The sequence below is a fragment of the Streptomyces sp. AA4 genome (genome assembly GCF_000158875.1).
Lineage (GTDB): Bacteria > Actinomycetota > Actinomycetes > Mycobacteriales > Pseudonocardiaceae > Amycolatopsis.
This window is the reverse complement of the sequence record NZ_GG657746.1, coordinates 5,324,186-5,381,856: the sequence shown is the minus strand read 5'-3', so window position 1 is coordinate 5,381,856 and position 57,671 is coordinate 5,324,186. Positions and strand designations below refer to the sequence as shown.

Below are 57,671 nucleotides of genomic sequence, written 5' to 3'. Positions count from 1 at the left end.
GCAGGCGGCGAAGTTCTACGCCTCGGCCGAGATCATCGAACTGCACCACAACCGCAAGGCCGACGCCCCGTCCGGCACCGCCGCGCACACTGCGCGGATGATCGCCGCCGCCCGGGCCGAGGCCGGGGTCACGCCCGGTCCGGACGCCACGACGTCCGAAATGGACGGTGCCCGCGGCGCCTCCGTCGAGGACGTCCACGTGCATTCGGTGCGGCTGCCGGGTCTGGTGGCGCACGAGGAAATCCTGTTCGGCGGCGAGGGCGAAACGCTGACCATCCGGCACGATTCGCTGGACCGGACGTCGTTCATGCCGGGCGTGCTGCTCGGCGTGCGCTCGGTGGTGTCGCGTCCCGGCCTGACGGTCGGCCTGGAGAACGTGCTCGACCTGTGAAAGCCCGCAATTTCGCGCTGCTGATGACGGCGGCGCTCGTGGTGTACCTGGTCCTGCTGGCGGACCGGGCCGTGGCGCTGCTCGGCACCGGGACGCCGGCCGGGATCGCGCTGGGCATCGGCGTGTTCCTGCTGCCGCTGCTGGGCGTGTGGATCGTCGTGGTGACCTGGCGGTCCGGCATGCAGATCCAGCGGCTGTCGCGGCAGCTGGACGCCGAGGGCGGCCTGCCGGACGTGTCGGACCTGCCGCGCCGCCCGTCCGGCCGCGTGGACCGCGACGCCGCGGACGCGTGGTTCGACCGACGGCGCGCGGAAGTCGAAGCCAGCCAAGAGGATTGGCGGGCTTGGTACCGGCTGGCGTACGCGTACGACATCGCGGGGGACCGGCGCCGGGCGCGGGCGACGATGCGCAAGGCGATCGAATTGGAAGCCGCGGAACGCAAGTAGCTCGGCGCCGTGCTCGACGGACCGGGATGCGCGGCAATGGGGGGATCGAACCGTCGCGCGGCGGCGGTGAGGATGTCGACGCGCCTATGCCGAGTGACGTATCCGGAAGTCCGCGGCGATGAGTCCGGTCTGCGGGAGCGGGCGGGCGAGGTTGATGCGCCCTTGCGGGTGGCGGGCGGTGAACCAAGCCTTGTGTCCGTGGGGATCGCGCCCGATCGAGGCGCGCCTCCCTACTGCAGCCAGCCCGCGAACAGCGCGGGCGAAGCGGCCAGCAGGCTGAACCGCACCCATCGCCCCGCGAGCCCCGCCGCGAGGAACGTCGACAGCCGCATCCGGACCATCCCGGCGAGGACGCTCGTCGCCATGAACGGGGGCAGTCCGACGAGCGAGCTGATCCCGTAGGTGCCGGTCATCCAGTGCGGATGGCGCTGGCAGCGTTCGCGCAGGGCCTCGATTTTGCCCCGGATCGCCTTGGCGCGCAGCTGCCAGCGGACCCGCCGCGGCGTCAGCGGGCGTTCGCGGTGCAGCCGGTCGTGCAGGAACTTCGGGAGCCGGATCGAACCGCGCGCGGCCAGGTAGTACAGCAGTTTCCCGGCGATCTGCCCGACCGCGACCGCGCCGCCCAGCCACAGCCAGTGCACGTTGTGCTGGCTCGCGCAGAGGCCGATGACGAAAAGCTCGGCGTTGACGAGCGGCACGATGGCCGAGCCGAAGGCGACGCCGAGGGTCAGGAGCACCCATCCCATCGCGTCACCCCCGTTCGTGTCCCTGCTCACCCCAAGCTAGCAGCTGTCACGAAAAGATCACGGGGGCTAACCCCACTCTTTCCCCGGGAGCCAACCCCAGAAGATCACCTGGCCGACCCGTCTCGGACACCTTCCGCTGCCAGGATCGGGCAGGTGGCTGAGGTGCCGATCGCCGACCGTTTCGCCGGGCTGTGCGCCGCCGTCGTGCGCGTCCTGCCGTTCGGGCTGTCCCGGATCGTCGCGCCGAGTTTCCTCGGTTTCGCGGTGATCAACGGGTTCACCTTCGGCGTCGACCTCTTGCTGCTGACCCTGTTCCACGGCGGGCTGAAGTGGCCGGTGTGGCTGTCGATCAGCGTTGCGTACGTGGTCGCGTTCGGGTTGAGCTTCGTGCTGAACCGCGCGCTCAACTTCCGCTCGCACGCGCCGGTGGGCCGCCAGGCCGTGCTGTACGCGGTGGCGATCGCGGTGAACTACGTGGCGTTCCTGCTCGGGCTGGGCGCCGGATTGGCCGCGCTGGGCGTCGAGTACCACGTGTCGCGGCTGATCGCCGGGGCGTGCGAGGGCGTGTTCATGTACTCGGTGATGCGCTGGGTGGTCTTCGCGAAGCGCGAAGAGCCGGTCAGTGCTTGATTTCTACTGCGTGAGTTCTAGTTCGAGCGTGCCGGTGAGCCGGACTTCGCGCAGCGTGCCGCGGCCGGTGTCGAGGGTGCGGACGGTGCCGTCGGGGGACCAGCCGGCGCGGCGGTAGAAGCCGAGCGTCGCGTGGTCGGACTGGGCGACCCAGGTGATGCCGCGGCTCAGCCCTTGCTCGCGCAGGTCCGCGGCGGCCGTCGCGAGCAGCCGCCCGGCGTGCCCGCGGCGCCCCCAGCGCGGTTCGACCACCAGCGACGCGATCAGCCCGGGAGCGTCCTCGGGCGCGGATCCGTCGGCCGCGGCGGCTTCGTCCTCTGGCGCCGGACCGGCGACGCAGTAGCCGACCGTGAAGGAGCCCTCGGTGGCCAGGTAGACGCGGGAACCGGGGTACTCGATCGTCTCCGCCCAGGTGCCCTCGAGGTCGGCCTGGTCGAGTTCGTCGATGGCTTCGTCGCCCAGGAGGCCGGCGTACGCGGCCCGCCAGGTCAGCCGCTGGATGCGGGCGATCTCCGCGGCGTCGGACGGGTTCGCGGGACGGACTTCGGCGGCACTCACGCGGGCAATGTACCGAAACTGTCGGGGGTGGCTGGCACCATGGCGGGATCATGCAGACGATCAGCCTTTCCGCCGCCCGCCGCACCGCTCTGGCCGCGCAGGGGTTCGCCGACCCCCGGCCCGCCACGGACCCGACCCGCCGGCACCTCGCCAAGGTGCTGTCCCGGGTCCAGTTGCTGCAGCTGGATTCGGTCAACGTCGCCGTGCGCGCGCACTACATGCCGCTGTTCTCGCGTCTGGGCGCGTACGACCCGGCGCTCGTCGACGACGCGGCGTGGAGCCACCGCGCGCGGCGGCCGCGGCTGCTGGTCGAGTCGTGGGCGCACGAGGCGAGCCTGCTGCCGATCGAAGACTGGCCACTGCTGCGCTCCGGGGCCAAACGGGACGGCTGGTGGCGGAACTACACCCGGGTGGTCGACACGATGCCGGGCTTGCTCGACGACGTGCTGGCGGTCGTGAAGGAACACGGCCCGATCGGAGCCGGGGCGATCGAGAAGGAATTGGAGACCGAGGGGGTCCGCCGCGGGCCGGGTGCGTGGTGGGAACGCTCGGTGGTGAAGAAGGCGTGCGAGTACCTGTTCGGCGTCGGCCAGCTGAGCACCGGCACGCGGCGTTCGTTCGAGCGGCTGTACGACCTGACCGAGCGGGTCGTGCCGCCGGAGATCTTGTCCCGCAAGGTTTCCGCGGAGGAAGGCGCCCGCGGCCTGATCGAACGCTCGGCGCGCGCGCTGGGCGTGGCAACGGAAACCGATCTGCGCGACTACTACCGCCTGGGCCCGGACGTCTCCCGGCAAGCTGTTCGCGAACTGGTCGAGGAAGGAGTCCTGGAGCCGGTCCAGGTGGACGATTGGCGAGCGGTCGCGTACCGGCACGCCGGGGCCCGCACGCCGCGGGCGGTGTCCGGAAGGGCTTTGCTGTGCCCGTTCGACCCGCTGATCTGGGAACGCGCGCGGACGGAACGGCTCTTCGGATTCCGGTACCGCATCGAGATTTACATCCCGGAAGCCAAGCGGGTGCACGGGTATTACGTGTTCCCGTTCCTGCTCGACGGAGCCCTGTCGGCGAGGGTGGACCTGAAATCCGACCGGGCGGCCGGGGTGCTGCGGGTGCAAGGCGCGTTCGCCGAGCCGGGAGCCGACCAGGCACGGGTCGCGGCGGAGCTGGCCGGGGAACTGCGGACGATGGCGGAATGGCAGGGGTTGGACGGCGTCGCGGTGGGGGAGCGGGGTGATCTCGCCCGGGCATTGCGACGCGCGGTGAAGTGAGCCACGGGGTTGGCGGCTCGGCCGGGGTCTTGTGAGTGCCGATGCCGGGCAGAACTGACCCGCATGTTGTTACCTGCCTGCTCCCCCGGGAAATCGAGCGCCTTGGCGGTGCTCCTCAACCGCCTCGACGCCCGGACCGCGACGACTCGGCTGGCCCTCTGGCTATTCCGGCCTCGGCCGTTCAGCACACCTTTTCCCGTTGTGAGAGTTCCCATTCCGCTAGTCGCTCTCCGATGGCCAGGCACGTCGAAGGCCGCCTCGCGCGGGTGTCCGGTGCGCGGTGCCGGGTCGAGATCGGCGGGGGCGCTGTGTCCCTTTACAGTGGGGTTTCAGCGTGACCGATCTGGCCAGGTGGGGGATGCCGCGTAACCGACGCCCGCAGGACCGGGAAGAGAAGCGCGGCGAGATCGTCGCCGCGGCCACGCGGTTGTTCGTGGAAGAAGGCTACGAACCCACGACGGTGACGCGGATCGGGCGTGCGGCGGGGGTCACCTCCAACACCGTCTACTGGTACTTCAAAGACAAGGACGAGGTACTGGTCGCTGTGCTGGACGCGCTGTTCGCGCAGTTCCTGGCCGGCGTGGCGGAACGCTCGGCCGAACCGCCGGTCGAGCAGTTGCTGTGGGCAGTGAGCGAGTTGCGGCGGGTCGATCGGCTGATCACGACGGTGCACGCCAGGGTCGCGGCCTCGGAGTCGCTGCGGGCATGGCACGACGGCTTCCACGCGCAGGTGGAGGCGATCCTGCGGTGGCATCTGGCCGCGTTGGGCGTGCCGGAGGCCGAGCAGGACGCGATGACCCGGATCGGGGTGTTCGTGGTCGAAGGGATGCTGACGCACGCGGGCGACGCAGCGGGAGATCGCGCCGTCGTCGAGACTTTGGTGCGCAGTGCCCGCGGTATCGCCGCCGTGCCGAGTCCCCCCGATCCCCGGTGACGCGGCGGGTCGGCTACCGGCCCGCCGCGGCCGTGAACCGCGCGGCGAGGAACTGGATCTGGTCTGCGACGGCACGTTCGAACAGGTCGCCGACGTAGATGTCGAAGTGGTCGCCGTCGTAGTGGTTGACCTGGACGTGGTCCTGTCCGGCCGCAAGGCGGGTGGTGGTGCGCGCCGGAGCGGCGCGGTCGTCGTCGCACACGCACAACAGGGTCGCCGCGGCGATCTTGCGCAGGTCCTTGCCCGGCCGGTACAGCGGCAACCGCAACGCGAGCCGGGCCGCGATCGCGTTGGCGCTGTCGCCGTGACCGTCCGGGCCCGTCAGGACGCCCCAGATCGTGTCGCGGCCGACCGCGGTGTCGCCGGGGCGGAACGGCTGCCCGTTCGTCTCGACGGTCGGCGACAGCCCGTTGCGCACGGCTGGGATCCGGGCAAGGACCTCGGCGGTGCGGGGCGAGAGCCGAGACCCCGCCGGGATCAGCCTGGACGCCGCGGCTATCGCCGTCGGCGACACCAGGAAGGCCGGCATCCACCACACCCCGACCACCGGAGCCAGCACCGGCTTCGCCCCGAACACCGACCCGACGACATCGAGCACAGCGGCGATGACGAGCCCGGGCATGCTCAACGGGCTGGAGCGGAACCGGGAGACCAACGACGCCGGGCCGTCGGTGAACGGACACTGGGCCACCACCGCTGCGACGTCCTTGTCCTCGCCGGCGATCCGCAGCACGTGCCCGCCGCCGAACGAGGTCCCCCACACCGCGATCCGGTCCGGGTCGACCTCGGGCAGGGAGCGGCCGTAGGCCAGTGCCGCCCGCCAGTCGTCGAGCTGGTCGCCGATGTCGAGCAACTGCCGAGGAGATCCCTCGCTGGCCCCCAGGAACCGGTAGTCGAAGACCAGCACCATCCACCCCTGCGCGGCGAACCGCTCCGCGAACGCGTCCAGCCGCCACTCCCGCACCGCGCCCAACCCGTGCGCCATGACCACCAACGGCCGAGGCCCGCCTTCCGCCGCCGGTGTGTACAGCCACGCCGCGCACCGCACGCCGCCGGACTCGAACCCCACGTCCTGCCGTGCCGACGCAGTGCGGCTGTCCTTCTCCGCCGAAGTTTCCATCGCCCGCCTTTTCCGTTCACGTGCCGCTCTTGACTTGCAATCAAGAGCTGGCCGAAGCGAAGGCTAGGGTTTTCTTGATCGGAAGTCAAGAAACGAGGTTTGGTGCTGCGTCACCGTTGCTGAGCGGTGCCGCGGCGGGTCGCCCTTTCGATGCCCGGTGGCAGGGCTCTTTCCCGGCAGGATTGGCCAGACGACGGTGGTGAGGTGTTGCCTGCTCGGTGCCCGCGTCAGGGAATGGGTCGGCGGAGGAACTCCCGGCCTGCTCGGTCAGGTGCCGTCCGGTCGTGGTAGTCCGAGAGGAGTTCTCTGCTGCGGAGGCTGCGGTCTTGGAGCGCGCGGAAGTCCTTGTGGTGGTTGAGGTGCGGGGCGGGGAGGTCTCGTGGTGACCGTGGCATCGCGACTTGCCTTGGCGCACAAGGACTTCCCGAGTCACGCGCCCTGAACCCGTGGGGTAATCCTTAGTTCGACCGTCCACCAACGGAAAACATTGGCGCGCCGGAAAAGCTCGCACAGCACGAAGCGGCGGGCCCCCCGGATCCTCCGGTGCGGCCCGCCGCCTCCCCCTTGCATCCGTCTGCTCGGCGCACCCGCGTCGTGGAATAACGGGTGCGCCGCCGGAGCAGACGGGATGTTTCCGGTGTCAGCCCGCCGCGCGGGTGACCACCGCGTTGCCGGTTCCGGTGCGGGCGCGGACTTTCAGCGCGACCGCGCCCTCCGGCGGCGTTTCCGAGACGTCCAGTTCGCTCGACACCCGTCCGGCCGCCGACGCCAGTTCCACTTCCGCCCGCACGCCGCTCCGGATGCCGACTCGCACCTCGCCCGAGCCGGTGATCAGTTCGAGCGAGCCGGAGGCCGCGTCGGCCACGGACAGGTCGCCGCTTCCGGTGCGGGCCATCACGTCGCCCTCGACCGCGCCCAGCCAGACGTTTCCGGTTCCGGTGCCGAGCGTCGCCGGGCCGGAGATCGACGCAGCCTCGACCGAACCGCTTCCGCTGCGCAGCTGCAGTCCGGCCAGGGTCGGGCCGAGTTTCACGGCTCCGGTGCCGGTCCGGATGGTGGCCGCGCCGTCCGCGCGTTCCAGCGACACCTCGCCGGACCCGGTGAGGATGTCCGCGCGGCCCGCGGCACCGGTCACCGTGACGTCCGCCGAACCCGCGCGCACCTCAAGGTGCGACCCGGCCGGGGCGCGGACCGTCACCGCCACCGGAACGTTCCGCAGCTGCCACGCCTTAGCCGCCCGTACGACGACCCGGTTGCCGGTCTTCTCGATCCGCGCCTGCCGCACCGCGTCCGCGACCGAGAACTCCGGCAGACCGCCGAACTGGTCCCCGAACTTCTCGCCGACCCACGACAGCAGGCTGCTGACCCCGTTCACCCACGACGGCTGCTCGCCCGCGTCGTGCCGCAACCGCACGGCCACCCCGGGCTCCGGCCCGAGCACGACCTCGACCCGCCCGATCGTGACGCCCAGATCCAGCTCGACGGGACCGTCCGCCTCGAAGTCCTGCAGCCGTACGTAAGGACCCGGCTCTCCGGAATCGGATCCCGCGGCGCCGGTTTCTGCCGACGCCTCGGTCGTTGAACTGTCCGAAGTGGACTCGGTACCCGTCGGCCCGCCCGCGCTCGACGCGGATTCGGCGTCGGAGGCAGTCGATGCCTTCGAAACGCCCTCGTCGTTCGGCGCGGCATCCGCGGCAGCGCTGGACCCGGCCGCCGCGTCCGCCCCGCCCGTCTTCCCGAAGCCAGGTTCCCCAACCCGGTCCTCGGCGTTCTTCCCCTGGTCTTCCCGGTTCTCGCCCATGGTCCTGCCCCCTTCTAGCCTTCGACCCAGCCGTGCAGCTTGGTCTCCGTGCGGCCCCCGCCGCTGCCGCTGTCCTGCCAGCGCTGGTGCCGTTGCTGGTGCTGCTGCGCCTGGCCGAGCGCCCCCTGCACGGCCTGCGCCACGAACGTGTTCAGCGAAACCCCCTGCGCGGCCGCCGCCTGTTCGGCCTGGCCCTTGATCTGCTCGACCAGCCGCAGGGTGATCCGCGAGATGTCGCCGCCGTCGATCGGGGGCGCGGGCGGCGGGGGAGGCGCGGAAGAGGAACGGTCCTCGCCGCCGGTCACGACCACGCGGACGTCCCGGCCGTCGAGCCGCACGTCCACGACCTGGCCCGGCAGTGCGGCGGTCACCTCGGCGGCCAGGTCGGCCAGCGCGTTCATCAGCGTCAGCCGCACCGCCGGTTCGAGAGCAGACGACAGCAGTGCGGCCGCCCGCCGGGTCTGCTCGTCCCCGGCGGAGGCCGTGTTCGCGAGGTCCTCGCGAAGGGTCGCGATATACGGCGTCAAGTCCATGACACCACTATGGCGTCACGAATGACGTCACGTCAAGGCGCGATGATGTCACCCGTGCCGCCGGGTTAGGCTGGCGGAGCCGACATGAGGGGAGCGAGACCGGTGCCGCCCAAGGTGCAGCTGATCGCGAAAACCGAGTTCTTCCCGCCCGAGGACGTGCCGTGGTCCACCGACGCGGACGGAGGCGAGGCGCTCGCCGAGTTCGCCGGGCGGGCCTGCTACCAGTCCTGGGAGAAGCCGAACCCCGCGACCGCGACCAACGCCGGGTACCTCGAGCACGTCATCGACGTCGGCCACCTGGCCGTGCTCGAACACGGGTCGGTCACCTTCTACTTCACCGGGATCTCCCGTTCGCTCACCCACGAGCTGATCCGGCACCGGCATTTCTCCTACTCCCAGCTCTCGCGGCGCTACGTCCCCGAGGCCGACGCGGAGTTCGTCGAGCCGGACGTCATCGCCGAAGACCCGGTGCTGCACGAGAAATTCGTCAAGGCCACGCAGGCCAGCGCGGCCGCCTACGACGAGCTGCTCGCCGGGCTGGAGGAGAAGTTCGCGGACGCGCCCAGCGCCACCCTGCGCCGCAAGCAAGCGCGCCAGGCGGCCCGCGCCGTGTTGCCGAACGCGACCGAAACCCGCATCGTCGTCACCGGCAACTACCGCGCCTGGCGGCATTTCATCGCGATGCGCGCCACCGAACACGCGGACGTCGAGATCCGTTCGCTCGCCATCGAATGCCTGCGGCAGCTGCACAAAGCGGCGGCCAACGTCTTCGCCGACTTCACGATTTCGACCCTGCCCGACGGCACCGAGATCGCCTCGAGCCCGAAAGTGCTGGAAGGCTGACTGCGCACTGATGAAACACCTGACGATCGACCTCCGCCCCGGCCCCTACTCGGTCGTGCGGCTGCCCGCCGACGCCGCCGTGCCCGCCGAACTGCTGGAACCCGGCGAGCCCGCGCTCGTGTCGGTCACCCGCACGCCCGACGAGCTGTCGGTGATCTGCCCGACCGGCCGCGAACCCGAGGGCGGCGCCGTCGAGGACGGCTGGCGGCTGTTCACCGTGCGCGGGCCGCTGGAATTCACCCTCACCGGCATCATTTCCGCGCTCGCGTCGGAGCTGGCGGCGGCGGGCGTCGCGCTGTTCTCGCTGTCCACCTTCGACACCGACCACATCCTGGTGCGCTCCGACGACCTCGACCGCGGGGTGGCGGCGTTCCGCGAAGCGGGCCACGAAGTGCTCCTGCCTGCCTGACCAAAGTCCGTGAAGGACTCCTTGAGGGAATCTGATTCCCTCAAGGAGTCCTTCACGGACCGTCGGCAGCGTGGCGCAGCCCACCCTTGCCCGGCAAAGTTCGGCCTGCCTAAACTTTGAGTTGGGGTAACCGATAACGGAGAGTGGGCACACATGGCGGTGGCGGAAGCGGCACGTCCGCGCGGCGTGGCCCGGCTGCGGGCGGGCTGGGCGCTGCTCGGGCCCGCGTTCGTCGCCGCGATCGCGTACGTCGACCCGGGCAACGTCGCGGCGAACGTCAGCGCGGGCGCGCGCTACGGCTACCTGCTGGTCTGGGTCATTGTCGTGGCGAACCTGATGGCCGTGCTGGTGCAGTACCTGTCGGCGAAACTCGGTCTCGTCACCGGCCAGTCGCTGCCCGAGGCGCTGCGCGACCGGCTCTCCACGGCAGGAAGGCTCGGCTACTGGGCGCAGGCCGAGATCGTCGCGGTCGCCACTGACCTCGCCGAGGTCGTCGGCGGCGCGATCGCGCTCAACCTCCTTTTCGGACTCCCGCTGGTCGCGGGCGGGCTCGTCACCGGGTTCGTTTCGCTGGTGCTGCTCGCGGTGCAGGACCGCGGCGGGCAGCGGCCGTTCGAACGCGTCGTGACCGGGCTGCTGGTGGTGATCGCGGTCGGGTTCCTGGCGAGCCTGTTCGTCGAATCGCCGTCGGCCGCCGGGATCGCGAACGGCCTGATCCCGCGCTTCAGCGGCGGCGACAGCGTGCTGATCGCGGCCGCGATGCTCGGCGCGACAGTGATGCCGCACGCGGTGTACCTCCACTCCGGACTGGTCCGCGACCGGCACGGCAAACCGGAACCCGAGCGCCGCCGGCGCCTGCTGCGAGCGACCCGGTACGACGTCGGGTTCGCGATGCTGCTCGCCGGCGCGGTGAACCTCGGCATGCTGCTCGTCGCCGCGACGAATCTTCAAGGCCAGCAAGGCGTCGACACCATCGAAGGCGCGCACAGCGCGGTCGCCGCCGCGCTCGGGCCGGGCGTCGCGCTGCTGTTCGCCATCGGGCTGCTCGCGTCCGGGCTCGCGTCGACGTCGGTGGGCGCGTATGCGGGCGCGATGATCATGCAAGGCTTGCTGCGCAAGAGGATTCCGATCGTGGTGCGCCGGCTCGTCACGCTCGCGCCGGCGATCGTCGTGCTGGCGCTGGGCGCCGATCCGAGCGCGGCGCTGGTGGTTTCGCAGGTGGTGCTGTCGTTCGGCATCCCGTTCGCGCTCGTGCCGCTGATCCGCCTCACCTCCGACCGCGGGCTCATGGGCGCGGACGTCAACCGCCGGGCCACCACGGTGTTCGCGGTCGTCGTTGCCGCGGTGGTCATCCTGCTCAACGTCGTGCTGATCGTGCTCACCTTCACCGGCTGACGCGGTCCAAACAGGACGCTCAACGGGACGGAACCGGCGGGGCCGCCGGACGGTCCGACTAGCATCTGCGCGAAGCCGACCGAGGAGCCCGACCCCGTGACCGACGAACAGACCCGCCCGCACGACGCGAACCGCGCCGCCCCCGCCGGCCGCGTGGTGGCCGGCCGCTACCTGCTGCTCGGCGAACTGGGCCGCGGCGGCATGGGCGTCGTGTGGCGCGCGCAGGACCAGGTGATCGGGCGGCAGGTCGCGATCAAGGAGCTGCGGCTGTCCACCGAAAACACAGCTGAGGGCGCCGCGGTGTTCTCCGAGCGGATCCTGCGCGAGGTCCGCGCGGGCGGGCGGCTCAACGACCCGGCCGTGGTGACGGTGTACGACGTGGTCACCGACCAGGGCACCACCTGGATCGTGATGGAACTGGTCGAGGCGCCCACGCTCGCCGACCTCGTCCGCGCGCACGGCCCGATGCCCGAGCAGCAGGCCGCGATGATCGGGGAGCGGGTGCTGTCGGCGCTGCAGGCCGCGCACGCCGCCGGGATCGTGCACCGCGACGTCAAACCGGCCAACATCATGGTCGCGCCGGACGGCCGGGTGAAGCTCACCGACTTCGGCATCGCGCACGCCATCGACGACCCGCGGCTCACCACGAGCGGGATGATCGTCGGCTCGCCCGCGTTCATGGCCCCGGAGCGGGTCGAGGGCCGCGAGGCGATGCCGGAATCGGACCTGTGGTCGCTCGGCGCGACGCTGTACTTCGCGGTCGAGGGCATCGTCGCGTTCGAACGGCCCACCACGGCCGCCACGCTGCACGCGATCATGACCGAGGTGCCGTACCTGACCCGCGTGCAGGGCCCGCTCGGCGCGGTCATCCTCGGCCTGCTGGTGGCGAGCCCGGAAGCCCGGCTGACCGCGGCGCAGGCGCGGGCGCAGCTCGCCAACGCCACCGGCCCGACGCCACGTCCGGCCGCCGCGGCGATGCCGCGGCAGGAGACCCGCGTGGGCGGCCAGCCGACCCGGACGGCCGCGAAACCGGAACGCAAGAGCCGCCGCGGCCTGTGGGCGGCCGCGGTCGCGGTGCTGGTGATCGCCGCCCTGGCCGGCGGGTTCTTCCTCGGCAAGCCGGTGTGGTCGCCGAAGAAGGACGAGCAGCAGGCCGACACCGTCACCTACGGTCCGGACGGCTACCTCAAAGCCAAGTTCACCTCCTACGACGTCTGCTACAACGCGATCGTCCAGCCGGGCGTCGTGATCAGCTCGGACAACAACGTCGACTGCAAGAAGAACCACACGCTCGAGGTCTACGACACGGCCGACCCGCTGCCGCTGGAGAACTGGAGCAACGACGACGCGGTCGTCGCCCCGTATCCCGGCCTGGAGGACGTCAGCCGGGCGGCCGAGGCGCGCTGCGCGGCGTCGTTCCACTCTGCGGTGGTGCCGCAGCAGCAGCGCGCGGGGCTGTCGTACCGGGCGATCGTGCCGACCCAGCAGGCCTGGCAGGTGCAGCCGGACAGCGACAGCAGCAGCGGCCCGAACCGCAAGGTCTACTGCGTCCTTTCGCGCGCCAGCAACGACCAGATCCCGGCGCAGATCACCGCCAAGGTCAAGTAGCCGCGCGAGAAGTTCCTCCGCGACGCCCGCGGCGGCGGAAATTCTCCGAAGTTGCCGGTGGCACACCAGGTCGGGGCCGGGTTCGGCGGCCTGACGAGGTACCGTCGTGGCCATGTCCACCTCACCTGCCGCCGCGCCCGGACGTCCGTTCGGCCGCGTGCTCACCGCGATGGCGACCCCCTTCGACCGGGCCGGGGCGCTGGACGTGAAGCGGGCCCAGGAGCTGGCCGAGTACCTCGTGGACCTCGGCAACGACGGCCTCGTCGTCAACGGCACCACCGGCGAGAGCCCGACCACCACCGACGAGGAGAAGGCCGCGCTGGTCCGCGCCGTCGTCGAGGCGGTCGGCGACCGCGCGACCGTCGTCGCGGGGGCGGGCACCAACAACACCGCGCACAGCATCGAGCAGGCGCACGCCGCCGCCGAAGCGGGCGCGCACGGCCTGCTCGTCGTCACGCCCTACTACTCGCGGCCGAGCCAGGCCGGGCTGTACGCGCACTTCACGACGGTCGCGGACGCGACCGAGCTGCCGGTCATGCTCTACGACATCCCGCCGCGCTCGATCGTGCCCATCGAGGTCGACACGCTGCAGCGGCTGGCCGAGCACCCGCGGATCCTCGCGGTGAAGGACGCCAAGGGCGACCTGATCGCCGGGTCCGAGGTCATCGCGAACACCCACCTCGCCTACTACTCCGGCGACGACGGCCTGAACCTGCCGTGGCTGTCGGTCGGCGCGGTCGGCGTGGTCAGCGTGATCGGGCACGTCGTGGCGGGCCGGATCCGCGCGATGATCGAGGCCTACGAGGCGGGCGACACGTCCACCGCGCGCACGAACCACCGCGGCATGCTGCCGGTGCTGCGCGCGATGTCGCGCGTCGGCGGCGTCGCGTTCAGCAAGGCCTCGCTGCGGCTGCGCGGGTTCGACATCGGCGACCCGCGGCTGCCGATCGTGGCCCCGTTCGACGACCAGCTGGAGCAGATCGCGGCCGATCTCGCCCAGGGCGGCGTGCCGCTGGAGGACAGCGCGGCCTCGGACTGGCATGGTGCACGGGTGGCACAAGCAGATTCGCAGGCGGCCTACACCGCCCCCACCTCGCACACCAGCGTTGGGACAATGCCCCGGTGACCTCACTTCCCGCCGGACCAGGCCCGACGCACCTCCCGCCCGCCCTTCCCGAGGGAGCCCTGCGCGTCGTCGCGCTCGGCGGCATCGGCGAGGTCGGGCGCAACATGACCGTCTTCGAATACGACGGCAGGCTCCTGATCGTCGACTGCGGCGTCCTCTTCCCCGAGGACGACCAGCCCGGCGTCGACCTGATCCTGCCGGACTTCCGCGCGATCGAGGACCGGCTCGACGACATCGACGGCCTCGTGCTCACCCACGGGCACGAGGACCACATCGGCGCCGTCCCGTTCCTGCTCCGGCTGCGCCCGGACGTCCCGATCTACGGTTCGCGGTTCACCAACGCGCTGCTCGCGGCCAAGGCCAAGGAGCACCGCCAGCGGCCGAAGCTGATCGAGGTGCGCGAGGGGGAGAAGCGCAAGGTCGGCGCGTTCGACCTCGAGTTCTTCGCCGTCAACCACTCGATCCCGGACGCGCTCGCGGTCGCCATCCGCACGCCGGCCGGCGTCGTGCTGCACACCGGCGACATCAAGCTCGACCAGCTGCCGCTCGACGGGCGGCTCACCGACCTCGCGGGCTTCTCGCGCCTGGGCGACGAGGGCGTGGACCTGTTCTGCGTGGACTCGACCAACGCCGAGGTGCCCGGGTTCGTCATGCCCGAGCGCGACATCGGCCCGGTGCTCGACGACGTCATCCGGCGCGTGGACCAGCGCGTGATCGTGGCGTGCTTCGCCAGCCACGTGCACCGCGTGCAGCAGGTGCTGGACGCCGCCGTGCGGCACGGCCGCCGCGTGGCGTTCGTGGGCCGGTCGATGGTCCGGAACATGGGCATCGCGGCCGAACTGGGCCTGCTGAACGTGCCGGAAGGCCTGCTCGTGGACCTGGACCAGGCGAGCAACCTGCCGGAGAGCAAGGTGCTGTTCGTGTCGACCGGTTCGCAGGGCGAGCCGCTGTCCGCGCTGTCGCGGATGGCGCGCGGCGAGCACCGGCAGATCTCGATCCGCGCGGGCGACACCGTCGTGCTGGCCAGCTCGATGATCCCGGGCAACGAGACCGCGGTGTTCGGCGTCGTGAACGGGCTGACCCGGCTCGGCGCGAACGTCGTGCACCAGGGCAACGCGAAGGTGCACGTGTCCGGCCACGCGTCCGCGGGCGAGCTGCTGTACCTGTACAACGCGGTCCGGCCGAGCAACGTGATGCCGGTGCACGGCGAGTGGAAGCACTTGCGCGCCAACGGGGAGCTCGCGATCCGCACCGGCGTCGCGCCGGACAACGTGGTGATCGCCGAGGACGGCGTGGTCGTGGACCTGGTCGACGGCAAGGCCTCGCGCACCGGCCGCGTCGAGGTCGGGCACGTGTACGTGGACGGGCTGTCCGTCGGCGACGTCGGCGAGTCGACCCTGTCCGACCGGCTCGTGCTCGGCGAGGGCGGCTTCATCGCGATCACCGTGGCGGTCGATTCGAACACCGGCCGCGCGGTGAGCAGCCCGACGATCTCCGGCCGCGGGTTCTCCGACGACCCGAAGGCCCTCGACGCCGTCGTGCCGCTCGTGGAAATGGAGCTGGCGCGGACGGAAGCCGAGGGCATCACCGACACCCACCGCATCGCGCAGGCGGTGCGCCGGGTCGTCGGCCGGTGGGTCGCCGACACCTACCGCAGGCGGCCGATGATCGTGCCGACGGTCATCCCGGTCTGATCCGGCGCTGATTCGGCTCTGCTTCAGCGGCGCGCGCCCGCCAGCAGCAACGCGACCATCACGATCGCTGCCTGGCGGGCGAGCGCGTTGCGCGCTCTGCGCTGTTCGGCCCGGCTCGGTCGGTTGTTCATGCGATCCCCCAGGTGTTCTCGTGCGGTCCCGTCCAGTGTGGCGTTTTCGCGGATAGGACACATCCCGCTCTCGGTTGGTTCCCGGTTCCGCCCGGAGAGGGAGTCAGGCGACCTCGGCGGTCTGTCGTTGGACCAGGTAAGCGCCGCCGAGCAGCAGGGCGGCGCCGACGGCTTGCGGCCAGGCGAGCGCCTCGCCGAGCAGCGCCCAGGCGAACGCCGCCGCCGTGACGGGTTCGAGCAGTCCCACGACGCTCGCCACCGAGGCGGGCAGGTGGCGCAGCGCAGAGATCCCCGCGACGTAAGGGATCGCCGTCGACAGCACCACGAGACCGAGCAGCAGCAGCCACAGCGGCGGGGTCCACGGTCCGAAAGGAACGGTCTGGCCAGCCATCCCCAGCGGAAGCGTCCACGGCGGCGCGGTGACGCTCACGAGCACCCCGCCGATCACCATGCCCCAGGTGACCAGCCCGAGCGGTTCGCGATCGGCGACCGCGCGTTCGCCGAGCAGGAAGTACCCGGCCGAACAGAGCGCCGCGCCGATCCCGGCCAGCAGCCCGGCCGCGTCGAGCCGCAGCCCCTGCCAGACCTGCGCGACCAGCGCGAGCCCGATCAGCGCGACCGCCATCCCGAACCACAGCATGCGCGGCAGCCGCTTCTTCCGCACCACGCGCACCCACAACGCGATCAGCACCGGCGACAGGAACTCCAGCAGGATCGCGATGCCGACCGGGATCCGTTCCGCGGCAATGAAATACAGCAGCTGCGTCCCGGCCACGCCGAGCGCGCCGTACGCGAGCAGCATCGGCCATTCCCCGCGCCGGACGCGCAGCGTGCGCGGCGCGAAGAGCGCGGTGCCGACCAGCAGCAGCACTCCCGCGATCCCGATCCGCAGCACCGCCACCTGTTCCGGCGTCATCCCCGCGCCCATGACCGGTTTCGCGAGCGTGCCGGACGTGCTGAAGAAGACGGCGGCGAGCAGGACGAGCGAGAGGCCGCGGCCCCGGCGGATCACCCGGGGTGGTTCCAGGACAGGGAGTTCGGTGGTCACGCGCGCGACACTACGGAGCGGGACGACCGAACGAAACTGAGTTATTCCCCGGTTTTGCCAATCCGACCAAAAGCAGGCCGACCCCGACCGCGGCACGTAACCGTTGCTACGAAAGCCATTCGGCCGTGGCTGTGGTCGGATTAGTAATGATCGGCACAGTCAGGCCCGTCGCGACGTGCGTCGTGATCGTTGCCAGCCGGCGTCCCTGAATCCGCAGCGCCTGCAGCGCCGTGCCGTCCGGCGCCGCGGACTTCCGCGAGACGAACGAGCCGCCGTACGGGTTGCCGGACTCCAGCAGGTGCGGATCCGCGTAGCCGAGGGGGAGGACGATCGCGCCCCAGTGGTAGAAGATGTTGTTGATGGCCAGCACGGTTGCTTCGAGGCCGCCGTGCGCGGTGGACGCCGACGTGAACGACGTCGCCACCTTGTCGGCCAGTTTCCCTTGCGCCCACAGGCCGCCCGTGGTGTCCACAAAGGACTTGAGCTGCGCGGCGGGGCCGCCGAACCGGGTGGGGCTGCCGAACGCGAGCCCGTCCGCCCACTCGAGATCGGCCAGCGCGGCCAGTTCGTGGTGCGGCCCGGAATCGACCCAGGCCTGCCACCGCCGATTGCTCGCGATCGCCTCCGGCGGCGCGGTCTCGGCCACGGTGCGGACGCGGACCTCCGCGCCGGCTTCGCCCGCCCCCTCGGCGAGCGCGCCGGCGAGGGCGGCGGTGTTGCCGGTGGCGCTGTAGTAGACGACCAGAATGCGGGTGCTCACACCACGCGACCCTAGCCGGGCTCAGCGAGGTGTCCCACGATCCGGACTCAGCGCTGCGGCTTCCAGGGACTGACGGTGTCGGTCGGCCGGGTCGGGTCGTAGAAGCGCGGACGGATGGGTTCGTGGCGGCGCAACGGAATCAGGCCGTCGGTGATGGCCTGCATGATCTTGGCGTGCGCGCGGACGCCCGCGCCCGGCCGCTCGGGCTCGACGTCGGACAGGTCCACCGGAGTCCCGAAATGCACCTTGAACCGCGGCCGCCGCAACGGGGCGCTCAACCCGGATTTGGCCAACGGCAGCAGATCCGCGGGCCCGTTCACGGTCTCCGTGCCCCAGTAGACCGCCTCGTGCGCGCCCCACTGGCTGATCGGGATCACCGGCACGCCCGCCGCGAGCGCGAGCCGGGCCGCTCCCGTCTTGCCGCGCTCCGGCCACAATCCCGGGTCGTGGCTGATCCGCCCCTCCGGATACACGACGATCGGCTCGCGCGTGGTCCGCAACGCCTCCGCGGCTTCGGCGAACTGCCCGATCGCGGTCGCCGCCTTGGCCCGGTCCACGCGCAGATGCCCGCTGACCTTGAGCGCCGGGCCGATCACCGGAGCGTCGAGAATCCCGCCGGCGAGCATGAACCGGGGATTGATGCCGATCCGCTTGCACGCCGCCATGAGCACGAAGGCGTCGAACACGCCGATGTGGTTGGCCGCCATGAGCAACGGCTTGCCCCGAAGCTCCCGCGGCACCGACCCGGTGACCGTGAGCCGCCCGACGAGATTCACCAGCCCTCGGTCGAGGTTGAGCATCGTCCGCCAGATCGCGGGGGCACGGCGCGGAACCTCGTCCTGTTGGAGCGCGAACATGAGCAGAGCATTTCACGATCGAGACCACCTGGGACAACGCGGTTCGGGCGGGACGGGGCCGATCGTGGGGCCCGGACCGGTTGTCGCTGGTCAGGAAGCCTCAGCCGGTCGCGACTCGGTCGAATCCGTGTACCCCGCCTCCAACCACCGAGTACACCCAGACACCGTGGCCCCGCCCTCCTCGACGTCCCGGGTCTCCAGCAACATCCCGGTCCGCGAATCGAACACCAGCAACCGCCTCCGCAGCCACGCGGCATCCGGGACACTCACCACAACCCCCGGCAAATCCGCGTCCTCCACAACCAACCCAGGATGCTCCGCCAGCCACCGCAACAACAACCGCTGCAAGTCAGGCGGCACCACCTGCGTCAGCCAAACAGAGCTGAAAGCCTTGCCCGCCCGAGAAGGACTGACCCGCCGACGCAGCGCAGCAGTCGCCGACGCCAGATCGGACGCGTCCACGAAGTCGCCCAGCAATCCGCCCGGCGGGAAGTAGCCGCTCGGCCGCACCACCGCCTCGCCTTGGGTCACCAGCAGGCGACCCGACCCGTCGGCGGCGATCCAGTCCTCGCGGGCGAAAAACCGGGTGCTCGCCGACAGGACCCGCCCGTCGGTGGTCCGGGCGGTGTGCCTGGCCCACCCGGAAGTGCGCAGGTAGCGGTACCGCCCGGTACCCCGAGGCGGCGCGGCGAAAGCGGTCCGTTCGGCGAGCGCGCGCACGATCTCGGCAGGGCTCGGCATGAAAAGGCCTTCCGAAAGGGGTCAGCACCGATGCTTCCACAAGATCCACTGTGATCTGGGGAGATTGTTTCGGCTGCGCTGCGAGTGGCACATGTGACTATCGGTCCCCGCCCGTTACCGTGGAGGCATGGCTGGGTCGGCGACGAGAAAGCGGAGCACGGCGGGTAGCGGCGGGAAGGCACCGGCGCGTAGTTCGCGTACCCCGGCGAGGGGGGCGTCGAGCAGGTCGAAAGGCGGCTCGACCAGGGGGCGGAGCAGCTCCCGGCCCCGGAGCACCCCGGCTCGGCGTCCGGCAAGCCGCAAGAGTTCCGGGGCGTTCGGACGCGGCGTGCGCAGCACCTGGAACCTCGTCGCCAAGGGCGTCGGCTCGCTGGCCCGGACCGTCGGGCGCACGCGGGAACTCGAGGCCGAACACCGGCGCGACGGGCTCGCTCTCGGGCTGATCGCGCTGGCCATCGTCGCCGCGGTCGGCGTCTGGTGGCGGGCCGCCGGGCCGATCGGCGCGGGGGTCGAGATCGCGACGCGGACGGTGCTCGGCGCGGGAGCGGTGACGCTGCCGCTGGTGCTGCTCGTGGTCGCGGTCGCGCTGATGCGGTCCGAACCTCAGCCGGAGACCCGGCCGCGGATGGTGATCGGCACGCTGCTGGTCGTGCTGTCCGTGCTCGGGATGCTGCACATCTTCACCGCGCTCCCGGACACCAACGACGGCCGGATGTACGCCGGCGGCATCCTCGGCGCGTTCTCCGGCGGGCTGCTGACCAAGGGCGTCACCACGTGGGTCGCGGTGCCGCTGCTGATCCTCGCGCTGCTGTTCGGCGTGCTCGTGTTCACCGGCACGCCGGTGCGCGACATCCCGCACCGCCTGCGCACCTGGGGCCTCGACGAGCACGAGCTGGCCGAATACGAGGCCGGCCAGCACGGCGAGGAGCCCGAACCGGAGCCCGAGGCCGACCCGAAGTCCGTCCGGCTGCGGAAGCCGTCGCGCCGCCGCCAGGCCAGCGCCGACAAGGACGGCGAGCAGCTCGACCTCGACGCCGCGCTCGCCGAACCGGCCACGCCGATCCGGCCGCCGAAGCCGGTCGCGCCGCCCGCCGAGGTGCCGGAGAAGAAGCCGAAGAAGGCGCCGGAACCCGCGCTGTCGGTCACCCGCACCGTCGAGGGCGACTACGCGCTCCCGCCGCCGGACCTGCTGAAGCTCGGCGACGCGCCGAAGTCCCGCAGCAAGGCCAACGACCAGATGATCGAGGCGATCACCGGCGTCCTCGACCAGTTCAACGTCGACGCGCAGGTCACCGGCTTCACCCGCGGCCCGACGGTCACCCGGTACGAGGTCGAGCTCGGCCCGGGCGTGAAGGTCGAGAAGATCACCGCGCTGACCAAGAACATCGCCTACGCGGTGGCCACCGACAACGTCCGCCTGCTCGCGCCGATCCCGGGCAAGTCCGCGGTCGGCATCGAGGTGCCGAACTCCGACCGCGAGATGGTGCGCCTCGGCGACGTGCTGCGCGCGCCGTCCACGGTCAAGGACAACCACCCGATGCTGATCGGGCTCGGCAAGGACATCGAGGGCGAGTTCGTCACCGCGAACCTGACGAAGATGCCGCACTTGCTGGTGGCCGGTTCCACCGGTTCCGGCAAGTCGAGCTTCGTGAACTCGATGCTGGTGTCGCTGCTGGCCCGTTCGACGCCCGCCGAATGCCGGATGATCCTGATCGACCCGAAGATGGTCGAGCTGACGCCGTACGAGGGCATCCCGCACCTGATCACGCCCATCATCACGCAGCCGAAGAAGGCCGCCGCCGCGCTGGCCTGGCTCGTGGAGGAGATGGAGCAGCGCTACCAGGACATGCAGGCCAACCGGGTCCGGCACATCGACGACTTCAACGCCAAGGTCCGCTCCGGCGACATCACCGCGCCGCCGGGCAGCGAACGCGAGTACCAGCCGTACCCGTACATCATGGCGATCGTCGACGAGCTGGCCGACCTGATGATGACCGCCCCGCGCGACGTCGAGGACGCGATCGTCCGGATCACCCAGAAGGCCCGCGCCGCGGGCATCCACCTGGTGCTGGCCACCCAGCGGCCCTCGGTCGACGTCGTCACCGGCCTGATCAAGACGAACGTGCCGTCGCGGCTCGCGTTCGCCACGTCGTCGCTCACCGACTCGCGGGTCATCCTCGACCAGCCGGGCGCGGAGAAGCTGATCGGCATGGGCGACGCGCTCTACCTGCCGATGGGCGCCGGGAAACCGGTCCGCATCCAGGGCGCGTTCGTCGGCGACGAGGAGATCGCCGCGGTCGTCAACTTCGCCAAGGAACAGGCGCAGCCGGACTACAACGAGGGCGTCACCAGCGCGAAGGCGGGCGAGAAGAAGGAGATCGACCCGGACATCGGCGACGACCTCGACGTCCTGCTGCAGGCCGCCGAGCTGATCGTCACGTCGCAGTTCGGCTCCACCTCGATGCTGCAGCGCAAGCTCCGCGTCGGCTTCGCCAAGGCCGGACGGCTGATGGACCTGCTGGAAAGCCGCGGCGTGGTCGGCCCGTCGGAGGGCTCGAAGGCCCGCGACGTGCTGATCAAGCCGGAGGAGCTGGAGTCGGTGCTGTTCATGATCCGCGGCGGCTCCGACGCGGGCGGCGCGCCCGCCGGCGGCGAGGACGAGGACTTCTGAGCCGCGCGTGCAACCCGGCGGCGCGTCCGGCCCGTCCAGTGCGCATGGACCTCAAAAAGCTCGCACTGGGTATCGGGACGGCCGCCGCGCTGGCCGGGTGCGCGGGCGGCCCGGCCGCCGTGGCGCAGACACCGTCGCGTCCGCCGGCCGCCGAACCGGGCGGCAACGTCGCGCTCACGCCCGGCCAGGAGGTGCAGGTCGCGGGCCGGGACCTGACCGTGCGCTACCGCCAGCTGGTCTCGGATTCGCGCTGCCGTCCGGGCCGGCAGTGTTTCGTGGCGGGGGAGGCGGTCGTGGCCCTGGTCCTGACCGAACCGGGCCGCGGCGAGCACACGACCGTCCAGCTGCACACCGGCCGCCAGGGCCCCGACACGACGACCTTCGCCGGGACGACGGTGAAGCTCGCCGCGGTGGACGGGTCGGGGCAGCACATCCTCGTCCGGTTCTCCTGAGGGCGCTCAGAACTCCAGCAGCATCCGGGAGTTCCCGAGGGTGTTCGGCTTGACGTAGGGCAGGTCGAGGAACTCCGCCACGCCGGGGTCGAGCGAGCGCCGCATCTCCTCGTACACCTCGTGCGACACCGGGGCCCCGTCGATCTCGACGAACCCGTGCCCGGCGAAGAACGACGTCTCGAACGTCAGCACGAACAGCCGTTTCAGCCCCAGCTCGCGGGCTTCCTCGACGAGCCTGCCGACGAGCGCGCGGCCGATCCCGCGGCCGCGCGCCGCTTTGTCGACCACCACGGTGCGCAGTTCGCCGATGTCCTCCCACAGCACGTGCAGCGCGGCCGCGCCCAGCACGTCGTCGGTGCCGTTCTGCTCGTCGGTCGCGACCCAGAACTCCTGCACCGCCTCGTAGAGCGTGACCAGATCCTTCTCGAGGAGCACGCGGCCCGCGTCGGAATCGACGAGGGCCTTGATCTTGCGGACGTCGGCGATCCGCGCGCGGCGGACGGACGGAGGGCGGGAGTCGGGCACCAGGTCAAGATAACCACCGCGAGGACCGGCGGCGCCGAGCGGCTCCATCGGGGGACCCCGGATGTGTGACCGCGCGGGCCGTCACGTATAGCTAGTGGGCGCACATGACCAGTAGTCGGCGGCCCCCGGCCGGCTACCGGCCCTCGGGAGGAACCTGCATGTCCGGCACCACGGTGGTCGCCCCGGAACGCTCCGGCAAACCTCCCGCCGGACCGGGCGCGCAAGCCCGGTTCCGCCCGGAGCTGCAGGGCGTGCGGGCGCTGGCCTCGGTGCTGGTCGTCGTCTACCACGTGTGGTTCGACCGCATCTCCGGCGGCGTCGACGTGTTCTTCCTCGTCTCCGGGTTCCTGATCACCGGCCAGCTCTACCGGGCGCTGCTGCGCGGCCGGATCGAGCTGCGCGCCACCTGGGGCCGGATGATCAAGCGGCTCTTCCCGGCCGCGATGACCGTGCTGCTCACCGTCGTGGTCGTGTCGCAGCTGCTGCTGCCTCAGGACCGCTGGTTCCAGACCATCCGCGAGGTCGTCGCGTCCGCGCTGTTCTACGAGAACTGGCAGCTCGCGGCCGATTCGGTCGACTACTTCGCCCAGCACAACAGCGCGAGCCTGGTGCAGCACTTCTGGTCGCTGTCCATCCAGGGCCAGTTCTACGTGCTGTGGCCGCTGCTGTTCGTCGGCCTCGGCCTGCTCGTGCGCCGGCTCGGCTGGTCGCTGCGCGGCACGGTCAACCTGCTGCTGCTCGTCCTGTTCGCCGCCTCGCTCGCGTACTCGGTGTACCTCACCGCGGCCGACCAGCCGCTGGCCTACTTCCACGGCCTCACCCGGGTGTGGGAATTCGCGCTCGGCGGCCTGATGGCGATGTTCCTCGACCAGGTGACGCTGCCGCGGCTGCTGCGCATCGTGCTCGGCTGGGTCGGCGTCGCCGGGCTCGTGCTGTGCGGCGTGCTGCTCGACGTCGACAGCGTGTTCCCGGGCTGGATCGCGCTGTGGCCGACGGTATCGGCGGGTCTGGTCCTGGTCGCCGGGCAGACCGGCAGCGTGCTCGGCGCGGACCGCTGGCTCAGCTCGAAATTCCTCGGCTACGTCGGCAACCTCAGCTTCTCGCTGTACCTGTGGCACTGGCCGGTGCTGGTGTTCTACCTGATCGTCCGGGACCGGGTCGCGGTCGGCCTGCTCGGCGGAACCTTCGTGGTCGGCGTGTCCTTCCTGCTCTCGATCCTGACCTACCACCTGATCGAGAACCCGGTCCGGCGGTCGAACATCGGCACCGCGAAACACTGGGGCGCCTACCGGTTCGGCGTGCTCGCGCTGGCTCCGGTGCTCGTCGCGAGCGGCGTCTGGCAGGGCGTGAGCAGCGCGCGGGCGAACTACGAGATCGCCATCGGCGACCCGGACCACCCGGGCGCGGTCGCGCACGCGCAGGGCTTCGTCTACCGCGGCTCGCCGTCGCCGTCGATCGTGCCGCCCACGGTCAAGCTCGCCGACGACTGGGCCCGCACCCGCCCGGACCAGTGCTCGATGTCGCCGCGCAACAAGGAACTGCAGATCTGCACGGAGTCTCCCGAGGGCCCGCCGACCAAGCGGGTCGTGCTGGTCGGGGACTCGCACATCCAGCAGTTCCTCGCCGCCTTCCAGCCCGCGGTCGTCTCCGACGGCTGGGAGGTCTCGACCATGCTGAAGGGCGCGTGCCCGTACTCGTCCGGCTCCGAGCTGATGCCGGGCGACCGGAACTGCATCGACTGGAACAAGGCCGTCACCGACGAACTGCTCGACTCGCGCCCGGACGCGGTCGTCATGCTCGGCACGGTCAACTCCAAGCCCGGACCGCACGAGACCACGCCGAAGGGCTTCGTCGACGTCTGGTCCACTTTGGACGGAGCGGGCATCCCGGTGGTGGCCGTGCGCGACAACCCGCGCTACGCCTTCAACATGGCCAGCTGCGTCGCGCAGAAGAGCCCGACCGACCCGTCGTGCTCGGTGCCGCGGCCCGCCGCGATCGCCGCGACGCCGTCGTGGGAGCAGGTCGAGAACGTGCCGGGCAACGTGTCGTTCCTGGACTTCACCGACTACTACTGCGACGAGAAGCGCTGTCGCGGGGTCGTCGGGAACGTGCTGGTCTACATGGACGACAACCACCCGTCCGCGACCTTCAACACGACACTCGCGCCGATCGCGGTCAAACAGCTCAAACAAGCACTCCAGTGGTGACCGCGCGCGGGAGGCGAACGGACAAGTTCGGCGACTAGCCGTCGCGGAGCGTCCCGGGTTGGGCACAATGGGGCGGCGGCGGGTCCGCCGCACGGGCACCTGAGGGGGAGCTGGTCTTTTTGACGCGCGCAGGGTGGGACGCATTCCAGGCCGCACAGTCCGAGGCGGCGGCGGGCCGGACGGCCGCGCTGACCGGACCGGACGGCGTCGGCTGGCTGCTCGTCCCCGGCCAGGCGTGGCAGCGGAGGCTGCCGGACGGGAACTGGCAGTTCACGCAGCCGCCCGCGGATCCCGGCTACCGCGGCGCCGCCCGTCCCGTGCCCCCGCCCGGCACTCCGGCGCCCGGCCTGCCCGCACCGGGTTACGGCGCGCCGCAGCAGTATCCCGGCTACCCCGGCGGGGCGCCCCGGCCGCCGTACCCCGGTCCGCAGAGCAACCCGGGCGGATTCCCCGGACCGCAGGGCGCTCCCGGCGGCTACGCGGGACCGCCCGCGCCGCAAGGAAATCCCGGCGGCTACGCCGGTCCTCCCGCGCCGCAGGGGGCACCGGGCGGTAATCCGGGACGCAGGGCACCCCCGGCGGCTTCGGCGGTCCGCCCGCGCCGCAAGGGAATCCGGGCGGCTTCGCCGGCCCGCCCTCGCCTCCGCAGGGCTACCCGCCCGCCGCAGCCCGGCTATCCGCCCGCGCCGCAAGGCGGTCCGTGGTCCGGGCAGGTCCCGGCCCCCGCCCCCGCGGCTTCGGGACCGCTGCCGGTCGCCCCGCCGTCGGTCCCGGCGAGCGCCCCGGCGCCCAATCCGCCGCAGATCCGGGTGGAGAGCCTGGGCCAGACCGGGATGTTCGTCGCCGGGGCCGAATCGATGGCCGACTTCGTCGCGCGCGCCACCCGCGTGGTCGCGTGGGCGGACGCCACCCGGCACGGCACCGCGAACGGCCCCGGCGAACCGCCGCCGGTCGAACCGGAACGGCCGGGTTCGGACGGGTCCGGCAACAACGTGCTCGGCGACATGGCGCGGCACAGCCGGTCGGTCACGCTCGACCTGCTCGCCGCGGGCAACCGCATGTGGCAGCGCAAGGAGCAGGCCCGCTACGAAAAGGCCTACGAGGAGTGGCAGCAGGCCTACGCCGAATGGGAGAAGCGCGAGGCGGCCCGGATGACCGCGGGCACCAAGCAGCCGAACCCGTTCATCCTGCTGGTGGGGGAGGCGAACACCGGCCAGCGCCGGTTCACCCGCGCGCTGAAGGCGTCGCTCACCGAGGCCGAGGTCGGCTTCGACAACGCCGAGTTCTTCGACTGCGCCGCGCTGATCGCCGAGTACGGCGACGACTCGGTCGAGCGTTCGGTGCCCGCGACGATCAACGAGATCGAGGGCGGCGGCTCCGCGCTCATGCTCGCCGAGCGGGTCGACGCACTCTTCGAGAAGGACGTCGCGGGCACGATCCGCCTGCTGCGCAGGTACGCGCGCGACCAGGACAGCTGCCGCCTGATCGTCTTGGACGGCAGCGAAAAGGTGCTCGACCAGCTCAGCACCGAGGCCCCGGACCTGGTGCAGAACATGCTGCAGTACCGGATGCCCCGGTTCGACCGGCCGGCCGAAGCGGCCGCGCTGCTCGACGTCCTCGCCCGGGAACGCTCGTTCGGCCTGCCTGCCGACGTGCGCGACCGCCTCGCCGCGCTGGCCAAGGAGCCCAGCGCCCGCACCGTGGAGGCGCTGCTGGACGCGGCCTCGCGGCAGGCGATCAGCCGGGGCGCGCTGCCGGGCACCCGGATCGAGATCGGCCACGCGGACATCGAGCCGCTCGTCGAAGCGGCGGGACAGCGCGGCGGGGCCTCGATCGAGGAGCTGCTCGCCGAACTCGACGGGATGATCGGCCTCGCCGCGGTCAAGGAGCGGGTCCGCTCGCTGACGTCGGAGATGACGATCGACGCGCGGCGCCGGGAAGCGGGCATGAAGGTCGCGGTGCGCAGCCGCCACCTGCTGCTGACCGGCAACCCGGGCACGGCGAAGACGACCGTCGCCCGGCTGCTCGGCAAGATCTACCGGGCGCTCGGCGCGCTGCCCAAGGGCCACGTCGTCGAGGTGACCCGCACCGACCTGGTCGGCGAGTACGTCGGCCAGACCTCGCTGAAGACCCGTGCGGCCGTCCAGCGGGCCGTCGGCGGCGTGCTGTTCCTCGACGAGGCCTACAACCTCGTGAACGACAAGGACGACGACTTCGGCCGGGAAGCGGTCGCGGAACTGCTGGTGCAGATGGAAAACCACCGCGAGGACCTGGTGGTCTTCGCGGCCGGCTACCCCAAGGAGATGGACGCCTTCCTGGAGTCCAACTCCGGCCTGCGCTCGCGGTTCGCCGGATCCATCGAATTCCCGGACTACTCCAACGAAGAGCTGGCCCAGATCTTCCGCGCGATGGCCAAGGGCCAGGGCTACGAGCTGTCCGCGGACCTGCTCGCGGCGCTGCCCGAGGCGGTCCGGCGGATCCCGCGCGGCCGCGGGTTCGCGAACGGCCGGTCCGCGCGCGTGCTGCTGGAAGCGGCGATCGGCAAGCAGTCCACCCGGCTGACCACCGACGGCGGCGCCGACCTGGTCACGCTGGTGGCCGCCGACCTGCCGGGGCCGGGCGAATCGGGAGTCGGCGCGGTGGACGACTCCGGGCCGCGGCGCAGCCTCCCCGAACTGCTGGCCGAGCTGGACGCGATGATCGGGCTCGACTCGGTCAAGCAGCGCGTGCGGTCCATGGTGGACGAGATGGCCGTCGACGCGCGGCGGCGCGAAGCGGGCATGAAGGTCGCCGTCCGCAGCCGCCACCTGCTGTTCACCGGCAATCCGGGCACGGCGAAGACGACCGTGTCGCGGCTGGTCGGGCAGATCTACCGCGAACTCGGCGTGCTGCCGTCCGGGCACCTCGTCGAAGTCGGCCGCGGCGATCTCGTCGCCGAGTTCAGCGGCCAGACCGCGCCGAAGACCCGCGAGGTGTGCGAACGGGCCGCGGGCGGCGTGCTGTTCATCGACGAGGCGTACAACCTCGTGCGCGACGACAACGACGACTACGGCAAGGAAGCCGTCACCGAACTGCTGGTGCAGATGGAGAACCACCGCGACGACCTGGTGGTCTTCGTCGCGGGCTACCCCAAGCAGATGGACGAGTTCCTCGAGTCCAACCCGGGCCTGCGGTCGCGGTTCTCCGGCCGGATCGAATTCCCGGACTACTCCAACGAGGAACTCGCCGGGATTTTCGCCGTGATGGCGAAGAGCCAGGGCTACGAGCTGTCCGCGGACCTGCTCGCGGCACTGCCCGAGGCGATCCGGCGCATCCCGCGCGGCCGCGGGTTCGCGAACGGCCGCTCCGCGCGCGGGACTGCTGAAGCCGCGATCAGCGGCCAGTCCCGCCGGCTCGCCGCCGCCCCGGACACGCCGCCGGACCAGCTGGCCGTCCTCGTGGCCGCCGACCTGCCGGGCGAGGCCGGGGTCGCGGTCAGCGACGACGCCGGGCCGCGCCGCGGTCTGGACGACCTGCTGGCCGAACTCGACGGCATGATCGGCCTGGACGAGGTCAAGGCGCAGGTCCGCGCGCTGGTCGCGGAAACGCGGCTGGACGCGCGCCGCCGCAAGGCCGGGCTGCCGGTCGGGGCGCGCAGCAGGCACCTGGTGTTCACCGGCAACCCGGGCACGGCGAAGACGACCGTCGCGCGCCTGATGGGGCAGCTCTACCGCGAGCTGGGCGTGCTGCCGTCCGGGCACCTGGTCGAGGTCGCGCGGCCGGACCTGGTCGGGGAGTACATCGGCCAGACCGCGCCGAAAACCCGCGAGATGTGCGAGCGCGCGATCGGCGGGCTGCTGTTCATCGACGAGGCGTACAACCTGGTCCAGAACTACTCGAACGGCGCCGACTTCGGGGCCGAGGCGATCGCCGAATTGCTGGTGCAGATGGAAAACCACCGCGAGGACCTGATCGTGATCGCGGCGGGCTACCCGGCGGACATGGACCGTTTCCTCGACGCCAACGCGGGCCTGCGGTCCCGCTTCGGCGCGACAGTGCATTTCGCCGACTACGACAACGACCAGCTGGCCGCGATTTTCACCGCGATGGCGCGCAAACAGGGCTACCGGCTCGACGCCGCGCTCGCCGAAGCGCTGCCCGGGTTCATGGCCGGCCTCGACCGCGGAACGGGTTTCGCCAACGGCCGTTCGGCCCGCGGCCTGCTCGAACGCGCGATCCGGGCGCAGGCGATGCGCCTGGCCGGACCCGACGTCGACCTGGAGGCGCTGGACGACGCGGAGCTGACGCTGCTGACGGTCCCCGATGTGTCCGAAGGTCCGTGAAGGGCTCCTTGAGGGAATCAGATTCCCTCAAGGAGCCCTTCACGGACGGCAAACCCCGGTGCCGGTCCCGACCGGAGCCGCGCCGGAGGCGACCGTGTCACCGCACTGGGCGACGCCGTCGCGGAGCGGTCCGCACGCGACGGCTACCCTGAACGTCGTGCCTTCTCCAGCCGCTGATTCCGCTCGCGCCCGCCGTGTCTCCCTCGTGACCTTGGGCTGCGCCCGCAACGAGGTCGATTCCGAGGAGCTGGCGGGCCGGCTGGCCGCGGGCGGCTGGGAACTGGCCGCCGAACCGGAGGACTCCGACGTCGTCGTGGTCAACACGTGCGGGTTCGTCGAATCGGCCAAAAAGGACTCGGTCGACACGCTGCTCGCCGCCGCCGACACCGGCCGCAAGGTCGTCGCGGTCGGCTGCATGGCCGAGCGCTACGGCAACGAACTCGCCGACAGCCTGCCCGAGGCCGACGCGGTGCTCGGCTTCGACCACTACGCCGACCTGTCCGCGCGGCTGGACGACGTGGTCGCCGGCCGCACGATCGCCGCGCACACCCCGTCGGACCGGCGCAAGCTGCTGCCGATCAGCCCGGTGCAGCGGCCCGCCGCCGCGACCGAGGTCGAGGTTCCCGGGCACGCGCAGCACGGCTGGGGCCCGCGCGTCCTGCGCACGCGGCTCGACGATTCCCCGGTCGCCGCGCTGAAGATCGCCTCCGGCTGCGACCGCCGCTGCTCGTTCTGCGCGATCCCGTCGTTCCGCGGGTCGTTCGTGTCCCGCCAGCCGGACGAGATCGTCGCCGAGGCGGCCTGGCTCGCCGAGAACGGCGCGAAGGAACTGTTCCTGGTCAGCGAGAACTCCACGTCGTACGGCAAGGACTTCGGCCGCGACGGCACCCGCGCGCTCGAACTGCTGCTGCCGCGGCTGGCCGGGATCGACGGCATCGAGCGCGTCCGCGTGTCCTACCTGCAGCCCGCCGAAACCCGTCCGCAGCTGGTCAAGGCGATCGCGACCACGCCGGGCGTCGCGGACTACTTCGACCTGTCCTTCCAGCACTCCAGCGAGCAGGTGCTGCGCCGGATGCGCCGCTTCGGCTCCACCGACTCGTTCCTCGCGCTCACCGAGCAGATCCGCGAGTACTCGCCCGAGGCGGGCATCCGCACCAACGTGATCGTCGGCTTCCCCGGCGAAACCGAGGACGACCTGGCCGAGCTGGAGCGGTTCCTCACCGGGGCCCGGCTCGACGCGGTCGGCGTGTTCGGCTACTCCGACGAGGACGGCACCGAGGCCGAGACCTTCGACGGCAAGCTGGACCCGGCCGAGGTCGCCGAGCGCGTCGCGCGCATTTCGGCGCTGGTCGAGGAGCTGACCGCGCAGCGCGCCGAGGACCGGATCGGGACCTTTGTGGACGTCCTGGTCGAGCACGACGGCGCGGACGGCGACGACGCGGTCGGCCGCGCCGCGCACCAGGCCCCCGAGGTCGACGGCGAATGCGTCATCCTCGAGGACGAGAACACCAAGCCGCTCGCGGTGGGCGAGATCGTCCGCTGCGAGGTCGTCGACTCGGCCGGCGTCGACCTGGTCGTCCGCCCGGCGCCGGACGCCGGCCGGTGAGTGCCGCGCCCAGCGGGGCGGGCGAGGGCGTGCCCCGCGCCGCGTCCGAGGGCGGGGACCGGCTGCCCGAGCCGACCGAGGTCCCGACGCTGAACCTGGCGAACCTGCTCACCATCTCGCGGCTCGTCCTGGTCCCGCTGTTCGTCGTCGCGCTGTTCACCGGCCACGGCGAGGACACGACCTGGCGCGCGATCGCCACCGGGCTGTTCGCCGTCGCGTCCGCGACCGACCAGGTCGACGGGTGGGTCGCCCGCCGCTACGGGCTCATCACCGACTTCGGCAAGATCGCCGACCCGATCGCGGACAAGGCGCTCATCGGCGCCGCGCTGATCGGGCTCAGCGCGCTGGGGGAGCTGTCCTGGTGGGTCACGATCGTGATCGCGGTGCGCGAGATCGGCGTGACGCTGCTGCGGTTCTGGGTGATCCGGCACGGCGTGATCCCGGCCAGCCGCGGCGGCAAGGCGAAGACGATGGCGCAGATCATCGCGATCGTCACCTACCTGCTGCCGCTGCCGTCCGGAGCGGACCCGGTGCGCTGGGCGCTGATGGGCGTCGCGGTGGCGCTGACCGTGGTCACCGGCGTCGATTACCTGATCCGCGCGGTCCGGCTGCGCGCGGCCGGGCGACGCGCGATGGGCGCGTGATGACCGAAGCGCGCGATCTGGTCGCGACCCTCACCCGCCGGGGGGAAACCGTGGCCGCGGCGGAGTCGCTCACGGCCGGTCTCGTCTGCGCCACGCTCGCCCAGGTGCCGGGCGCGAGCGCGGTGCTGCGCGGCGGTTTGGTGGTCTACGCCACAGAGCTGAAGGCCGTGCTCGCCGGGGTCGACGAACAGGTGCTGGCCGAACACGGCGCGGTGCACCCGGAGGTCGCCGCGCAGCTGGCCAGGGGCGCGCGGGAGCGGTGCGGCGCGACATGGGGGCTCGGCCTGACCGGCGTCGCCGGGCCGGATCCGCAGGACGGCGCGGCCCCGGGAACGGTGTACGTCGGGCTCAGCGGACCGGGCGTGGACACGGTGCGTGAGCTGGCCGAAACCGGCGACCGGGACACGATCCGGACCGCCTCGGTGCGAGCCGCGTTCGCGCTGCTCGGGGAACAACTAGACTGAAAACGGCGTTCGCCCTTGGCGTACGTACGTGTCAAGTCCTGCACTCGGGGTACCGCTCTGGGTAACGTAGGAGGCACCAGTTCGGGAAGGGAGGCGCGTGATGACCGTGCTGTTGCGCGAGGCGATCGGTGATCGGCTCCGTCATGCCCGCACCAACCAGCGTCGGACGCTGCGTGACATCTCCCGCGCCGCCCGGGTGAGCCTCGGCTACCTGTCCGAGGTCGAGCGCGGCCAGAAGGAAGCTTCCAGCGAGCTGCTGGCGTCCATTTGCGAGGCGCTGGAGCTGCCGCTCGGCGAGCTGCTGCACAAGGTCGCCGCCGACGTGTCGGCCCTCGACAAGGTCGAGGTCGCGCCGGTCGAAGAGGTGGAGACCGCGGCGAACCAGACGGTGCCCGACCGCGGCGAGGCCGGGTTCGAAGGCGGCCGCCTGGTGTCGGAGCTGATCGGCGACGACCTCTCCGACCTGCGGCTCCAGCCCGCGCCGCGGATGAACACGACGTTGCGGACCACGATCGGCGCGCCGAAGCTCGCGTCCACGATCGCGGCGTAACGCCGGCGCTGTTTCGCTGCCCGGCCCCGGGGATCTCCCCGGGGCCGTCGGCGTGCGCGGGGACGGCCCCGGGGACGGGTCCGGGCGCCGGTCAGGGCTGACCCTGAATTCCCCCGGGGTCGCCTGGAACGGCGGAGGCCGACCTGACACGATGGAACCCAACGCCGGGGTCGGTACGTTGTGCGACTAGGGGAGCGACGCCCCGCCCCGAAGCAATCAGGGCCCGTGGGACGCAAGAAGGCAGGCGGAGGAGATGGCCAACCCGTTCGTGAAGTTCTGGAAGTACATGATGGCGGCGTTCTCGTCGAAGATCGACGAGCACGCCGACCCGAAGGTACAGATCCAGCAGGCCATCGAGGAGGCGCAGCGCAACCACCAGGCGCTGACGCAGCAGGCCGCCTCCGTGATCGGCAACCAGCGGCAGCTGGAGATGAAGCTCAACCGCCAGCTCGGCGAGGTCGAGAAGCTGCAGGCCTCGACGCGCCAGGCGCTGGTGCTCGCCGACGAGGCGCGCGGCAAGGGCGACGAGGCGAAGGCGGCGCAGTTCGAGACCGCGGCGGAGAGCTTCGCCGCGCAGCTGGTCACCGCCGAGCAGAGCATCGAAGACCTCAAGACGCTGCACGACCAGTCGCTGCAGGCGGCCACGCAGGCGAAGCAGGCCGTCGAGCGCAACGCGACGATGCTGCAGCAGAAGCTGGCCGAGCGCACGAAGCTGCTGTCGCAGCTGGAGCAGGCGAAGATGCAGGAGCAGGTCTCCGCGTCGCTGAACCAGATGAGCCAGCTGGCCGCGCCGGGCAACACGCCGTCGCTGGAAGAGGTCCGGGACAAGATCGAGAAGCGCTACACCACCGCGCTGGGCTCGGCGGAACTGGCGCAGAACTCGGTGCAGGGCCGCATGATGGAGGTCCAGGAGTCGGCCACCCAGATGGCGGGCCACTCGCGGCTCGAGCAGATCCGCGCGTCGATGCGCGGCGATTCGGTCGCCCAGGTCACCGACGGCGGCGCGGGCGCGGCGGCGGCCAAGCCGGCCGCGTCGGGCGACATCCAGCGGGAGATCCAGGCCCGCGTCCAGGCGGAACAGGGCAAGAACCCGGCCTGACCGGCCGGGCACGAGCGGCGCAGGGGGCGACCGGATGACCAAGCGGCGGGACTTCAGCGAGTTCAACGCCAAGCTCGAGAAGCACATCGAGCGGTTGCCCGACTACGCCCAGCGCGCCCAGGAAAAGCTGCAGCGGTACTTCCCGCCGGCCGACGAGGCCGGCGGGAGGCCGCAGCAGAACGGCCGGACCCCGCGCGGTCCGGTTTCCCCGCCGCCGGTGCCGCGCCGTCCGTCGGCGTCGGCGGCGTTTTCCACGGTCGCCGGGCAGGTGCCCGCGGTGGCCGAGGTTCGCGCGAAATGGCAGCGCTGGAACGAACCGAGCGCGAAGCACCAGCGCCGGATCCGCCGCACCTCGCGCGTGCTCACGTTGTGGGTGCTGGTCACGATCCTGCTCGGGATCCTCACCGTCCTCGCCGGCACCGGCCTGCTCGGCGGAGCGATGGCCGGTCCGGAAATCGGGCAGGCGGTGTTCTCCGGTTTCGCGACGCTGGTGTTCGGCACGTTCAGCGTCCGCACCGGAATGCGGTTGCGAGAGCTGAAGAAGGTCGAACTGCCCGCCGCGCCCAGCGGCCCGCCTCCGCTGCCCGCCGCCGGTTCGGCCGCGCGCGAACCGATGGAGCGTTTGGCCGAGTCGGAAGCTTCGCTGCGCGAACTCCTGCGGCAGCTGTCGGTGCCGACTTCGCTGGGCACCACAGCGGTTCCGGAGGTTTCGGTCGCCGACGCCCGCGCGACCGCCGACGAGGCCGCCCGCGCGCTCCGTGGCCTGGCCGACCGGATCCAGGCGATCGAACGCGGCCGCGATTCCGCGCCGGAACGCGAACGTCCGGCATTGCAGGCCGCGGTCGCGAAGCTGCGCGAACAACTCGACGACGGCCTCGAAGGCTACGGCGGCCTGGTCGCCGCGGCCGGTCGCGCGGTGGCCGCGAGCAGTGACGGGATGGTCACGTCGCGGGAGGCGCTGACGGACGCGACGGACCGGCTCGCGGGGTTGGCGTTGGCGTTGAAGGATCTCGGCTGATCCTGTGCTGTTGCCGGGTCCGTGTGGTGGTCCGGGTTCGCGGTGGTTCCGTGCCGTCGGCGGATCGGCTCGCGGCGTTGCGGGGTGTTGGCTGAGCTGCTGATCGTCGGGTCGCGTGGTTTCGAGGCGGATCGGCTCGTGGCGTTGCGGGGTGTTGGCTGGGCTGCTGGACTCGGCTCCGGTGGTCGGGTCGTGCGGTCCGGGCGCGTGAGTTCGCGGCGCCTCGGGATGCGTTGGCGGATCGGCTCGCGGGCGTTGCGGAATCTCGGCTGGGCTGCTGATCCGGTCCGTCCGGCGGTCGTGCGGCCGGGAAATCCGCCGCGAAACGCCCGATCCCCGGGGTGAATGTGGTCCGGGCCCTCGGCTTCGCGCCGGCTCCGGGAAGCGCAGCGGCCGGGCGGGAAAGCCGTCCTGATGGCCGAGTTTGGGTTTCCGGTCGGCGCAACGGGACAGTCCGGCCGCGACGGTGCGTGAGTTTCCCCCGCACACCGCAACAATCGCGTAATCCGATCCTGCTGGTGACGGAAACGTCTGCGGTTTAACGTTTTTCCCATGAGGTCGGTGTTGGCACCCGCCAGGCCCGGCGTCGCGGGCTGAGGTTCGCGGCGCCGGACGTACACAGTGGACTCCTCCGATCCCGCCGAGGAAAGGACGCCCTCGTGACTACGCTCCCGCCGGAACCTGATCCTGTTCCCGTCCCTCCGCCCAGCTCGCACGAGCGGGTCCGCACCGCGTTCGAGCGGCTCGCGAAAGCCGACCGCCCCGGACTCTGGGCTTCGGTGCGCACCATGGAGGAAGTGCTCGTCGAGGCGAAAACCGTCGACGAACGCGTCCACGCCGGAGAAGACCTGCCGCTGGCCGGAACCGTCTGCGCGGCGGACGTCGAAGGCCCGGCCGCGCGCCTGACCGCCGCCGGCGCGGTCGTCCTCGGAACCGCCGTCGCGGACCCGGAAAACGCGGTCGTCGGACTCGAGATCGTCGACCTGGCCCTGGATTCCGCCGCCCGCGAGATCGCCGCCCCGCCCGGGGTGCTCACCCTGAAACCGACGCCCGGGCTCGTCCCCGGGACGACCGTTTCGGTGTCCGCGAACCGCCTCACGACTGCTCAGCGCGCCGTCGCCGCGATGCTCGGCCCCGACGGCGCAGACCCGGCGGTCCGCGAATGGCCCGCCGACGTCCGCCTTGCCGCCGGACAGCACCCGCGGCTCGGCATTCCCGCCGAAGCCAGCCTGCCGCTGCCCGCGAGGAGGGCTTTCGACGTCGCCGCGGCGTCTCTGGAAGCTTCCGGCGCCGTGCTGGTTCCAGTCGACGTCAGCGCTGTCTACGGGACCGGAAACGTCGTTGCCGCCCGCTCGCTGCTGGCGGATCTGGACGCGCTCCTCCTGCCGACCGTCGGCGTCCACGACGCGACCCTGAACGCCCTGGACCTCGCCGCGGTGACCGTGCCGGGAGACCGGCGGCCGTACGGGGTCACTGTGGTGACGCGGGCGTTCGAGGACCAGATCGGCATCGACCTGGCTTCAGTGCTGACCGGCGAACAGTCGCCGGATCCGTATCCGTGCGAGAGCGTCGAGGTCGTGGTGTTCGGGGCGCATTTGTGCGGCCAGCCGTTGCATGACGAGCTGTATGGCGCCCGGTTCGGCGGCCTGGTCCAGACCGCGGAGCGCTACCGGATGGTGCTGCTCGACGGGGTCACTCCGCCACAACCCGGCGTGATCTCCGGCTCAGCCGCCGTGGACGGCGAACGCTGGCGACTGTCTCCCGCGGCTTTCGGCCGGTTCGCTGCTGGCCTGTCCGCACCGTTCGTGCTGGGACGGGTCGAGTTGGAGGACGGGAGTTCGCCGCTCGCGGTGCTGTGCGAACCAGCGGCCGCAGCCGGTGGGCAAGGTCTGGACCGGTACGCGTCTTGGCGAGGGTATTTGCGGTTCGCGAGCACGGGCGGTCCGCGATTCCCCGGCTGAGGCGGTGAGGGGCGGGGTTTTTGTGCGACGACCGTCGTCTGCCGATGGCTGAGCCCGGGTTCGCGCGGTCGGACCCGGGCTCAGCTGCCTTCGACGCAGGGCTGGACTCCGGGTGGATTCGCCATTCGAACGCCCGTCGGCTTCGACCCTGCCGCCGGTAGTCGTGCCGAGAGGGTTCTGATTGCCAGGCGGCGAGTTCTCGGCCGACGCGGGCCCCGGTCCCTCGATCTTCGCCGCCGGGAGGTTCGCTGCACTGGCCGGATTCGCGGTCGGGCCGTGCGAGTTCGCCGGTTGCACGCCCGTTGGCGGCGGGCTTCGGGGTGGTTGTGCCGAGCGGGTTCTGGTTGCCGCGCGGCGAGTTCTCGGCCGACGCAGGCTCCGGTCTCTCAGTCTCCGCCGCGGGGCGGGGTTGGTGCCCCGGCTGCGTCCGGCGGTTACCGGGCGGCGAGCCCCCGGCCGACGCGGCGGACCAGGCCCGGACCGTGCAGGGCGAAGCCGGTGTAGATCTGCACGAGGCTGGCTCCGGCGTCGAGCATGCGGCGGGCGTCGTCCGGGCCGAGGATGCCGCCTACGCCGATGATGGGCAGCTTGCCTTCGGTCTTCTCGTGGACGAAGCGCACGACCTCGGCCGAGCGTTTGGTCAGCGGACGGCCGGAGAGTCCGCCGGTTTCCGACGCCAGTGCGGCTTCGGAGGGGGCGATGCCTTCGCGGGAGAGGGTCGTGTTGGTCGCGATGATTCCGGCGACGCCGTGGTCCAGGCAGACTTCCAGGAGTTCGGCGAGGGCGTCGTCGGTGAGGTCGGGGGCTACCTTCACCAGCAGGGGAGTGTTGCCGCCCAGTTCGGCACCCGTCTTGCGGAGTTCGGCGAGGAGTTCAGCCAGCGCGGCTTTGTCTTGCAGCGCGCGGAGGCCGGGGGTGTTGGGGGAGCTGACGTTGATCGCGAAGTAGTCCGCGTAGGGGTGCAGGGCGCGGAGGGAGAAGCGGTAGTCCTCGACTGCCTCGTCCAGCGGCGTCACCTTCGACTTGCCGATGCTGATTCCCAGCGGGACCGCGGGTTTCCCGTGCGCGGCCAGGCGGTCGGCCAGTGCTTGGGCTCCTTCGTTGTTGAAGCCCATGCGGTTGATGACCGCGTCGGTCGCCGGGAGGCTGTAGAGACGAGGTTTGGGGTTGCCCGGCTGGGGGTGGCGGGTGACCGTGCCGACCTCGACGAAGCCGAAGCCCAGGGCGGGCCAGGCGTGGAGGGCGCGGCCGTTTTTGTCCATGCCCGCGGCCAGGCCGATGCGGTTGGGGAAGGTCAGGCCCAGGACGTGGGCGGGATCGTTCGTCCGGTACAGCTTCGAGATCGGGCGGAGGGCGGTTCCGGCTCGGCTCAGGAGGGTGACCGTGCGTTCGTGCACTACCTCGGGGTCGTGGTAGGCGAGCCGGTACATCGCTGGGCGGACGATCCTGTCGAAGAGCACGTCGTCCATGCTGCCGTATCTGCGGTGGGGTGGGTGGGGTGGATCTGGGTTGGTGTGGTTTGGGTCGCGTTGGGGGGCTGGCGGCTCGTCGCCCTGGGGGCGACATTGCTGCGCCTTGGTTGCGTGGGGCACCCCGAGAGCCGATTGTGCTGACGGTTCGGGGGTGCTTGTCAAGGCGGGAAAGATGCCTTGACAAGCACCCCCGAACCGCAGGGAGGCTTTGTATCGGGGTTGGGGGAGGGGTGGGTGCCCCCGGGGGTTGGGTGCGTCGGCGGCGGTTTGTTGCGCGGCTCTGGTGTTGCTGCTTTGAGTGGGGCGGTGTGCGCTGGTAGCGCCCCAATGTGGCATTGGGTGCGTGGGATGCACCGAACGCCACATTGGGTGCGTCAGATGCACCCAATGCCACATTGGGTGCATCTCGGCGGTGTCGTGAAGGGTTCTTCACGGGGCACTGGCGCGCCGTGAGGGGAACCCTGAGGGACTCTGAGTCCGTGAAGGTGGCCCTCACGGCGTCAGTCGGCGCGTCCCGAAGCCGGGGTGTCGGCCTGGTAAGCCAGGGCCCGGCCGGTGCGCCGAAAATCCCACGCACGACTCGACCGCATGCCGGTGAGATCAGTTCCTCCGGGCGGCTCCGGCCTTCCACTCGTCTTCCAACATGGCGTAGACCAATTCGTCGGTCCACTCGCCCTTGACGATCTCGTTTTCCCGCAGACGCGCTTCCTGCCGCATGCCCAGACGCTCCATCAACGCCGCCGACGCGGTGTTGCGTCCGTCGCAGCGGCCGATGATGCGGTGCAGTCCCAGGTCTTCGAAGCCCAGCCGCAGGACTTCCCTGGTCGCTTCCAGTGCCAGGCCTTTTCCGTGGTGGTCGGGGTGGAAGACGAAGCCGATCTCGCCTTGGCGGTGTTCGGCGCTGAGGTATTCGAGGTTGAGATCGCCGATCAGCTGCCCGGTTTCGGCGAGTTCCACGGCGACGGCCAGGAACTGGCCCTCCTCCGACAGCGTCGAGCTGTGGACGCGCTTCGCCAGCGCGGCCGCGGATTCCGCACGGCTGCGCGGTCCCCAGTACAGGTAGCGGACGACGTCCGCGCGCGACTGGAACGAGTTCAGGGCATCGAGATCGTCGTCCCGGAACGGGCGGAGGAGCAGGCGTTCGGTGCTGATCGGATAGTCCGGCCTGAGCATCCTCCAAGCCTAGCGACTTCTCCCGGTCCGGAGGAACCGCCGCGGTGATCGCTGAGCGCGGAAGGGCGCTGCTGTGATGTGGCGCGGGTCCGGAGGAACCGTCGTGGTGCCCGCCGAGAGTGGAAAGGCTCTGCTGCACACGGTGCGGTCCGAAGGAACCACCGCGGGTGCTCGCCGAGAGCGAAAACCCCCGCCGCGACACCGAAGCGGGCATGGAAATTCCCGGGGCGCCTCCTGGACGCCGTCAGCGTCCAGGCTCGAGCCGGACCGGTGCTCGAGAACCCCGGGAACCCGGTGACTGCCTGGTATTCGTCAGCAGGCAGCACGTGAAGCAGGCGATGAGCCGAAGGTGGCTCTTGCTGTATCGCTGCTCAAAGTCCCAACACGCGCCATCCGCTAGCGGACAGCCACCTCACGAGTCCTGTGTGAATACAACTTAGGACCACCTCCTCTCTCGTGTACTGCCACGCTAACCGCGAACCTCCCTGTCCGGCAACATCATTTGCGCGGCGGTCCATCGGCGGGGACGGGGCCGGGCTGGCAGCGCGGGCAGCACCAGGTCGGGCGCTGGTACTGGCCGTCGCCCTGCTGGCGCACCAGCAACCGGCCGCCGCAGCGGAAGCAGCCTTGGCGGGTGCGTTCGTAGACCCAGGTGCGGCGGCCGCGGCGGAGGTCGCCGGTGGTGGCTTGTTCGTGTCGCCACGCGTTCGCCACCAGCAGTTTCCGGGCTAGTGCCACCGCGCGTGCGGGGTCCACTTCGGACACTGGGGTCCACGGGGAAACCCCTAGCAGGAACGAGATCTCGCATTTGTACAGGTTGCCGACGCCGGCCATGACACGCTGGTCCAGCAGTGCGTCGCCGAGTTCGCGTTCGGGTTTCGCGGAGAGGTTGGCCGCGGCCAGCGCGGCGTGCTCGTCCGTCCACTGTGGATCCAGCAGGTCCGGTCCGAGATGGTCGACGAGGGTGTGTTCCTCGGCGGTGGGCAGCAGTTTCAGGTCGTGCAGCCGGAAACCGACGGCCTGGACGTCCTCGGTCATCAGCACGACGCGCGCGTGATGCGCGGGCATCGCCCACTTCGCGCCCGCGGCCTGGATCTTCCACGAGCCGTCCATCTTCAGGTGGCTGTGCAGCGTGAGGTCGCCGGAGAAGCGCGTGAAGAGATGCTTGCCGACGGTGCCGACGCCGTGCACCTCCCGGCCCGCGAGGTCCACAGTGGCCAGTTCGGGGTGCCGGAACTCCCCGCGCACCAGCGTTTTCCCGGCGAGCGCGCGGTCGAGCAGCTTTCCGGCGAGGAATACGGTGTCGCCCTCGGGCACGGGTCAGCCCGCGGTTTCCGACACTTCCGCCTGCACCGCTTCCTCCTCGGCGCGCACGCGGTGCCGTCCGGCGCGGTTGGAGCGCAGGATTTTGGCGAGAACCATGTTGAACGTCAGCGCGATCTCCTGTGCGCCAGGGGAATGCCATTCGTGGATCGGGCTGCACGCGCCCTGGGCCTGCTGCACCGCGAGCCGGTCCGGGATCGCCGTCGGCATCACCAGCGAACCGAAGTTCTCGCGCAGTTCCGCGACCCGGAACTGGTGCTCGTAGGACCGCACGCGCAGCTTGTTCACCAGCACGCCGATCGGCCGCAGCGACGGATTGCTGTCCTCGCGGATCCGTTCGATCGCTTCGAGCGCGCGCTGGGCTCCGGCGACCGCGTACATTGTGGGTTCGGTCACAATCAGTGCGCTGTCGGCCGCCACGAGCGCCGATTTGGTGAGTCGGCCGAGCGACGGCGGGCAGTCGATGATCGCCAGTTCGTACGGGTCCTCACGCAACGGATGCTGATGCAGCTCGTCGAGCGCGCGGGAAAGGTTCTCCAGGCGGCGGCCGTCGGACTCGGGTTCGTTGAGCGACTCCAGCTCCTCGGCGCCGACCAGCACGTCGATCTCCTCGCTCCAGACGCTGGGCGCGATCGCGCGTTCGAGGACGGCCCGCGCGGGCGTCTCGAGCACGTCGGCGAGCGTCGCGTCGGTGAACGGCGGGTCGAGCGAGGTGGTGGCGTTGCCCTGCGGGTCGAGGTCGGCTACGAGCGTGCGGGTTCCCCTACGCAGCGCGGCCGACGCGATACCGAGCGCGACCGTCGTTTTGCCGACACCACCCTTGAGGCTGAGAACGGCGACCGTGTGCACTCGATACAGCCTACGGGCCGCGCGCCGGGGCGGTAGCCCGGAAGGTGGCGAACGCCGCTGCGGCGCCCACGCGGGTCACGGCAAGTGACCGGCGGCCATTACCCTGTCGGCCATGAAGACCGACACCGTGGCCGCCCGGGGTTCGGGCGCTGTTCGCCGGGCGCTCGAGGCCGAACTGCGGGCCGCCCGCGCCCGCGGCGTGGAGCAGCCGGTCGTCGTCGACGTCGGCGGCGGGAGCGGCGGCTGGGCGGTGCCGTTCGCCTCGGCCGGATGCCTGGTCACCGTGGTCGAACCGAACCCGAACGCGCTCGCGACGCTGCGCCGCCGCGCCGAGGAAGAGGGCGTCTCCGGCAGCATCACGGTGATCGCGGACGACTCCGACGCGCTCAGCGCGCACGTCGCGGCCGGGTCCGCGGACCTGGTGCTGGCGCACGGCCTGCTGGAGGTCGTGGACGACCCGCGCGCGGTGCTCGACGCTCTCGCCACTGCTGTTTCGCCCGGGGGTGCGGTGTCGGTGCTGGTGGCCAACCGCACCGCGGCCGTGCTGCATCGCGCGCTGGCCGGTCGGATCTCCGAGGCGCGCCAGCTGATGGAAGGCCCGGACGGCATCGTCGCGGGGGACACCGTGCTGCGCCGGTACGACAGCGCCGGGCTGACCGATTCGCTCGTGGACGCCGGCCTGGAGGTCACGCTGCTGCAGGGCGACCGGGTGATCTCGGACGTCGTGCCGGGCGGGGTCCGCGAGGACGAGCTGGCCGAGTTCGAGCTGAGCGCCTCGGCGGTGCCCGCGCTGCGCGACGTCGCGGGCCGGTTGCACGCGATCGCCCGGCGGGCCTGATCCGCTCCCGGCGAGGCCCGCGCCACCCGTAAGCGTGGCCGCCGGGACCCGAACGCCCGGAATTGTCGGTGGCGGCGGGTAGCGTCCGGAGGCGTGGGGAGAAACGCCGAACTGCCGAGCGGGATGGCCCGCTATCGCGTCACCACGGGCGCGACCGAACTGCCGGACGACACCGGCTGCTCGATTCTGCACGTGGACATGGACGCCTTCTTCGTGTCGTGCGAACTGCGCACCCGGCCGGAGCTGGCGGGCCAGCCGGTCGTCGTGTCCGGCGGCGGCCCGCGCTCGGTCGTCGCCGCGGCGAGCTATCCGGCGCGGCGTTTCGGCGTGCGCTCGGCCATGCCGTTCGCCACGGCCAAACGGCTCTGCCCGCAGCTGGTCTGCATCCAGCCGACGCCCGGGCTGTACGGCGAGGTGTCGCGCGGCGTCATGGGGATTTTCCGGCAGCTGACGCCGCTGGTCGAGCCGCTGAGCCTGGACGAGGCCTTCCTTGACGTAGGAGGAGCCCTGCGGCGGCTGGGGAGCACTCCGGGCGCGCTGGGGGCGCGGATCCGGGAACGCGTGCAGGCCGAACACGGGATCTCGTGCTCGGTCGGGGTCGCGAAGGTCAAATTCGTGGCGAAACTGGCTTCGGGGATGGCCAAGCCCGACGGGATGGTGATCGTCCCCGCGGCCGAGACGCTCGAGTTCCTGCATCCGCTGCCGGTGTCGGCGCTGTGGGGCGTCGGGAAGCGGACCGAGGAACAGCTGCGCCAACACGGCTGGCACACGATCGCGGACATCGCCGCCACCCCGCCCGCCCGGCTGCGGCGCGCGGTCGGCCGCGCGGCCGGGGACCACCTGTGGGCCTTGGCGAACGGCCACGACGACCGGGCGGTGGAACCGGAGTCGGCGGAGAAGTCGATCGGGGCCGAGCACACCTTCGACGTCGACGTCCTGGATCGCGGCGAGCTGAGCGTGGAACTGCTGCGTCTGTCCGAACGGGTCGGAGCGACGCTCCGCTCGCGCGGGCTGCGCGGGAGAACGGTGTCGATCAAGGTGCGGTTCGCCGATTTCCGCACGATCACCCGGGCCCGCACGGTCCTCTCGGCGACCGACGTGGCCCGCGACATCCACCGCACGGCGGTCGAGCTGCTGACCGAACACGCGCCGACGGGAGCGGTCCGGCTGATCGGGGTGCGAGTCGAAGGACTCGACACCGGCGACGACGGGGAGCAGCTGTCGTTCGAGAACGACGAGCCGCGCTGGCGGGACGCGGAGGTGGCCGCGGATGTGGCGAGACTGAAGTTCGGCTCGGCGGCTATTCGGCCCGCTTCGCTGCTTTCCCCTCGGGGGGAGTGAAGGCGCGGGGAGCTGCTGGAGGAAGAGCGAGGTTTGGTCTCGGAGCGCCGCCGTCGGCGGCCACGTTGCCGAGAGCGTCGCTGGCGCAAGGCGGGCGAAGCCCATGGGTCCTCGAGGGGGTTGGCCGACGCCAGCCTGGCAGTGCAGGTGTGCGGGCTGGCAGTGGCTGCGCACGTCAGGGGCGGGGCTGGTGGGTCCGCTCACGGGTGGTCGATGCCGGTCTAGCGTCCAGGCGGCCGGATTGGCAGCGGCGAGCGGGATGGGGCCGGGTCGCTCCGTCTGATCGGCCGGTCGTTCGCTGTCCGGGGCGTCTCTCGGAACCGCCTCGGATGGACCTCCCAGCCGGATTTGTCCGCTGCGGCGGGTTGGTGGGCAATTCACCGGGATGGCCGGATCGGCGAGAGTCGGCACCGGCGCAAAGGGGGTCGGGCGGGTCCTGCGATAGGGGTTCGGCGGTCGCGCTGAGTCAGCGTGCTTCGGGGTGTTCAGGTGGTGGGGAACTGGCGATCTCGAAGGTCTTCGGGTGAAGGAATGGCGGAGGGTATCGATCGGCGGAAGATCGTCCCGGCAAGGGCGTCGGCAGGGCGGGTGGTCGGCGCGAGGACGGTTTCTCTCCGTCACGAGGGACCCCGCGCGGGGGAGGCAGACGGGGCGGCGCGGCCGCCTGGACTGCGCCGAAGGGGGTGACTTCCGTCGCGGTGACGCAGTGTCAACCCGCATTGTGCGGGATTTCCCCCGATTCGATCATTTCAGGATCGGGGATCGGGTAGTCGGACGAGCGCGGGGCTCGTATCCTGGACAGTGCCACCCCGCCTGGGGTTGGCTGTTGGGTCCAGGACGTTGCGCGGCCCGGCGCCCGCGACAGCTGTGCCGGAGGAGGAAAGATGCCACTCTCCGAGCATGAGCAGCGGCTGCTCGACCAGATCGAGCGCGAGCTCTATGCCGAGGACCCCAAGTTCGCATCCACGGTGCGCGGCACCCGGTTGCGCCGACCCGCGCGCCGTCGGCGCATCCAGGGGATCGCCCTGTTCGTGGTGGGCGTTGCGCTGCTGGTGCTCGGCGTGGTGATCCCGGTGTTGCGGGTCGCCGACGTGCCGGTGGTCAGCGTGCTCGGGTTCCTCGTGATGTTCTTCGGGGTCATGATGGCCGTGACGTCGCTGCGCCACAGCGACAGCGGCGGCAAGGACAGCCATGACGACGGAGGCGGTGGGAAGCCGACCGGCCGCAAGAGCTCCTTCACACAGCGCATGGAGGAACGTTTCCGCCAGCGCTTCGAAGGCCAATAGCACGACGGCGAATCCGCGCTTCTCCCCTCGGGGCGGAGCGCGGATTCTCGTGCGCGGGCACGGACTGCACCGCTTGGCGGGACACGGACGCCTGATTCCCGGTGGTGCGGCTGAGTCGCGCTTGACGCGCGGCTGACCCGCGTCGCGTGCGCTCGCCCGGTTCGGGATGCTCGGCCGGGGAACCGGTTTGCTCCGAGCCATGCATTGGTGCCGCGCGACAGCCGATGGGCTGAATGCGGCACCGGACGAGGTGAGGTCGGGCAGCGGGTGTCGTGACGGCTGGGGAACTGGTCGCGTTCCGAGGCGTGCGCTGTGGCGAGGCGACGGCGGTGGGCTGAGGCGACATTGCGCCGGAATCGTGGCGAGGTGCCGAGTGGCGAGGTGCCGGTTCGGAACGGACTGGGCGTTGTGGAGCTGTGCTCGGCCGGGGCAACTGGTCGTGTCCCGAGACGCGCGCCGTTGCCGGGTGGTGGACTGAACGCGCTATCGGATCGGGTGAGGGCGGCAGTCGTGCCGAGGTGCTGGTTCGGGGCTGGCCGCTGAAGTCGTGGCGGCCGGACGGGTCGCTGGAGCGGCCCGTAGGTGCGGCAGCGATCGCGACGGTTTGGGGCGGCGAACCGCCGCCCGCAACCACCGCGAGGCGCGAGTTAACGCGTCACCAAGGCACCGCGCGGGTTCAGACATCAACTCCAGCCAAGGCTCACCGTCGTCGGCGAAGTACCGATCGCGGGAACAACCGTCCCCGCAGAGACAACGGCGCGGTCCGGCGCAGGCTTTCCCGCAGCTGTCCAAAAGCGGGCTCCAGTGCCGCGTCCGGGGTGGCCTCGTCGCTGTACCAGCTGCGCTCCACCGCGCCCAGCACAGTGCGCAACGCCTCCCGCCCGGGCTCGTCCAGGCGGTGGCGTTCGGCGATCTTCCCGCCGGCCACGCGGACCGTGTCGCTGTCGGAGATCGGCAGGTCCCGGTCCGCGCACTCCGCTTTCAGTTCGCGCCACGCGGCGTCGGCGGCGCCGGGAGAGTGGGTCGCGATGGTCTGGAGATGGCGGCGGCGCACCAGGTCCCGGATCGCGGCCGGGCCTCCGATCGCGGCCAGGATCACGACCACGATCGCGGCGAACCACCACGACACCGTTCCGGCCAGCAGGCCGAGCGCGGCGACCAGCAGGACGGCTCCGGTCAGCGGAAGCCACAACGCGGCCAGGTGCAACGAGGTCGGGGCGGCGACCGCGTTTCTGACCAGCACGTCGCCGTCCGGCGTGGCACCCGGCGGCACGCCCGCCGGGGCCATGCCGGGACGGGGGCGGCGGCGCAGGAAGTACGACGTGGCGACGGCGGCGACGCCCAGGACGGCCAGAGCCAAAGCCAGCCAGGTGAGCCAGCTGTCGTCGGGGGTGGTGTCGGCGGGGGCGGCGGGCGTCGCCTGGTCGTGGGTCTTGTCGGTCGGCGCGCCGGCGGACGGGGCGGCCGAACGCGGGGCCGTCGGCAGGTCGTCGGTCGCGTTGGGCTGTTGCGGGTTCTGGGTGTTCTGCTGCAGATACGGCGGGACGATGCCGCGGCCGTCGGCGAGCGGGGTCGGGTCGAAGCTGACCCAGCCCTTGTCCCCGAAGTACGCCTCGACCCACGCGTGCGCGTCCTGCGAGCTGATCGACTGGTAGTCGCCCTTGGAAACGCCGGGGGTGAAGCCGATCGCGACGCGCGCGGGGATGTGCGCGACCCGCAGCATCACGGCCATCGCCGACGCGTATTGCTCGCAGTAGCCCCGTTTTCCCTTGAGGATGAAGTCGGCGAGCGCGTCGGCGTCGGTGGCGTCGGCGGTCTTCGTGTCGTAGACGAAACCGTTCTGCGCGCTGAAGTACTGCCACAGCGCGGTGGCCCGGTCGAAGTTGTTCGACTTGCCCGCGGTGAGCTGCTCGGTCAGCGCCGTGACGCGCCGGTCGACCTGCCCGATCCGCGTGTACAGCGCGGGGACCTCGTCGGATTTCGGCGCGGCTTCGCGCAGTTCGGCGGCGGTCGGCTCCTTGAGCGACGCGGTTTCCACATAGGACGGAGCGGGTTCGCTCGTCGTGGTGAACACCGAGCCGCTGACCCGGTCGTACAGCCACTGCGGCGGCACGCCCCGGAGCGCGCGCGGGGCGCCGTAAACGGGGAGCCAGTTGTCGACCCACCGCGTCGGCTGGATCTGGATCTGCCGCGACACTCCGGTGCCGTCGTCGCCGGGCGCGGCGGGCAGCGTGCTGTTCGCCAGCACGCCGGTCTGCGCCTGGCCGCCGGCGCGCAGGCCCCAGCCCTTGTTCGGGGTGTAGGTGTCCAAAGTGAACGCGCGCAGCAGCCGCCGGTCCGGGCCGAGGCCGCGGACCTGGAACAATTCGGTGTTCTGGCCCTGGTCGAGCAGGCCGCGCAGCTGCGTGAACGGCGCGATGCCGAAGCCGCCGGTCCCGTCGCCGTCGCCGCCCGGGCCGGAGCCGAACGGGATCTTGCCGACGGTCCCGACCATGGTGATCCCGCCGCCGAGCAGGCCGAGCACGATCGCGGAGCTGACCACGGCGACCGGGGCTTGCAAGAGCCGCAGCGTGCCGCCGGACCCGGGGGCGTCGCGGTTGCGCCAGCGGCGATGCCGGTGGTTGCCGTCCAGGGCGAGCAAGCACGCGAAGGCGCCCGCCCCGAGCACGAACGTCCACCACGGCATCAGCTCGTCCGACAGCGCCGCGGGCACCGTTTTACACGCAGAGCAGCACCAGGCCGGTCGCCGCGGGCGCCGCGGCGGCGACGGCGAGCGTGTCGACCAGTACCGCGACCAGGCCGATCGCGATCGTGACCAGGCACAGGATCGGCTGCGTGCTGTCGACCGGCGGCAGGCCGGTCCGGATCTGCTCGGCCGCGGCGGCGAGCGTCGCCCGCAGCTCGCCGAAGGCGGTGGGGCCAGGGAAGATCGTGAGCACACCCTGCGTCGTGAACGCCCCGGTGATCAGGAACAGCAGCACGAGCAGCTGCCCGAACCCGGCGACGACCGTCGGCGCGCGCAGCGACCGCAGCGCCAGCCCGGTGCCCGCGACCAGCACGACGGCCACGAACAGGTACCCGAACCACGCCCAGCCGGAGACGACGCTGGTCAGCGACGTGGCCGCGCACAGCGTCGCGAGCCCGGCGGCTATCGGCGGCAGGACGCTGCTCCGCCACGCGGGCGGGGGATCGGCCGGCTGCGGCGTGGGCGTGTGCGGGATCGGCGGCGCACCGGACGGCCGGGGAGCAGTGGTGGTCATCGGTTCCCCCTGCGTGCTCGTGCGCGATCCCGGCCGCGCACGACGGTGGCGGCCGGGTTCATCGCGTCCCGCCGATCACTGTCGACCGGTGGGTGCCCGCGCGGCACAGCAGCCCCCACACCTCGGGCATCGGCGTCTGCGGACCGGCCACCACAACGCCCCATCCGGCCCCGCGCAGCAGTTCCGCCGACTCCTCGGTCGCCGCGGCGAGGTGGTCCGGCGAGGCCGAGCCCGCCCAGGCCGGGGTGTCCAGGAGAACGGCGAGGCTGCGGACGCCGCGCGCCCGGTACCGCGTCAGCTCGTGCACCGATTCCGCGCTCACCGTGCCCAGGATCGCGATCAGTTCCTGTCCTTCGGCCGGATCGTGGCCGAGCGTCACGTCTCGCTGGTGCGCCGGCTGAAGCGCGGCCAGCGCGTCGAGGACCAGGTTGTCGTAGCCCTCGCCGCCGTCGGCGGGCGAGTCGGCCAGCGAGACGCCGTGTTCGGTCACCAGCCGGACCCGGTGCCCGGTCCGCCGCAGATGCAACGACACCGACGCGGCGAACGACACCGCCCACTCCAGGCTCGCCGCCGGGCCGCTGCCGTGGTGCGCGGCCGCGCGGTGGTCCAGCAGTACTGTCGTGCCGCCGCGCCACGGACGTTCCTCGATGCGGACCATGATCTCGTCCCGGCGCGCGGTCGAGCGCCAGTGGACCTTCCGCATGTCGTCGCCGGTGCGGTAGTGCCGCACGATCACGTCCGGCTCGCCCTGCCCGGAATGCAGCCGGACGCTTCCGTCGTCGCCCGCCCCGGCCCCGGCGCCGCCGGGAAGACCCCACAGCGGCACCACGCGCGGGACGACGACCAGGCGCGAATGACCGATCAGCTCCCGTTCGAACTCGCACAGCCCGAACGGGTCGGTGATCGTCGCGCGCAGGGGCCCGACCTGCTGGATCCCGCGCATGCCCGGCCGCAGCGGATACCGCAGCAGCACTCGCCGGTCGTGCGGCAGCCGCTCGACCACGAAGCGCGGGCGGGAGCCCAGCGCGTACGGCACGCCGTCCTCCAGCAGCACCTCGCCGCCGGGCAGCCGTCCGCTGCGCCACAGTTCCAGGTCGACCTCGCCGGTCGAGCCCGCCGCGACCCGGTCCGGGCGCAGCGAACGCGCCGCGCCGAGGCGCAGCCGGGTGGCCGAGATGTAGGCGGCGACCAGCAGCGGCAGGGCGACCACGAAGACCGCGACGCGGAGCAGGTCGCGTTCGTTGAGCACCAGCGAGCACACCGCGGCCGCGATCCCGGCGGCGAGGAGGCAGCGGCCTCGGGTGGTGAGGCCGGAAAGCGCGCGCAGCATGCGGATTCCCCTGTTTCGGGTAGCGGGACGCGCCTCAGCGGGCCGAGCCCTGGGGGACGGGGACGCGGTGCAGCACCGCGCGGACCACGTCGGTCGCCGAACGGCGGGCGGCGTGCGCCTCGGTGGTGAGCACCAGCCGGTGCGCCAGCACGGGGACCGCGACCGTGTGCAGGTCGTCGGGCACCACGTAGTCGCGCCCGGACAGCGCGGCCTGCGCCCGCGCGGCCCGGACCAGGTGCAGCGTCGCGCGCGGCGACGCGCCGAGCCGGATCTCCGGCACCTGCCGGGTCGCCGACACGACGTCGACGGCGTACCGGCGGACCTCCGGCGCGATGTGCACGCCGCGGACGGTCTCGATCAGCCGCAGCATCGTCTCGCCGTCGGACACCGGGGTCAGGTCCGCGAGCGGGTTGTGCCCGGAATGCTCGTCGACCATGGCCAGTTCGGCCTGCTGGTCGGGGTAGCCGATGGACACCCGCGCGGTGAACCGGTCGCGCTGGGCCTCGGGCAGCGCGTAGGTGCCCTCCATCTCGATCGGGTTCTGCGTCGCGATCACCATGAACGGCGCGCCGAGCGTGTACGTGCTCGTGTCGACCGTGACCTGGTGCTCCTCCATGCACTCCAGCAGCGCGGACTGCGTCTTCGGCGAGGCCCGGTTGATCTCGTCGCCGACCACGATGTTCGCGAACACCGGGCCGGGCCGGAACTCGAACTCGCCGGTCTGCCGGTTGTAGATGGAGACGCCGGTGACGTCGCTGGGCAGCAGGTCGGGCGTGAACTGCACGCGGCTGACGGTGCAGTCGATCGAGCGCGCGAGCGCCTTGGCGAGCGAGGTTTTGCCGACGCCCGGGACGTCCTCGACGAGCAGGTGACCCTCGGCCAGGAGGGTCACCAGCGCGATCCGGATGACGTCCGGCTTGCCGACGAGGACGCGCTCCACGTTCGCGGCGATCCGGCGCGCGGTGTCGTGCAGTTCGCCGAGCCCGGCCGCCGGGACCTGAGCCAGCCCGTCCGCGGACTCGACCGCCGGGTACGGCGGCTGCCCGGACCCGTTGCCGTGACCTCCGGCGGGGGAAGCGGACTGGATTCTCGACGTCACTCGACCTCCTGGTGGCGCAATAGCTGGACGGGAACCGGCGGGGATGCGCGCCTGTCCAGCGTTCTCCCCAGTGTGTCAAACCCGGGAGAACTGGGCGGCGGAACCCCGAGATCGTTTCATGGTGACGCCCAGCCACCCCAGTGCTCCTTCTTACGGGTGATTATGAGGCATTTTCAGGTGATCCCGCTGACCGTATGCACTGTCGTATGCTCCGAAACGAAGTCGCCCGACCACGGTTCGACGTCGGAAGAGGTGCATCCGCGCATGAGCGAGGCCGAGGCGGAACGGAAAGCCGGGCTCCCGGGACTGTCCGGCGGCCGGTTCGCGGTCACGCCCGAACTGGCGTCCGCGACGTACGCGAAGCTCGGCGAACTGCAGGACGTCGTCGGCGAGATGGTCCGCGAGGCCGCGGTGCTCGGCCGGTCGGTGCCGCTGGGCGGCGGGTACGCCGGCGAGGTCGGCGCGTTCATGGCGAAGTACGGCCTCGGCCGCGACGGCTCGGCGGTCGACCGGCTCACCGCGTTCGGCAAGGAAATCGCCGGGCTCAAGCAACGCATCGGCGGCGCGCTGGAGAAATACCGCGACCAGGACGGCGAGGCCGCCGAGGGCGTGGACTGCACCGGTGGCTGACCGTCGCGCGGCGCGTGCCGCACTCCTTCTTCCCGTCGGACTCGCTGTGCTGTCGGTGGTTTCATGCGGCCGCATGCCGGGCATCTCCCACGCCGCCCCCGCCGACGGAGGTCCGCCGCCTCCGACGTCCTCGGCCCCGTCGCTGGCCAAGCTCGACCCGTGCACGCTGCTCTCGCCGCAGGACCGGTCGTCGGCCGGGCTCACCGGGCAGGGCAAGCCCAAGACGATCGGCGAGGCGCGCGCCTGCGACTGGACGGTGCCCTCGACCTTCGGCGTCACCGTCACCCTCGACGAGACCAACGGCCTGGCCAACCTCGACCTCTCCGACGGCAAGCGCACCAAGAAGGACGTCGGTTCGCACCAGGCGGTGCAGGTGTCCCGCCCCCGCGGCGCGTGCGCGGTGCTGCTCGACGTCGGCGGCGCGCAGAGCGTCCAGGTCGACGTGACCAACGCGAACTTCGCCGACTCCGCGCTCGCCTGCTCGCGGGCGGGCGACGTGGCCGGACTGCTCGAGCCGAAGCTGCCGTGAACCCGTGCGAGGAGGAAAGTCGTGACCGACACCCCGGCTGAGTCCCCGGCCCCCGAGCCGGCGGTCCGGTACGAAGCGTTCAGCCACGCGGCGCTGGCCGCGCAGGCGGTCGACGGCAACGACCCGGCCGCGGCCGGCGAATCGGGCGCCCGGTGGGCCGGGCTGGCGCAACGGCTCGAGGACTCGATCGGCGGGCTCGTCGCGTTGTCCGCGGGCAGCGAGGAAACCTGGCAGGGCGACGCGGGCGACGCGATGCGGAAGGTGCTCGGCAAGGCTTCCGGCTGGCTCGCCGAAACGTCGGTGGTGTCGGCGAAAGTCGGGGAAGCCGTCCAGGGACAGGCCGAGGTCGCCGCCCGGGCGCGCGCGGACATGCCCGCGCCGGTGGACTTCGACCCGGCGGCGATGATCCGTTCCGCCGCCGCGAGCGGGAGCCTGGTGCAACTGGCCGGGCTCTCGTCGGCGATGGACCGGCGGCGCGCCGAAGCCGAGGCCGCCCGGCAGAAGGCGATCGACGTCCTGCGCACCCGGGACACCGCGCTGCGCGGGCTCCTGCCCGAAGGCGAGTTCCCCGCGGTCCCGCCGCTGGGCGCGGGGCCGGCTTGATCAGCCTGTCGGCATCCGCGTTCGACATCGTCTGGGCCGACCTCGGCCTCGCCGCCCCGCCCGCGCCGCTGGCGGTGCGCAGCGTGGGGGAGACCGACGCCGACCGGTCCGCGATCCGCGCGGAGGTCTACCGCAACCTCGGCGAACGCGGCCTCTTCGACGGCAGGCTCGACGCCGGCCTCGAGAACAGCCTGCGCGTGCTGGCGTCCGCGGAGCGGTACGTGGAATGCGAGGCGCTCGCCGACATGACGGCCGACGAACCGTTCCGCGCGGTCGCCGCGCTCCGGGGACGCGCCGCCGTGCTGGCCGTGCAGCCGGCGCGGACGATCGGCGTGCGCGGCATCGGCGAAAGCGAGCTGGCCTCGGCGATCGTCGACGTGCTGCCCGAACTCTCGGCCGGTCCCGGCTACGGCGTCCGGCTGCCCGCGACGGGCGAGCCGCCCGGCGGCGCGCAGGGGGAGGAGCTGCGGGCGATCCAGTCCCGGCCGGTGTACGCGGCGGGCCAGTTCACCGTCCACGTCCGCGACCGGGCGGGCAAGCTCGTCAGGGCAGGCGGACTGACGTGGTTCGACACCGACGCCGGGGCGTATTCGGCGGTGTGCTCGCCGGGGCGCGGCGGACAGGAGTGGGTGACGGTGTCCCCGGTGGACAGCCCGCGGCTGGCCGAGCGGGTCATGGAGCTGGTGCCCCGCTGACCCCCGCGCTCTGAAGCGGACGGTTCTCCACTCGCCCCCACCCGGGCCCCCACCCGGCCCCACCCGACCTGGCGCATCGGTCCCCACCCCGCCCCACGGTGCCCGTCCGAGGTGGCGCGACGGCTCCCCGCCCTGCCCCCACCAGGCCCCGCCGCGGTTCCCCCACCGCGCTCCACCCGCGTCCCCACCGGCCCCCACCGGTTCCCCCACCAGCCCCCACTTCGGGTCCCCACGCTGCCGAAACGCGGACGTTTCAGACCTTCCGAGGTTGCGAGAAACCCCGGTGCGGGGGATCTTCGCCACGGTCCCCCCACCCGGCCCCCACCTGGACCCACCTCCGTGACCTGCGCAAACGCACCACCCGACGGAGTGGCACGGCCGCGGGACGCGTTGACTGTGGTGAAAAGTGGGGTACGGTGGTGCGCAGTGGGGCGGAAGGGAGCCCCCGAGCCGGAACCGGGCGGGGAGCCAACCGGATCCGGTAGGGAGGTGGAGGCCGGTGTTCCTCGGCACCCACACCCCGAAGCTGGACGACAAAGGGCGGCTCACGCTGCCCGCGAAGTTCCGCGAAGCCTTGGCCGGCGGGCTGATGGTCACCAAGGGGCAGGACCACTGCCTCTTCGTCTTCCCCCGTGCCGAGTTCGAGCAGATGGCCAGGAAGGTCGCCGAAGCCCCGTTCACGAACGAGGCGGTGCGGGCCTACCAGCGCTACCTGTTCGCCGGGACGGACGAGCAGCGTCCGGACGGGCAAGGGCGCGTCGCCATCGCGCCGGAGCTGCGTCGGTACGCGGGGCTCAACAAGGAGTGCGTGGTGATCGGCGCGATCACCCGGCTCGAGATCTGGGACGCCCAGGCGTGGCAGGGCTACCTGGACGAACACGAGGACAGCTACGCACAGGCTCGGGAGGAAGTACTGCCGGGCGTCTTCTAGGAGGCGCCCCGGGCGCACCTGTGTCGTCGGGGGACGCGGGTACGCCGTTCGACGCGGATGCCGTGAGGCCTCTGTCCGCTCTTTGACCCTGGCGCACCTTCCCCGGTGCCAGGTCAGCAAGCGGGCGGGCAGGGACCTGACGGCATCCGCCGCATCTTCCCCGGTTACGCACGCGGCAGAAAGGGGGAGACATGACGGACTCGGCCGAGCACGTTCCGGTGCTGCTGGACCGCATCGTCGAGCTGTTCGCCCCCGCGCTGGCCGACCGCGACGCCGTCCTGGTCGACGCGACCGTGGGCCTCGGCGGACATTCCGACGCGCTGCTTTCCGCGTTCCCCCGGCTCCGGCTGATCGGCCTCGACCGCGATCCGGCCGCGCTCGAGCGCTCCGCGGAGCGGCTCGCGCGGCACGGCGACCGCGTCGATCTGGTCCACACTGTCTACGACGGACTTCCCGAAGCGGTGTCCGGACTGGGACTGTCCCGAGTGGACGGAATCCTGTTCGACCTCGGCGTCTCCTCGATGCAGCTCGACCGCGCCGAACGCGGGTTCGCCTACTCGCAGGACGCGCCGCTGGACATGCGGATGGACCCGACCACCGGGTTCACCGCGGCCGACGTGCTCAACACCTACGCGCCCGGCGAGCTGATCCGGATCCTGCGCGACTACGGCGAGGAACGCTTCGCGCAGCGGATCGTGCGCGCCGTCGTGGCGGAACGCGAGAAGGAACCGTTCACCCGCAGCGGCAGGCTGGTCGAACTGCTCTACTCCGCGGTGCCCGCGGCGAGCAGGCGCACCGGCGGGCATCCGGCGAAGCGCACCTTCCAGGCGCTGCGGATCGAGGTCAACGGCGAGCTGGAAGTGCTGCGCCGGGCGATGCCCGCGGCGCTGGGCACGCTGGCGATGAACGGCCGGATCGTCGTCGAGTCCTACCAGTCCCTCGAGGACCGGCTGGTCAAGCAGGCGCTCGCGGAACGGGCGAAATCCCGGACGCCGGAAGGGCTTCCGGTCGAACTGCCCGGGCACGGGCCGGAACTGAAGCTCCTCACCCGGGGAGCGGAGAAAGCCGGCGAGAGCGAGATCGAGCACAACCCGCGGGCCGCCTCGGTGCGGCTGCGCGCAGCACAACGGATCGGAGAGCCGCGATGACCGCACCTACGAAGTCCCGCCGCTCGTCGTCGACCGCTGCGGAGCGGGCACCGCGGAACACCGTCACCGAGACGGAATCCCCGGCACGGCGGCGCACCACGGCGGCCGAGCGCGCGTACGCCCGGCGGGCGCAGCGCGCCGACCTGCTGCGGCAGCGCGCGCCGAAAAAGCCGGTCGCGCAACCGGAAACCGTCGAGACGAAGACCGTCCGCACGCGGCTGCGGCTGCGCTGGCCTCGGTCGCGGGCGTCGTTCGTGCTCGTGATGATGGGGCTGCTGGCGGTCGGGGTCGCCGCGACGCTGTGGTTCACCACGCAGGCGATCGCCGATTCGTACCGGCTCGAAAAACTGCGCACGGACAACGCTTCGCTGATGGAGACGAAGGACCGGCTGGAGCGCGAGGTCGCGAAGGCCCAGTCCCCGGCGTCTCTCGCGCCCGCGGCCAAGCAGCTGGGCATGGTGCCCGGCGGCGACCCGGCGCGCATCGTGGTCGGCAAGGACGGCAAGACGACCGTCGTCGGCGAACCGAAGAAGGCCCAGCCGGACGAGCAGGACGCGGTCGCGCCACCGGCGCAGCAGCCGGCCGCTCCGCCGGAGGGCGGAATCGAAGGCGACCTGTCGGGCACGCCCGCGGGGACCGCGGGAGGGCAGTGATGGCGGCAGGCGGCAGCAGCCGTTCCCGGGCGGCGGGCAGCGCACGGCGGACTTACGCCGCGGGCACCCGCCGCGCGGTCGCGAAACGGGGCAACGGCGGACAGCGCAGCCGGTTTTCCGCGGTGCGCATCATGCTCGTGGTGCTGATGGTGGTGGCGGGCGCGAAACTGGTGCAGGTGCAGTGGTTCGAGGCGCCCACGCTGTCCGCGGCGGCCGAACGCCAGCGCACGCTCACCATCGACATCCCGGCGCAGCGCGGGTCCATTGTGGACCGCAATGGCTCGAAGCTGGCGTTCAGCGTGGAAACCCGCACGCTGTCGGTGAATCTGCGCGCGCTGCACAAGTCGATGGACGAGTACGCGAAGAAGTACCCGGACAAGGGCCGCAACTTCGAAACCGAGGTCGCCGGCGCGGCGAAGCTGATCGCGCAGAAGGTCCCGCACCTGACGACGGAGGCCGAACAGCTGGCGCTGCTGCACAAACAGCAGTCCTTCACCTACCTCGTCGACAACGTCGAGCCGTCGGTGGCCGACCAGATCGTCAAGAAGTACGCGTGGATCAGCGTGGAGAAGCGCGCCAAGCGCGAGTACCCGGGCGACACGCTCGCGTCGAACATCGTCGGCCTGTCGAACTGGCGGATGGACGACCCCGACGTGTCGAAGCACAACCTGCACGGCGTGGTCGGGCTGGAGAAATCGCGCGACGCGGACCTGGCGGGCACGCCCGGCCGCGAGATCGTGAACACCCAGAACGGCAACGACAATCTGTACCTGCCGGGCACCGAGCACGTGCTCACCGCCGCCGTCCCGGGCTCCGATCTCCAGCTGACCATAGATTCCGACCTGCAGTTCGAACTGCAGCGCCAGCTGAGCGACTACGTCGCGAAGGCGAACGCCAAGGGCGGCCAGGCGGTCATCATGGACGCGAAGACGGCCGAGGTTTACGCGCTCGCCGACTCCAGCACGTTCAACCCGAACGACCCGTCCACGATCAAGCCCGACCTGCTGAACAACCGGCCGGTCACCACGCCGTACGAACCCGGTTCGGTGAACAAGGTGGTCACCGCGACCGCGGCGATCGACGACAAGATCGCCACACCCACCTCGACGCTGGAGGTGCCGGGCTCGATCAAGGTCGCCGACCGGACGGTGCACGACGCGTGGTCGCACGGAACGCAGACCTTCACCACCACCGGCGTGTTCGCGAAATCCTCCAACGTCGGCACGCTGGAACTGGCCCAGCAGGTCGGCCCGGACCGGTACCTGGAACTGCTGAAGAAATTCGGCATCGGGCAGAAGACCGGCATCGGCCTTCCCGGCGAGAGCTCCGGCTACGTGCCGCCGCGCAAGGACTGGTCGGCGTCCACGTTCGGCAACCTGCCGATCGGGCAGGGCCTTTCGATGACCGTCGTGCAGATGGCCGGGATGTACCAGGCGATCGCGAACGACGGCCTGCGCGTCGAACCGCGGATCGTGAAGGCGAAGAAGAACCCGGACGGCACCGTGACGCCGGAAGCGCCGCCGAAGACCGAGCGCGTGGTGAGCCCGGAAACCGCGAAAACGGTGCGGGACATGCTGCGCGCGGTGGTGCAGAACGCGAAGAGCCCGAACGCGGGCACCGCGCCGTCGGCCGGGCTGGAGGGCTACCAGGTCTCCGGCAAGACCGGCACCGGCCAGCAGATCGACCCGCGCACCAAGGCGTACAGCTCGAGCCTGGCGAACATCACCTTCGCCGGGATCCTGCCCGCCGACCACCCGCGGTTCGTCGTCGGCATCCGGCTCGACGCGCCGGACACCACGTTGCCCATCGGGCATTCCGCGGGCCCGCTGTTCCACTCGATCGCGTCGTACCTGTCGCAGCGGTACCAGATTCCGCTGTCCGACGGGCCGTCGCCGGTGGTGCCGCTCGTCGTCGGCTGACCGCCGCGCCTTCCCAACTCGCAGGTCCGTGAGGGGA

General features: G+C 71.5%; 49 protein-coding genes and 2 pseudogenes (1 of these 51 cut by a window edge). 33 read left to right on the top strand and 18 right to left on the bottom strand.

Translation table 11 applies throughout. The features are described 5' to 3' along the window. Together dapB and SSMG_RS24605 are read left to right on the top strand one after the other, a co-directional pair. Positions 1-391 carry the 3' portion of a 4-hydroxy-tetrahydrodipicolinate reductase gene (dapB, locus tag SSMG_RS24610; RefSeq protein WP_009080471.1) on the top strand. It extends 359 nt beyond the left edge of the window, so the window shows 391 of its 750 coding nt (coding positions 360-750); the start codon falls outside the window, past its left edge; the stop codon is at positions 389-391. Further along, positions 388-837: a tetratricopeptide repeat protein gene (locus SSMG_RS24605; protein ID WP_009080469.1), complete on the top strand. Its 450-nt coding sequence runs from the start codon at positions 388-390 to the stop codon at positions 835-837. The genes dapB and SSMG_RS24605 overlap by 4 nt, the downstream gene beginning before the upstream one ends. A 230-nt stretch (positions 838-1,067) precedes the next feature. Here the strand turns inward: SSMG_RS24605 and SSMG_RS24600 are convergent, their stop codons facing one another. After that, positions 1,068-1,583: a membrane protein gene (locus SSMG_RS24600; protein WP_009080467.1), complete on the bottom strand. Its 516-nt coding sequence runs from the start codon at positions 1,581-1,583 to the stop codon at positions 1,068-1,070. A gap of 153 nt (positions 1,584-1,736) precedes the next feature. Here SSMG_RS24600 and SSMG_RS24595 point away from each other — a divergent pair, with 153 nt between their 5' ends. Beyond that, complete coding sequence (locus tag SSMG_RS24595) at positions 1,737-2,213, top strand: GtrA family protein (RefSeq protein ID WP_100266868.1); 477 nt, start codon at positions 1,737-1,739, stop codon at positions 2,211-2,213. A 3-nt stretch (positions 2,214-2,216) separates the two neighbouring features. Here the strand turns inward: SSMG_RS24595 and SSMG_RS24590 are convergent, their stop codons facing one another. Continuing rightward, a complete protein-coding gene (locus SSMG_RS24590) occupies positions 2,217-2,771 on the bottom strand; it encodes a GNAT family N-acetyltransferase (RefSeq protein WP_009080462.1) in 555 nt (184 codons plus the stop codon). A gap of 50 nt (positions 2,772-2,821) precedes the next feature. Between SSMG_RS24590 and SSMG_RS24585 the strand changes: the two genes are divergently transcribed. Next, positions 2,822-4,036, top strand: a complete 1,215-nt coding sequence (locus tag SSMG_RS24585) for a winged helix-turn-helix domain-containing protein (RefSeq protein WP_009080460.1) — start codon at positions 2,822-2,824, stop codon at positions 4,034-4,036. Positions 4,037-4,394: 358 nt separating this feature from the next. After that, positions 4,395-4,970 carry a TetR/AcrR family transcriptional regulator gene (locus SSMG_RS24580; protein WP_009080458.1) on the top strand — a complete coding sequence of 192 codons (576 nt, stop codon included), beginning with the start codon at positions 4,395-4,397 and terminating at the stop codon, positions 4,968-4,970. Between the two features lie 13 nt (positions 4,971-4,983). Here SSMG_RS24580 and SSMG_RS24575 read toward each other — a convergent pair whose 3' ends face one another. The 3 genes from SSMG_RS24575 to SSMG_RS24565 form a co-directional block, all read right to left on the bottom strand. Continuing rightward, the gene (locus SSMG_RS24575) at positions 4,984-6,090 is read right to left on the bottom strand and encodes an alpha/beta hydrolase (protein ID WP_009080456.1); all 1,107 of its coding nucleotides are present in this window, start codon (positions 6,088-6,090) and stop codon (positions 4,984-4,986) included. 640 nt (positions 6,091-6,730) lie between these two features. Next, complete coding sequence (locus SSMG_RS24570) at positions 6,731-7,891, bottom strand: DUF4097 family beta strand repeat-containing protein (protein WP_158688076.1); 1,161 nt, start codon at positions 7,889-7,891, stop codon at positions 6,731-6,733. A 14-nt stretch (positions 7,892-7,905) separates the two neighbouring features. Next, positions 7,906-8,424, bottom strand: coding sequence for a toxin-antitoxin system HicB family antitoxin (locus SSMG_RS24565; protein WP_009080452.1), 519 nt, complete (start codon positions 8,422-8,424; stop codon positions 7,906-7,908). 84 nt (positions 8,425-8,508) lie between these two features. Here SSMG_RS24565 and thyX point away from each other — a divergent pair, with 84 nt between their 5' ends. The 6 genes and pseudogenes from thyX (at position 8,509) to SSMG_RS24535 (ending at position 15,499) form a co-directional block, all read left to right on the top strand. Then, positions 8,509-9,267 (top strand): FAD-dependent thymidylate synthase, encoded by a 759-nt coding sequence (thyX, locus tag SSMG_RS24560; RefSeq protein WP_037714712.1) that lies wholly within the window; start codon positions 8,509-8,511, stop codon positions 9,265-9,267. A 10-nt stretch (positions 9,268-9,277) separates the two neighbouring features. Then, the gene (locus tag SSMG_RS24555) at positions 9,278-9,676 is read left to right on the top strand and encodes an ACT domain-containing protein (protein WP_009080448.1); all 399 of its coding nucleotides are present in this window, start codon (positions 9,278-9,280) and stop codon (positions 9,674-9,676) included. Positions 9,677-9,829: 153 nt separating this feature from the next. Further along, positions 9,830-11,071 (top strand): Nramp family divalent metal transporter, encoded by a 1,242-nt coding sequence (locus SSMG_RS24550; protein ID WP_050788269.1) that lies wholly within the window; start codon positions 9,830-9,832, stop codon positions 11,069-11,071. A 96-nt stretch (positions 11,072-11,167) separates the two neighbouring features. Further along, positions 11,168-12,679 carry a serine/threonine-protein kinase gene (locus SSMG_RS24545; protein ID WP_037714710.1) on the top strand — a complete coding sequence of 504 codons (1,512 nt, stop codon included), beginning with the start codon at positions 11,168-11,170 and terminating at the stop codon, positions 12,677-12,679. Between the two features lie 112 nt (positions 12,680-12,791). Continuing rightward, positions 12,792-13,694, top strand: a pseudogene (gene dapA / locus SSMG_RS24540) (4-hydroxy-tetrahydrodipicolinate synthase); the annotation flags it as partial. 107 nt (positions 13,695-13,801) lie between these two features. Continuing rightward, entirely contained in the window at positions 13,802-15,499 is a 1,698-nt protein-coding gene (locus tag SSMG_RS24535) for a ribonuclease J (RefSeq protein ID WP_037355716.1), read from the top strand. Positions 15,500-15,733: 234 nt separating this feature from the next. Here SSMG_RS24535 and SSMG_RS24530 read toward each other — a convergent pair whose 3' ends face one another. From SSMG_RS24530 to SSMG_RS24515, 4 genes are all read right to left on the bottom strand, one after another. After that, the gene (locus SSMG_RS24530) at positions 15,734-16,678 is read right to left on the bottom strand and encodes a DMT family transporter (RefSeq protein WP_037714706.1); all 945 of its coding nucleotides are present in this window, start codon (positions 16,676-16,678) and stop codon (positions 15,734-15,736) included. Between the two features lie 106 nt (positions 16,679-16,784). Continuing rightward, the gene (gene wrbA, locus SSMG_RS24525; protein ID WP_009080437.1) at positions 16,785-17,438 is read right to left on the bottom strand and encodes an NAD(P)H:quinone oxidoreductase; all 654 of its coding nucleotides are present in this window, start codon (positions 17,436-17,438) and stop codon (positions 16,785-16,787) included. Between the two features lie 47 nt (positions 17,439-17,485). Then, positions 17,486-18,295, bottom strand: coding sequence for a 1-acyl-sn-glycerol-3-phosphate acyltransferase (locus SSMG_RS24520; RefSeq protein WP_037714704.1), 810 nt, complete (start codon positions 18,293-18,295; stop codon positions 17,486-17,488). A gap of 90 nt (positions 18,296-18,385) precedes the next feature. Continuing rightward, a complete protein-coding gene (locus SSMG_RS24515) occupies positions 18,386-19,036 on the bottom strand; it encodes a hypothetical protein (RefSeq protein WP_009080434.1) in 651 nt (216 codons plus the stop codon). 328 nt (positions 19,037-19,364) lie between these two features. Here SSMG_RS24515 and SSMG_RS24510 point away from each other — a divergent pair, with 328 nt between their 5' ends. Both SSMG_RS24510 and SSMG_RS24505 read left to right on the top strand, forming a co-directional pair. After that, the gene (locus tag SSMG_RS24510) at positions 19,365-21,707 is read left to right on the top strand and encodes a DNA translocase FtsK (RefSeq protein ID WP_009080433.1); all 2,343 of its coding nucleotides are present in this window, start codon (positions 19,365-19,367) and stop codon (positions 21,705-21,707) included. 44 nt (positions 21,708-21,751) lie between these two features. Beyond that, the gene (locus tag SSMG_RS24505) at positions 21,752-22,159 is read left to right on the top strand and encodes a hypothetical protein (protein WP_199785976.1); all 408 of its coding nucleotides are present in this window, start codon (positions 21,752-21,754) and stop codon (positions 22,157-22,159) included. A gap of 6 nt (positions 22,160-22,165) precedes the next feature. Here SSMG_RS24505 and SSMG_RS24500 read toward each other — a convergent pair whose 3' ends face one another. Next, complete coding sequence (locus SSMG_RS24500) at positions 22,166-22,687, bottom strand: amino-acid N-acetyltransferase (RefSeq protein WP_009080430.1); 522 nt, start codon at positions 22,685-22,687, stop codon at positions 22,166-22,168. A gap of 155 nt (positions 22,688-22,842) precedes the next feature. Here SSMG_RS24500 and SSMG_RS24495 point away from each other — a divergent pair, with 155 nt between their 5' ends. The 9 genes and pseudogenes from SSMG_RS24495 to SSMG_RS24455 all read left to right on the top strand — a co-directional run bounded on the left by SSMG_RS24495 (position 22,843) and on the right by SSMG_RS24455 (position 36,555). Then, positions 22,843-24,891 (top strand): acyltransferase family protein, encoded by a 2,049-nt coding sequence (locus tag SSMG_RS24495; RefSeq protein WP_100266867.1) that lies wholly within the window; start codon positions 22,843-22,845, stop codon positions 24,889-24,891. A 119-nt stretch (positions 24,892-25,010) separates the two neighbouring features. Further along, complete coding sequence (locus SSMG_RS42570) at positions 25,011-29,213, top strand: AAA family ATPase (RefSeq protein ID WP_009080427.1); 4,203 nt, start codon at positions 25,011-25,013, stop codon at positions 29,211-29,213. 157 nt (positions 29,214-29,370) lie between these two features. Then, entirely contained in the window at positions 29,371-30,819 is a 1,449-nt protein-coding gene (rimO, locus tag SSMG_RS24485; RefSeq protein WP_037717883.1) for a 30S ribosomal protein S12 methylthiotransferase RimO, read from the top strand. 62 nt (positions 30,820-30,881) lie between these two features. After that, positions 30,882-31,463: a CDP-diacylglycerol--glycerol-3-phosphate 3-phosphatidyltransferase gene (pgsA, locus tag SSMG_RS24480; RefSeq protein WP_286157063.1), complete on the top strand. Its 582-nt coding sequence runs from the start codon at positions 30,882-30,884 to the stop codon at positions 31,461-31,463. Next, positions 31,463-31,927, top strand: coding sequence for a CinA family protein (locus tag SSMG_RS24475; RefSeq protein WP_037714700.1), 465 nt, complete (start codon positions 31,463-31,465; stop codon positions 31,925-31,927). The genes pgsA and SSMG_RS24475 overlap by 1 nt, the downstream gene beginning before the upstream one ends. Positions 31,928-32,027: 100 nt before the next feature. Then, a pseudogene (locus SSMG_RS47730) lies at positions 32,028-32,255 on the top strand (helix-turn-helix domain-containing protein); the annotation flags it as partial. Positions 32,256-32,730: 475 nt separating this feature from the next. Beyond that, positions 32,731-33,576, top strand: a complete 846-nt coding sequence (locus SSMG_RS24465; protein ID WP_009080418.1) for a PspA/IM30 family protein — start codon at positions 32,731-32,733, stop codon at positions 33,574-33,576. Positions 33,577-33,610: 34 nt separating this feature from the next. Continuing rightward, the gene (locus SSMG_RS24460; protein WP_009080416.1) at positions 33,611-34,594 is read left to right on the top strand and encodes a hypothetical protein; all 984 of its coding nucleotides are present in this window, start codon (positions 33,611-33,613) and stop codon (positions 34,592-34,594) included. A gap of 659 nt (positions 34,595-35,253) precedes the next feature. After that, positions 35,254-36,555 carry a hypothetical protein gene (locus SSMG_RS24455; RefSeq protein WP_009080414.1) on the top strand — a complete coding sequence of 434 codons (1,302 nt, stop codon included), beginning with the start codon at positions 35,254-35,256 and terminating at the stop codon, positions 36,553-36,555. 434 nt (positions 36,556-36,989) lie between these two features. Here the strand turns inward: SSMG_RS24455 and SSMG_RS24450 are convergent, their stop codons facing one another. The 4 genes from SSMG_RS24450 to SSMG_RS24435 form a co-directional block, all read right to left on the bottom strand. Then, on the bottom strand, positions 36,990-38,024 hold the full coding sequence (locus tag SSMG_RS24450) for a quinone-dependent dihydroorotate dehydrogenase (protein ID WP_009080412.1): 1,035 nt from the start codon (positions 38,022-38,024) through the stop codon (positions 36,990-36,992). A 603-nt stretch (positions 38,025-38,627) separates the two neighbouring features. After that, positions 38,628-39,200, bottom strand: coding sequence for a GNAT family N-acetyltransferase (locus SSMG_RS24445; protein WP_009080410.1), 573 nt, complete (start codon positions 39,198-39,200; stop codon positions 38,628-38,630). Positions 39,201-39,698: 498 nt separating this feature from the next. Further along, complete coding sequence (locus tag SSMG_RS24440; protein ID WP_009080407.1) at positions 39,699-40,517, bottom strand: DNA-formamidopyrimidine glycosylase family protein; 819 nt, start codon at positions 40,515-40,517, stop codon at positions 39,699-39,701. A 3-nt stretch (positions 40,518-40,520) separates the two neighbouring features. Then, positions 40,521-41,372: a ParA family protein gene (locus SSMG_RS24435; protein ID WP_009080406.1), complete on the bottom strand. Its 852-nt coding sequence runs from the start codon at positions 41,370-41,372 to the stop codon at positions 40,521-40,523. 112 nt (positions 41,373-41,484) lie between these two features. Here SSMG_RS24435 and SSMG_RS24430 point away from each other — a divergent pair, with 112 nt between their 5' ends. The 3 genes from SSMG_RS24430 to SSMG_RS24420 all read left to right on the top strand — a co-directional run bounded on the left by SSMG_RS24430 (position 41,485) and on the right by SSMG_RS24420 (position 44,837). Beyond that, on the top strand, positions 41,485-42,210 hold the full coding sequence (locus SSMG_RS24430) for a methyltransferase domain-containing protein (RefSeq protein ID WP_037714698.1): 726 nt from the start codon (positions 41,485-41,487) through the stop codon (positions 42,208-42,210). A 93-nt stretch (positions 42,211-42,303) separates the two neighbouring features. Further along, a complete protein-coding gene (dinB, locus tag SSMG_RS24425) occupies positions 42,304-43,551 on the top strand; it encodes a DNA polymerase IV (RefSeq protein ID WP_009080403.1) in 1,248 nt (415 codons plus the stop codon). A gap of 884 nt (positions 43,552-44,435) precedes the next feature. Beyond that, complete coding sequence (locus SSMG_RS24420; RefSeq protein WP_009080401.1) at positions 44,436-44,837, top strand: DUF3040 domain-containing protein; 402 nt, start codon at positions 44,436-44,438, stop codon at positions 44,835-44,837. 700 nt (positions 44,838-45,537) lie between these two features. Here SSMG_RS24420 and SSMG_RS24415 read toward each other — a convergent pair. Genes SSMG_RS24415 through SSMG_RS24405 form a run of 4 tightly spaced genes read right to left on the bottom strand, consistent with a single transcriptional unit; the run spans position 45,538 to position 50,433 of the window. Then, positions 45,538-47,550 carry a transglutaminase domain-containing protein gene (locus SSMG_RS24415; RefSeq protein WP_199785974.1) on the bottom strand — a complete coding sequence of 671 codons (2,013 nt, stop codon included), beginning with the start codon at positions 47,548-47,550 and terminating at the stop codon, positions 45,538-45,540. A 4-nt stretch (positions 47,551-47,554) separates the two neighbouring features. Next, a complete protein-coding gene (locus tag SSMG_RS46355) occupies positions 47,555-48,097 on the bottom strand; it encodes a transglutaminaseTgpA domain-containing protein (RefSeq protein ID WP_199785973.1) in 543 nt (180 codons plus the stop codon). 58 nt (positions 48,098-48,155) lie between these two features. Further along, the gene (locus SSMG_RS24410) at positions 48,156-49,427 is read right to left on the bottom strand and encodes a DUF58 domain-containing protein (RefSeq protein WP_037714693.1); all 1,272 of its coding nucleotides are present in this window, start codon (positions 49,425-49,427) and stop codon (positions 48,156-48,158) included. Between the two features lie 34 nt (positions 49,428-49,461). Continuing rightward, positions 49,462-50,433: a MoxR family ATPase gene (locus SSMG_RS24405; protein WP_078561154.1), complete on the bottom strand. Its 972-nt coding sequence runs from the start codon at positions 50,431-50,433 to the stop codon at positions 49,462-49,464. A gap of 357 nt (positions 50,434-50,790) precedes the next feature. On the opposite strand from SSMG_RS24405, the gene SSMG_RS24400 reads away from it, so the two are divergent. From SSMG_RS24400 to SSMG_RS24365, 8 genes are all read left to right on the top strand, one after another. After that, positions 50,791-51,156: a hypothetical protein gene (locus SSMG_RS24400; RefSeq protein WP_037717878.1), complete on the top strand. Its 366-nt coding sequence runs from the start codon at positions 50,791-50,793 to the stop codon at positions 51,154-51,156. Next, entirely contained in the window at positions 51,149-51,685 is a 537-nt protein-coding gene (locus SSMG_RS24395) for a DUF3558 family protein (RefSeq protein ID WP_009080395.1), read from the top strand. Before SSMG_RS24400 ends, SSMG_RS24395 begins: the two co-directional genes overlap by 8 nt. A 21-nt stretch (positions 51,686-51,706) precedes the next feature. Then, positions 51,707-52,288, top strand: a complete 582-nt coding sequence (locus tag SSMG_RS24390) for a PPE domain-containing protein (RefSeq protein ID WP_037714690.1) — start codon at positions 51,707-51,709, stop codon at positions 52,286-52,288. Next, positions 52,285-52,983, top strand: coding sequence for an ESX secretion-associated protein EspG (locus SSMG_RS24385; RefSeq protein WP_037714684.1), 699 nt, complete (start codon positions 52,285-52,287; stop codon positions 52,981-52,983). The genes SSMG_RS24390 and SSMG_RS24385 overlap by 4 nt, the downstream gene beginning before the upstream one ends. A 499-nt stretch (positions 52,984-53,482) precedes the next feature. After that, the gene (gene mraZ / locus SSMG_RS24380) at positions 53,483-53,914 is read left to right on the top strand and encodes a division/cell wall cluster transcriptional repressor MraZ (RefSeq protein ID WP_009080393.1); all 432 of its coding nucleotides are present in this window, start codon (positions 53,483-53,485) and stop codon (positions 53,912-53,914) included. A 191-nt stretch (positions 53,915-54,105) separates the two neighbouring features. After that, positions 54,106-55,062 carry a 16S rRNA (cytosine(1402)-N(4))-methyltransferase RsmH gene (rsmH, locus tag SSMG_RS24375; RefSeq protein WP_009080392.1) on the top strand — a complete coding sequence of 319 codons (957 nt, stop codon included), beginning with the start codon at positions 54,106-54,108 and terminating at the stop codon, positions 55,060-55,062. Further along, positions 55,059-55,715: a hypothetical protein gene (locus SSMG_RS24370; protein ID WP_009080391.1), complete on the top strand. Its 657-nt coding sequence runs from the start codon at positions 55,059-55,061 to the stop codon at positions 55,713-55,715. Before rsmH ends, SSMG_RS24370 begins: the two co-directional genes overlap by 4 nt. Next, positions 55,715-57,634, top strand: coding sequence for a penicillin-binding protein 2 (locus SSMG_RS24365; RefSeq protein ID WP_009080390.1), 1,920 nt, complete (start codon positions 55,715-55,717; stop codon positions 57,632-57,634). The genes SSMG_RS24370 and SSMG_RS24365 overlap by 1 nt, the downstream gene beginning before the upstream one ends. Positions 57,635-57,671 lie beyond the last annotated feature (37 nt).

Coding starts and splice junctions, on each gene's coding strand:
- SSMG_RS24505 (WP_199785976.1), top strand. CDS start 21,752: ATGGACCTCAAAAAGCTCGCACTGGGTATCGGGACGGCCGCCGCGCTG.
- SSMG_RS24410 (WP_037714693.1), bottom strand. CDS start 49,427: ATGCTGCGCGCGCTTTCCGGCCTCACCACCCGAGGCCGCTGCCTCCTC.
- SSMG_RS24580 (WP_009080458.1), top strand. CDS start 4,395: ATGCCGCGTAACCGACGCCCGCAGGACCGGGAAGAGAAGCGCGGCGAG.
- SSMG_RS24520 (WP_037714704.1), bottom strand. CDS start 18,295: ATGTTCGCGCTCCAACAGGACGAGGTTCCGCGCCGTGCCCCCGCGATC.
- rsmH (WP_009080392.1), top strand. CDS start 54,106: ATGACGGACTCGGCCGAGCACGTTCCGGTGCTGCTGGACCGCATCGTC.
- SSMG_RS24430 (WP_037714698.1), top strand. CDS start 41,485: ATGAAGACCGACACCGTGGCCGCCCGGGGTTCGGGCGCTGTTCGCCGG.
- SSMG_RS24570 (WP_158688076.1), bottom strand. CDS start 7,891: ATGGGCGAGAACCGGGAAGACCAGGGGAAGAACGCCGAGGACCGGGTT.
- SSMG_RS24400 (WP_037717878.1), top strand. CDS start 50,791: ATGAGCGAGGCCGAGGCGGAACGGAAAGCCGGGCTCCCGGGACTGTCC.
- thyX (WP_037714712.1), top strand. CDS start 8,509: ATGAGGGGAGCGAGACCGGTGCCGCCCAAGGTGCAGCTGATCGCGAAA.
- SSMG_RS24450 (WP_009080412.1), bottom strand. CDS start 38,024: ATGGACGACGTGCTCTTCGACAGGATCGTCCGCCCAGCGATGTACCGG.
- SSMG_RS24475 (WP_037714700.1), top strand. CDS start 31,463: ATGACCGAAGCGCGCGATCTGGTCGCGACCCTCACCCGCCGGGGGGAA.
- SSMG_RS24600 (WP_009080467.1), bottom strand. CDS start 1,583: ATGGGATGGGTGCTCCTGACCCTCGGCGTCGCCTTCGGCTCGGCCATC.
- SSMG_RS24370 (WP_009080391.1), top strand. CDS start 55,059: ATGACCGCACCTACGAAGTCCCGCCGCTCGTCGTCGACCGCTGCGGAG.
- SSMG_RS24565 (WP_009080452.1), bottom strand. CDS start 8,424: ATGGACTTGACGCCGTATATCGCGACCCTTCGCGAGGACCTCGCGAAC.
- SSMG_RS24515 (WP_009080434.1), bottom strand. CDS start 19,036: ATGCCGAGCCCTGCCGAGATCGTGCGCGCGCTCGCCGAACGGACCGCT.
- SSMG_RS24585 (WP_009080460.1), top strand. CDS start 2,822: ATGCAGACGATCAGCCTTTCCGCCGCCCGCCGCACCGCTCTGGCCGCG.
- SSMG_RS24495 (WP_100266867.1), top strand. CDS start 22,843: ATGTCCGGCACCACGGTGGTCGCCCCGGAACGCTCCGGCAAACCTCCC.
- SSMG_RS24460 (WP_009080416.1), top strand. CDS start 33,611: ATGACCAAGCGGCGGGACTTCAGCGAGTTCAACGCCAAGCTCGAGAAG.
- SSMG_RS24365 (WP_009080390.1), top strand. CDS start 55,715: ATGGCGGCAGGCGGCAGCAGCCGTTCCCGGGCGGCGGGCAGCGCACGG.
- SSMG_RS46355 (WP_199785973.1), bottom strand. CDS start 48,097: ATGACCACCACTGCTCCCCGGCCGTCCGGTGCGCCGCCGATCCCGCAC.
- SSMG_RS24550 (WP_050788269.1), top strand. CDS start 9,830: ATGGCGGTGGCGGAAGCGGCACGTCCGCGCGGCGTGGCCCGGCTGCGG.
- SSMG_RS24465 (WP_009080418.1), top strand. CDS start 32,731: ATGGCCAACCCGTTCGTGAAGTTCTGGAAGTACATGATGGCGGCGTTC.
- SSMG_RS24555 (WP_009080448.1), top strand. CDS start 9,278: ATGAAACACCTGACGATCGACCTCCGCCCCGGCCCCTACTCGGTCGTG.
- SSMG_RS24575 (WP_009080456.1), bottom strand. CDS start 6,090: ATGGAAACTTCGGCGGAGAAGGACAGCCGCACTGCGTCGGCACGGCAG.
- SSMG_RS24420 (WP_009080401.1), top strand. CDS start 44,436: ATGCCACTCTCCGAGCATGAGCAGCGGCTGCTCGACCAGATCGAGCGC.
- SSMG_RS24445 (WP_009080410.1), bottom strand. CDS start 39,200: ATGCTCAGGCCGGACTATCCGATCAGCACCGAACGCCTGCTCCTCCGC.